Raw genomic sequence first — 57,671 nt, 5'->3', positions numbered from 1 at the left:
AGAAAATATCTGACGTAGAAAAACGAATACGAGATAGAGAATCTAAAGTAGCCTCTGAAGTTGATAAAAATAAACGTTTAAATAAATCTTTAGAACAAAAAGAAAACGATTATAACAATAAGCTAGATTTCTTAGATAAAAAAGAAACTGAACTAGAAAAAATGCACAAACGTCATGTTGATATGTTAGAGCAAATTTCTGGTTTATCTGCTGACGAAGCCAAAAAAGAATTGGTAGCTTCTTTAAAAGATGAAGCAAAAACTGAAGCTATGGCTTTTGTACAAACTTCTATAGAAGAAGCAAAACTAACCGCAGAACAAGAAGCTAGAAAAGTAATTTTAGGTACAATTCAAAGAGTAGGTGTAGAGCAAGCAGTAGAAAACTGTGTTTCTGTTTTTAATCTTGAATCTGATGATGTTAAGGGGCGTATTATTGGTCGCGAAGGTAGAAATATTAGAGCTTTAGAAGCTGCAACTGGTGTAGAAATTATTGTTGATGATACTCCAGAAGCTATTATACTATCTTGTTTTGACCCTGTTCGTAGAGAAATTGCGCGTTTATCTATGCATAAATTGGTTACCGATGGAAGAATTCATCCTGCAAGAATTGAAGAAGTTGTTAAAAAAACAGAGAAACAAATTACCCAAGAAATTATAGAAGTTGGTAAAAGAACTGTAATTGATCTAGGAATCCATGGGTTACACCCTGAATTAATTAAAACTGTAGGTAGAATGAAATATAGGTCTTCTTATGGACAGAACCTACTACAACACTCGCGTGAAGTTGCCAACCTTTGTGGTATTATGGCCGCAGAAATGGGGATAAATGCAAAAATGGCAAAAAGAGCAGGTCTATTGCATGATATTGGTAAAGTACCAGATACAGAAAGCGAATTACCGCACGCACTTTTAGGAATGCAATGGGCAGAAAAATATGGTGAAAAAGCAGAAGTTTGTAACGCAATTGGAGCGCACCATGATGAGATTGAAATGAAGAGTTTAATATCGCCAATTGTTCAAGTTTGTGATGCTATTTCTGGCGCAAGACCAGGAGCAAGACGTCAAGTCTTAGATTCATACATTCAGCGTTTAAAAGATTTAGAAAATATTGCTTTTGGATTTAGTGGGGTTCAAAAAGCATATGCAATTCAAGCAGGTAGAGAACTAAGGGTAATGGTAGAAAGTACAAAAGTTAATGATACGAAAGCAGCGGAATTATCTTTTGGAATATCTCAAAAAATCCAAAATGATATGACCTACCCAGGACAAGTTAAGGTTACTGTTATTAGAGAAACAAGAGCTGTTAATGTAGCCAAGTAAAGGCTATTTTAAGTTTTACAACAATAAAATCCTGCTTAAGCAGGATTTTTTATTTTCTAGGATGGTATTTTTCAACAACTTCTTGTAGGTAGCTTCTATCTAAATGTACATAAATTTCGGTTGTAGTAATACTTTCATGGCCTAACATTTGTTGAATAGCTCTTAAATCTGCACCGTTTTTTAATAAGTGTGTTGCAAATGAGTGTCTTAGCGTGTGCGGACTTATTTTTTTTCTTAAATTTATTTTAATAGATAAATTTTTAAGAATGGTAAATATCATTTGCCTTGTTAAACTTTTACCTCTTCTGTTTAAGAAAAGAATATCTTCAGAACCTTTTTGTGTATCAATATGGTTTCTTATATTTTTAATATAAAACAGTATGTATTTTTGAGCGTTAAAATGAATCGGTACAAAACGTTGCTTGTTTCCTTTACCAATAACCCTAATAAACCCTTCTTCAAAAAAAAGATCAGAGATTTTTAAAGCTACCAATTCACTTACACGCAAACCACAACTATACATTGTTTCTATAATGGTTCTATTTCGTTCTCCTTGAGGACGACTTAAGTCTATAGCAGCTATCAATTCATTGACTTCTGTTTCAGAAAGTGTATCAGGTAATTTTATACCAATTTTTGGAGTCTCTATTAAATCAGTAGGATTAGTTTCTCTGTAATTTTCAAAAATTAAGTAATCAAAAAAACTTCTTAAGCCAGAAATAATTCTGGCTTGACTTCTAGCATTTACTTTTTTGGCAATCTCATAAATAAACTGTTGTACAAGTGAACTATCTATAGCAATAGGTGAAACAGTTACATTATTATTAGTGAGAAAGTCCATTAACTTATCTAAATCTGCACTATAACTATTAATGGTGTTTGAAGATAAACCTCTTTCTATTTTAAGGTACAATTGATAATCTTTAACTGCATTTTGCCATTTCATTTGTTAAAATTACAAATAAAAAAAACCATCCCTAAAGGATGGTTTAAAATTTTTGTAATTTTTTTACAAGGTTTTAGAATAACTTCCATTTTTAGGTTGCAAATCTCCGGTAATAATTAAAACCAAATCTATAATGTACCAAATACCAAAGCCTCCTAATGTTATCAACTTTAAAATTCCTAAGCCAGTATAGCCAAGATAAAACCTATCAATACCTAGACCTCCTAAAAAGATAGATAGTAATAATGCTGTTGTTTGGCTTTTACCAGAACTTGCAGCTGCTGCGTAAGAAGAAACTTCCGTTTTTTCAACGGTATCACCCTTTACAACTTCAATTGTTTTTGTTTTCTTTTTCACGGGAAATGATGCTTGAGCACTAAAAGAAAATGCTAAAAACGCCATTAAAAAAGTGTAAATAGTTAATGATTTTTTCATTGTAACAATTATTTTTTAATTAATATTGTGACAATATATGTAAAAAATCTATGAAAACTAAATTTGGTTTATTCTTTTCTTTTCTGTCATTTTTATGTTTACAATCTCAGGGCACGAAAGCATTTGATTATGAGTTATTAGGAGCTTTGGTGTTAGAAGATAGCCAAATGATGTCTTATAAAATAGAATTTAATAGAGGAGAAAATAATTTTATACAAGGCTATTCTTTTACAGATTTAGATGGTATAAACGAAACGAAATCTTATATAAGAGGTTATTATAACCCTAAAGATGATAAAATACAATTTACTGAAAGCGATATTTTATATACAAAATCTAAATTTTTACCAGAAGAATTTTGTTTTGTAAAATTTAAAGGAACATTTAAAGGAGATTCTAAGAAAAGGTTGTTAGAAGGAAATTTTGTTGGTATTTATAACGACAAAGATACTTGTGCTACTGGAAAAATGAAGCTAGTGGGGATTAAGTTTGTAGAAAAAAAAGTTAGAAAAATATACAAAAAAATTAAAAAAATAAAAAAGATAGATAGCGTTGTAAAAGCTGAAATAAAACCAGAAAATTATTTGAAAAAATTTAGTGAAACTAAAATGAAATCAGGTGAAAAAGTATCTGTTTTTGTATACTCATCTAAAATAAAGTTAGAAATTTGGGATTATGGAATTCAAGATGGTGATATTGTTACAATAAAACAAAATGAAAAAGTTGTTCTAAAAAACTATAAAGTAGCAAGAAAAAAGAAGCAAATAGATTTAAATTTACAAGAAGGCAATAATTTGATAAGAATAATTACTGAAGATTCTGGAGCGTTGGAAACCAATACAACAAAGTTGAAAATATATGATTTTAGAAGAGAATATGAAGTTGTTGCGAATTTAGAAGAAGGAAAATCTGCAACTATAAACATTGTAAAAGTTAAGGTAAAGACAGGAAAAAAATAATTATTTATGAAATTAATCATTATAAACGGACCAAACTTAAATCTTTTAGGAAAGCGCGAACCAGAAATTTATGGCTCTAAAACTTTTGAAGATTTTTTTAGAGAATTACAATTGCAATATCCAGAGGTCGAATTGTCATACTATCAATCTAATATTGAAGGAGAGCTGATAGATAAACTACATGAAGTAGGCTTTGATTATGAAGGAATTATCTTAAATGCAGCAGCATATACACATACTTCTGTAGGTATTGGAGATGCTGTAAAAGGAATAACTACTCCGGTTGTAGAGTTACATATTTCTAACATACATGCCAGAGAAGAATTTAGACACCATAGCTTTATAGCACCAGCAGCTAAAGGAGTTATTTTTGGGTTTGGTTTAAAAGGATATGAATTAGCAATTCAGAGTTTCTTATAGTTTTTACTTGTTTTTAGAATTTCTTTATGATAATTCTAATAGCATTTTTATATCAGAACGCTCATAATGAGAATTTTCTTCTAAAGAAATTTCTGTAAATCCTACTTTTTTATATAAGTGTATAGCTGAAACCAATTTTCTATGAGAATATAAGGTAATACTTTTCCAGTTCTTATTTTTCGCAAAATCGATACAGAAATTCATTAATTGTAAACCAATGCCTAAACCTTGATATTTAGGTGAAACAGCCATTTTACTTAATTCAAAAAAAGTTTTTTGATTTATTAGTGAAACTACTCCAATAATCTCATTATTTAATTTTGCAAAAAAGATAAATCCACCTGAGTCAATTACATACTCTTGAGGATTACTTAAAATTTTTTCATCATAAGGCTCCACATAAAAGTATTTTTGTAACCATTCTATATTTAAATTGTAAAAATATTCTGCATATTCTTTTTTAAAATCGACTATTTGTAGCTCAGTAATATTCAAAATCTAATTATAAATTATCCTTAAATGTTATTAAACGTAAAAGTAGCATGATTCGTCGAAACATAAAGAGATTTCTATTAAAAAAAATTATATTTGTCATAATAGATCTATACTACTAATGCAGAAAGATAAATGGCTTTTTGAAATTTCTCCTAGAAACAATTTATTCGATTTAAATCTCAAAGAAGTTTGGCAATATAGAGATTTGTTATTTTTATTTGTAAAAAGAGATGTAATTACCCTTTACAAACAAACAATTCTAGGACCACTGTGGTATTTAATACAGCCACTATTTACATCTGTGATTTTTACATTAGTTTTTAACAACATAGCTGGGATTAAAACAGGTGAAATCCCTCCATTTTTATTCAATTTAGCAGGCGTTACCATTTGGAATTATTTTAAAGAATGTCTTACAGCAACGTCAGATACTTTTAAAAAAAATGAAGCTATTTTTGGAAAAGTATATTTTCCAAGAGTCATAATGCCAATGTCTATTGTAGTTTCCAATCTATTAAAATTTCTAATACAAATATTTATATTCTTATTTTTTTACATTTATTTTGTTTTAAAGGGATTTTCAATAGCACCCAACGTATATGTATTGTTTCTTCCAGTATTAGTCATTTTAATGGGAATGATTGGTTTGGGTTTGGGAATGATTATTTCATCCATGGTCACTAAATACAGAGACTTAACTTTTTTAGTATCTTTCGGTGTTCAATTATTAATGTATCTTTCAGCTGTAATGTACCCATTAGAATTGATGAGAAAAAAATTAGTAAATGTAGAAGAAGGTACAGATTATTCTTGGATAGTAGATATAAACCCTATTGCACATTTAATAGAATTTGGTAGATATATACTTTTAAATGATGGTAGCTATTCTAATTATGGGATCATTTACACAATTATCTTTACAGTATTTATATTTTTTATAGGATTACTAATTTTTAATAAAACTGAAAAATCTTTTATAGATACTATTTAAAATGAAGGGTGATATTATATTAAAAGTAGAAAATTTATCTAAGCAATACAGATTAGGAACTGTTGGTACAGGAACGATAAGTCATGACATAAATAGGTTTTTTGCAAAAATAAGAGGTAAAGAAGACCCATATCTAAAAATAGGGGACTCTAATGATAGGTCTTCAAAGGGGACTTCTCAGTACGTATGGGCTTTAAATGATATTAATTTTGAAGTAAAAAAAGGAGAAGTTTTAGGCATTATAGGGAAAAACGGAGCAGGAAAATCTACTTTATTAAAAATTCTCTCAAAAGTTACAAGCCCATCAACAGGTTCTATAAAATCTAGAGGAAGAATAGCATCGTTATTAGAAGTAGGAACAGGTTTTCATCCAGAAATGACAGGGAAAGAAAATATTTTTTTGAACGGAGCTATTTTAGGAATGACCAAAAAAGAAATTGAATCTAAATTTGAAGAAATAGTTTCTTTTTCAGGTTGTCAACGTTATATAGATACGCCAGTAAAAAGGTACTCTAGCGGTATGAAAGTACGTTTAGCTTTTGCTGTTGCTGCACACTTAGAACCAGATATTTTAGTTGTTGATGAAGTGTTAGCGGTAGGAGATGCAGAATTTCAAAAAAAAGCAATTGGTAAGATGCAAGATATCTCTAGTGGAGAAGGAAGAACTGTATTATTTGTAAGTCATGATATGGCTGCTATTAGAAGTTTATGTAACAGAGTTATCATATTATCTGATGGTAGAGTTCAAACAGAAGGTAAAACAGATTTTATTATTTCTGAATATATTAAGCAATCTTTTTCTTTAACCAAAAACGTATTCGAAAATTCTAAATTCATAGCAAATGTTCAAATTTATGTAGACGAAAACAGAAAAGAAGCTGTTAGTACGTTATTTATAGGAGGCAAATTTATTATTGAAATTGAATTTAAAAAGAATTTACCTATGAAAATTGATTATTGTTTTGTGGGTATAGAAGATGAAGAAGAAAAAAGAGTTTTATCATTAGGAACTCATCTAGACCATAACTTTTCAGGTGTATTTTCAGAAGGTAGTAAAGTAACATGTATTGTTGATAGTATGCCTTTAGTTCAAGGGAGATATAAGGGACTTATAGCTATCGGAACAGATAATCCAAGAGAAAATAAAGAGGTCATAAAAGATGCTTTATTGTTTGATGTAATTAATGATGACTTTTTTGAAAATGGCTTAAATTTAACAAAATCACAAGGATACATAGCCTTAAAATCTAAATGGGAAATATTGTAATGAAGAGGTTAGTTGTCATACCTTCAGATCCAATTAGTGATTATGAAAAAAAAGGAACTTCTTCTTGGTTGGAAGAATACTTTAACCCCAACAAATATTTTAATGAGGTATATGTCTTATCTCCGTTAGAGAAAGTTAGAACTCAAAAATATGGGCTAAACATCATACCTGTTTCTTCAAATAAAAAATATAGAAAACTAATTAGAGAAATAAATCCTAGTTGTGTAAGAGCATATGGAGGTTTTTGGGCAACAGATTTTGCAAATTTTAACTATGTAAAAGGAGTCCCTGTTATTTCGAGTGTTCATGACACAAACCCTCAATTAATTCATGAAAGTTTGAGTTTTTCTGATCAATGTATTGTAATGAGTAATGTGCTGCAAGATTTTTTAATTAAAAAAAAATTGAAGCAACAGAAAGATATACATGTTTTAGGTAACAGAGTAGATACTTCAGTTTTCAAAAAGAGACCAAGAGACAGTAAAATTTTGGGTTTTTTTCCAGAAGGTAAAATGATTTTGCATATAGGTAGAAAAACTCATCAAAAAAATATAGACAATGTAATAAAATCTTTAAAATATTTACCAGATGATTATTACTTAATTTTAATTGGTTTAGGTGACACTGAGAAATACAAAGAAATTGCAAAAAAAGAAAATATAAATGAAAGAGTATTTTGGTTAGATTCTGTAGAAAACAATATTCTTTATAAGTATTATAGTACCGCAGATGTATTATGCGTTCCTAGTAGATGGGAAGGATTCGGTATGGTGTTTATAGAAGCTGCTTCTTGCCAAACAAAAATAGTTTCCTCTAATATTGCCCCAATGAATGAGTATCTACTAAATGATGGTATTATGAATTTATTGATTGATGATTATGAAAATCCGAAAGTAATATCTGAGGCAATTATAAGAATACTAAATATTAATGAGACGAATAAAAATACTAGAGATTATATTATTAAAACTTTTGACAAAAAAATAATTGCCGATAAAGAAATCAATATTTATAAATCTAGTATAGATACAGGAAACCATAATTCGTTAAGATTTATACTTTGGAAATGGTCTTACAGATATAATTACTTTATAAAACCAGTTGTTAAAAAAGTAAAAAAAATACCCAAAAGAGTATGGAGAAGAATCCGTTAGTCTCAATTGTGTTGCCTATATATAATGGGGAAGAATTTATGGAAAAATCTATAAAAAGTTGCCTCAATCAGACTTATAAAAATATAGAACTTATTATTGTAAATGATAATTCTATAGATAATACATTTAATATCGTAAATAAAATTATACAGAAAGATGGTAGAGTAAAACTTGTAAACAATAAAACTAATTTAAAACTACCCAAAAGTTTAAATATTGGGCATGCTATTGCTAAAGGAGATTACATTACATGGACTAGTCACGATAATTTATATTTACCTAATGCTATAGAAAAAATGGTTGCTATTTTAAATGATAAAAAATTAAATATAGATATTGTATATTCAGATTTTTACTTGATAAATCAAAAAGGTGAAATTACAAAAACTCTAAAACTAAAAGAGCCGGAGGAATTAATTTTTAAAAATACCATTGGGGCCTGCTTCTTATACAAAAAAAAGGTCTTTTTAGAAAATAAAGGTTATAATGAAGAATTGTTTTTAGTAGAAGATTACGATTTTTGGTTGCGTTCTTTTTTTAAATTTAAATTCTATCATTTAAATTCAATTCTTTATAACTACAGAGAGCATTCAAAAAGTTTAACTAACGAGATAATAGAAAATAACAACTCAAAAAAAGTATTGTGGCAAGATAATATTTTAAAAATGACACACAATATTTCAACTATGTACTCTTACCCAGATAAACTCAAAGAGTTTATTTTAGAATTTCAAATACATAATAAAATTAATTCCAACGAAATAATAGAAAACTTTAACGATATTACCCTTTTTTTTAAACGTATATCAACCAAAAATAATGTATCATTTAATAACTTATTATGTTCCTTAAAAGAAAAATATATAAAAGGTGTTAGAAATAAACCAGAGCTACAGACTATAAAAAGCTCTTTATATTTATTATTGTTTTACAAAGTTTTAAATTTTAACGATTATAAAACTATGGTAAAAATTTTTACGCATAAGTTGTTTAAATTGTAGTGTTTTGTGAAAAAAAAAATTCTTTTAATAGCTATGCCTTCTTTACATTTTATAAGATGGGTTTCTAATTTAAAAAATACAAACTATGAGTTGTATTGGTTTGATATTTTAAACAGAGGTTATATTAATGAGTTACCTTATGTAAACCAAATTACTAATTGGCAAAAGAGAAAAAAATCATACATCAAAGGTGAATATTTTTTAGAAAAAAAAGTAACCTCTTTATACAATTCAATTAGTCCATTATTAAAAACAAGTATTGATGAAAAATTATTAGAAATACTTGAAACCTTAAAGCCAGATTTAATTCATAGTTTTGAAATGCAAAATTGCTCTTACCCAATTTTGAAAACCTTCAAAAAATTTTCTCATATTAAATGGTTGTATTCTTGTTGGGGGAGTGATATGTATTATTATAGCAATAATAAAAAGCATAAAAAGAGAATTATTTCTGTTTTACAAAAAATTAGTCATCTTCATACAGATAATAAGAGAGATTATACAATAGCAAAACAATTAGGCTTTAAAGGAAAACATGTTGGAATAATACCTGGAGGAACGGGGTACGATTTAAAAAACATGTATGAATTAAGAACTCCAATTTTAAAAAGAAACATTATTTTGGTAAAAGGCTATCAACATACTTTTGGTAGATCCATAAATGTCTTAAAAGCTTTAGCGGGTATTTTAGAAATAAAAAAGTACAAACAAGCCTATTCTATAATTGCTTTTGGATGCCATAAAGAGACTATAGATTACATTGTAAAGAATAAATTAAAAATAAAATATTATACAAGAACAGAGTTGAGTCATGACGATCTAATTTACCTTTTTGGCAAATCAAGAGTTTATGTAGGAAATAGTATTTCAGACGGTTTACCTAACACTTTACTAGAAGCTATAGTTATGAATACTTTTCCAATTCAATCTAATCCAGGACGGGTAACAGAAGAAGTAATAGAGCATGGTGTAAATGGATTTTTAATTAATGACCCAAACAATATAAAGCTAATAAAGAATTTGATTTTAAAAGCATTAAACGATGATAATTTAATTTTAAAAAGTGCTGAATTAAATCAACAATTAGCAGAAAAAAAATTAGATTTAGAATTTAATAAACAAAAGGTAATAAAAGTATATAAAAACATTATTAGTGAGAAAAGGTAATAATCCTCAAAAGGAAAAGAAAATAGAAATTACTAACAAGACTCATAGAGTAATAATACCATTATACATTCCAGAATTAGAAGCATATTATAAAGAAAGTTTTAAGGTTTTTAAAATGTGCATCAATTCTCTATTCAAAACAACTAATAAACAAACAGTTATTACAATTGTTAACAATGGATCTTGTATAGAAGTTGATAATTATTTAAATGAATTGTTTCAAAAAAAAATGATTGATGAAGTAATTAATACTCAAAAAGTAGGAAAGTTAAATGCAGTTCTAAAAGGTATTAGAGCATCAAATGAACCGTTCATAACTATAACAGATGCAGATGTTTTGTTTCAACAAAACTGGTTGAGTGAAACTATCAAAATTTTTACTAGTTTTAAAAAAGTTGGTGTGGTTGGAGTTGCACCTCAATTTAAATTGTATGATAATTTATCTCATAATGTAATTTTTGATAATTTTTTTAGTAGTAATTTAAAATATACAGAAGTAAAAGAAAAAAAAGGTTTACAAAAGTTTTATAAAAGTATAGGTTGGAATGATGATTATAATAAAGATTATCTAGCATATAATTTGAGTATAAAAAAACAAAATATTTCTGCTTTAGTAGGATGTGGACATTTTGTAGCTACCTACAAAAGGTGTCTTTTTGACAATAATTTACCATTTACAAATTATTCGTTAGGAGGAACAAGTGAAATGTTGTACTTGGATTTACCTGCACCTCAAAAAAATATGTGGAGACTAACTACAGAATATAATTTTGCATATCATATGGGAAATACAGTTGAAGGATGGATGTTGAAAAAATTAGATCAACTTGATAAGGAAGAAGTTAAGACTATAGTTTTTCCTTCAAATACACAACTTATAAAGAAAAATACTCCTTTTTTATACTTTGTAAAGCAAAGATTATTCTCTAGATTATTTTCATTTAAATGGTTTCAACAATTCTTTTATAGAATAAAAGGCTTGCCAAAAAAAGTAGCAAAAAAATATTAGATGATAAAATACTCTATTGTTATAACTACAAAAAACAGATTACAAGATTTAAAATTCACCTTACAATCATTAGGATCTATGGTTGATAGAAGGGATGTAGAACTCATAATTTGTGACGATGCTTCAACAGACGGAACCAGCGATTATTTAAAAAAGAAATTTAATAAATACACGATAATAACAAATAGTAATTCTAAAGGACTCATTTACAATAGAAATGTTTTAAATAATAAAGCTAAAGGAGAATATATAATTTCTTTAGACGATGATGCAAATTTTTTATCTAACAATAATTTGGAAGAGATAGATATTTACTTTAAAAAACATACTAATTGTGCAGTTATTTCATTTCGAATATTTTGGGGCTTATTAAGACCAAATAGCACAAGTACTTTAGAGCATTCGTTAATAGTAAATTCTTTTGTAGGGTGTGGCCATGTTTGGAGGAAGAAAATGTGGCACATGATACCAAATTATCCGTCATGGTTTATTTTTTATGGAGAAGAAAACTATGCCTCACTGCATTTGTTTAAAAATAACTTTGAAGTTCACTACAATCCTAATATATTAGTTCATCATAGAGTAGATATAAAAAAAAGAAAAAGTCAAAAAGATTATAGTCTAAGATTAAGAAGGTCATTAAGGTCTGGCTGGTATTTATATTTTTTGTTTTATCCTGCAAAAGAAATTCCGAGAAGGTTTGTGTATACGTTATGGATTCAGTTTAAAACAAAAACATTGAAGGCAGATTTAAAAGCTACTGCAGCAATTTTGAGAGCATTATTTGATGTTGTTTATAACTATAGAAAAATTAAAAAAAATAGAAGTAAATTAACAGATAAACAATTGACAGAATATTTAAAATTGCCAGAAGCTGTAATTTATTGGAAACCTAAAGAAATAGAAACAAATTGAATAGTTTTATAGAAATACAAGGCAGAAAAATAGGTAGAGATTTCTCTCCATTTGTAATTGCAGAAATAGGTATAAATCATGAAGGTTCATTAGCAGTTGCTAAAGAAATGGTTGATGCTGCACACAGAGCAGGTGCAGAATGTGTAAAACATCAAACTCATATAGTTGAAGATGAAATGAGTGGAGCTGCAAAAAAAGTAATTCCAGGTAATGCAGATGTTTCTATTTATGAAATTATGAAAAGATGCTCTTTAAATGAAAGAGATGAAATTGCTTTAAAAAAATATGTAGAAAAAAAAGGTATGATTTTTATTTCTACACCATTTTCAAGAGCAGCTTCAGAAAGACTAGAAAGGATGAATGTGAGTGCATATAAAATTGGTTCAGGAGAATGTAACAACTATCCTTTATTAGAGCATATTGCCTCTTTTAAAAAGCCAGTAATTTTAAGCACAGGTATGAATACCATAGAAAGTGTATCTAAGGCTGTTGCAATTTTTGAGAAAGCAAATGTACCTTTAGCACTTTTACACACAACTAATTTGTATCCAACGCCTGTACACTTAGTACGTTTTGGTGCGATGCAAGAATTGTCAAATGCTTTTCCTAATAATGTTTTTGGTTTATCAGACCATACACTAACCAACCATGCTTGTTTGGGAGCAGTAGCATTAGGAGCTTCAATTTTAGAACGTCATTTTACAGATCATAAACAAAGAACAGGACCTGACATTGTTTGTTCTATGGATGAGGATGAGTGTAAAGAACTTATAAAGGGAAGCAATTTAATATGGCAGATGCGTGGAGGAAAGAAAGAACCTGCCAAAGAAGAACAAGTTACTATAGATTTTGCTTTTGCAACACTAGTGAGTATAAAGTCTATAAAAAAAGGTGAAGTTTTTACTAAAGAAAACATTTGGGTAAAAAGACCTGGTACAGGAGAGATTTTAGCAGAAGAATTTAGTTCTATTTTAGGAAAGAAAGCTAGCGTAAACCTAAATTCAGATGAGCAACTAAAAAGATCTGATATTGAGTAAAATGAAAAAAATAGTATTTCTTAGTGGTACACGTGCAGATTTTGGTAAACTAAAATCTTTAATTAAGATTACTCAAGAATCTGTTAAATTTGACGTCCAAATTTTTGCTACAGGAATGCATTTAGACGAAAAATATGGACTCACTGTCAACGAAATATATAAAAGTGGTTTTAAAAATATTTCAACTTTTCAAAACCATGTTGGCACAGCGTTTATGGATAGAACTCTAGCAAAAACAATTCAAGGATTTTCTGAATATATAGCTGTTAAAAAACCAGATTTGATTGTAGTGCATGGAGATAGAGTAGAAGCATTAGCAGGAGCAATTGTAGGTAGTTTAAATAATATCTTGGTAGCTCATATAGAAGGAGGAGAAATATCTGGTACAATAGATGAATTAATAAGACATTCTGTTAGCAAACTATCTCATTTACACCTTGTTTCTAATGAAGAAGCTAAAAAAAGATTAATACAAATGGGAGAATTAGAAGGATCTGTTTATGTTATAGGATCTCCAGATTTAGACCTAATGAACCCATCAAGTTTACCTAGTTTACAAAAAGTTAAAGAATATTATGAGATAGAATTTAAAGATTATGCGATAGCGATGTATCATCCTGTTACTACGCAATATCATAATATTGAAAAACACGTTGAGGTTTTTGTTAATTCTCTATTAGAATCAGGTAAGAATTATATTTTAATTTATCCTAATAATGATTTAGGTACAGAAGAAATTTTAAAGTCATATGAAGTCTTAAAAGGCAATTCTAAATTTAAAATTTTTCCTTCATTACGCTTTGAGTATTTTTTAAGATTATTAAGTGAGGCAGAATTTATAATTGGTAATTCTAGTGCAGGTATTAGAGAAGCACCTTTTTATAACGTAAAAACAATAGACATTGGTTCTCGACAAAATAATAGAAGTAAAGCAAAATCTATCTTAAATGTCTCTCATTCAAAAGAAGAGATTTTAAAATCAATTATAAATATTACTAATCAAAACCAGAAGGAGATAGACATTTCTGAGTTTGGTGAAGGTAATAGTAACAAGCTTTTCTTACATTTGTTAATATCAGAAGAAATTTGGAAAGTAAATTACCAAAAACAATTTCAAGATTTATAGCATGAGAGTTTTAGCAGTAATACCTGCAAGAGGAGGATCTAAAGGTATACCAAAGAAAAACATAATCAATTTTTTTGGTAAACCTTTACTACATTGGTCTATAGATTCTGCTATTGCTTCAAAATTTATAACAGATGTGGCAGTGTCTTCAGACGATGATCATATTTTACAAATAGCGAAACAAAATAAAGAGATTATAGCTATCAAAAGACCTATAGAATTAGCAAAAGATACTTCAAAAACCGAACCTGTTATTGTTCATGCATTAAATCATTTAGGTAAAAATAATTTTGATTATATAATTCTTCTTCAACCTACATCTCCTCTAAGAACATCAGAAGATATAGATCTTGCTTTTCAAAGAATTTTAAAGTCTAAAGCAGATTCTATAATAAGTGTTTGTGAAGAAGAACATCATCCTTATAAATCTTTCAAAGTTGATGATGAGGGGTTTTTAAGCGGAATTATTAATAATGAATATCCTTTTTACCCAAGACAAAAATTACCAAAAATTTATAGAGCAAACGGAGCAATTTATATAATCAAAACTCAAATTTTTTCTAAAAGCGAATCTTTATTAACTAATAAAACAACTTTTTTTGAGATGTCAATTGAAAGAAGTGTAGATATAGATAAAATAGAAGATATTGAAAAAATAAATAGTTATAGCAACGATATATTAAAGTAAATTTAAAAGTGAATAAAAAAATAGGTATAGTAATTACTGATGGTGTTGGTTATAGAAATTTTATATTAAGTGATTTTTTAAATCAAGTTGTAGGAAATTTTGAAGAAGTTATTATTTATTCTGGCCTATCAAAGAAAGTATATAACGGTTTAAACTTTCAAAATATAAAGATTTACGAGTTAGATGTTTATAAAGAGAGTAAAAAAGCATGGTTTTTTAGAAGAATAAATGAGCAAGCCCACTTATTTAAATACAAATCTTTTTTTGGTATGCAAGATACATTGCAAATGACAAAACCCAAAGGTTTTACAAAAAGAGACATTTTAAATAGGGTGATAAGAAGTTTTGTGTCGGTATTTCATTCTGATAAAAATATGATATTGTATCAGCAATTATTGTTTAAATCTTTATCAGAAAATAATTTAACCAAGCAATTAATAAAAGTTATAACAGAACACAAACCAGATTTACTTTTTTTTACACACCAAAGACCACCTTACATTGCGCCATTAGCTTACGCAGCTAAAACTAACAATATAAAAACATGTTCTTTTATTTTTAGTTGGGACAATCTAGCTTCTAAAGGTAGAATGCCTGTTTTATTTGACTACTTCTTAGTTTGGAGTGACTTGATGAAAGAAGAATTACAATACTTTTACCCAAGTGTTAAACAAGAGGTAATTCATGTTGTAGGCACACCTCAGTTTGAACCTTATGTAATGGATAAATATAAATTATCTAAAAGTGATTTTTTTACAACTTTTGGTATTGATAGTAAAAAGAAAACAATTTGTTTCAGTTGCGGAGACAATGTTACTGGAATAAATGATGAATTGTCTATAGAAATTATTGCAAAAGCTATCCAGTCTGATAAACTTTTGGAAAAAGTAAATTTAATTGTTAGAACATCTCCTGCAGATGATGGATCAAAATTTAACAAATTAATAGATAAATATACCTTTATTTCATGGAATAAACCCAAATGGCAGTTGACTAGAGAAAATCATCCAGAACCTTGGTCACAAAGAATACCACTAAAACAAGATATTAAAGAATTAAGGGCAATATTAGAATATTCAGACTTAAGTATCAATATGTGTTCTACAATGAGTTTAGATTTTATGATTTTTGATAAACCAGTTATCAACCAAACTTTAGGCTCTAAAACTAACGGACTTTTTTTTGATCAGAAATATTTAAAATACGATCACTACAAAAAAGTGGTAGAGAGTAAAGCTGTAGAAATTGTTAAAACTAAAGAACAATTAATCGATGCTATTAATTTATATTTAAAAAAACCTCAAAAAAGAAGTAAGGAAAGGGGCGAAATATTAAAGTATCAAATGGGAGATAAGCCTATAACAGGTGTTAGTACTAGAATTGTTAATGTTCTAAAAAAAATATAAATGAAAAATATATTAGTAGTATTTGGTACAAGACCAGAAGCTATAAAAATGGCTCCCTTGGTAAAAGTACTGCTTAAAACACCTGAATTTAAAACAAAAATTTGTGTTACAGCTCAACACAGAGAAATGTTAGATCAAGTTTTAGATTTCTTTTGTATAAAGCCTGATTATGATTTAAATTTAATGAAACCAAATCAGACTTTAAATCAATTAAGTTCTAGAATTTTAACTGAAATAGATGAAGTTTTGAAAGATTTTAAACCAGAATTAGTTTTGGTTCATGGAGATACCACAACTTCTAGCATGGTGGCTTTAGCGTCATTTCATAGAGGAATTAAGATTGGACATATAGAAGCAGGTTTAAGAACATATGATAAATCTGCCCCTTTCCCTGAGGAAATTAATAGACAGATTACAGGAAGATTAGCTGATTTACATTTTACGCCAACAGAAGAGACAGCAAAAAATTTGTTGAACGAAGGAGTTGATAAAAACTCTATTCATATTACAGGAAATACTGTTATTGATGCATTATTTTGGGGCTTAAAACACGTAGATGAGACAAGAAAAGATATAAAAAAAATAAAAAATTTTATTGATTTTAATAAAAGGTTAATTGTTATTACTGGTCATAGAAGAGAGAATTTTGGTAAGAAATTTATAGAACTTTGTGATGCCTTAAATCAAATAGCTAATAGAAAAGATACTCAGTTAATTTATCCCGTTCATTTAAACCCAAACGTGCAAGAAGTTGTTTATAAAAAACTTAGTAATAACAAAAATATATTACTAATTCCTCCATTAGATTATGAAGCATTTATATGGCTTTTAAATCAATCTAATTTTATAATTACTGATAGTGGAGGTATTCAAGAAGAAGCACCATCTTTAAAAAAGCCAGTGTTAGTAACTAGAGAAGTAACAGAAAGAAAGGAAGCAGTTAAAGAGGGGACAGTGAAATTAGTTGGTACAGATAAAGAAAAGATAGTTAATAATGCAATTTTGTTATTAGAAAATCATAAATTTTATGACTACATGGCAAATGCTAAAAACCCATATGGAGATGGAAATGCAGCAGGAAAAATAAAGAATATAATTTTAAATGATTAATTATAAGAAAGTTGCAATTATAACAACTGCTATTAATTTCGATTTATATAAAAAGTCAAACCCTTTGTTTGATGAAAGATATGATAGATATATGATAGATGGTAGAGACGGTATGCATGGTATGGATAGTATTTCTTATATGATAAAGAAAATGAAAAATCTAGATTATGATTATTTAATCATGTCTGATGAAGATTTTTTCTTAAAGTCAAACGAAAATCTTGAACTTTTAATAGAAGAAATGGAAAGAGATAATATTACTATTTCAGGAGTAAGAGACGGTGGTGTTTTAAATCATAGAAAATTTAATCCTTTTTGTATCAACACTTTTTTTTCAATTATAAACTTAAAAACAATAAAAAAGTATTGGAATAAGAAAGAAGTTTTAAGCAATCAAAAAATTAATGATGGTGAGTTTGTTTTAGATGAAATTTTACCATTTAAATACGATGAAAACAGTCTTTTTGAATCTTATTACTGTTTTTACTTATGGTCCTTACGCAAAGGGTTAAAAATTAAATACTTAATTTCTAAACATTTTGAAAATGAAGATACTGTTTCTAATACAGTATATTTAAAAGAAAATCAAGTTATCGGTTATCATTCATGGTATGCTAGATCATATGGTTTACATGAAGGACACACTCAAAGAATAGATAAGATTTTAAAAATGGTAGCACCCAATAAGACTACTAAAAGTTTAAATTACGTAATCTGGAAAGACTATACTTATAAATATTCTAAATCTATAAATAAATTTTTAAAGAAAGTTTATTTAAAATTTAGTTCTAGCAGCAAATAATCTCTATGTGTAAAGATAAAATTATAACTTCTTTAAAACTAAATAATAAAGGAAGACTGGGTAATCAAATGTTTCAAATTGCTTCTATTATAGGTTTAGCACATAAACACAATTATAAACCTTATATTCCTGACTGGAAATATTCAAAATATTTCGACTATAAATTTAATTTTTTAAAAGACAATAAAATAGATTTTATAACAGTTAAAGAAAAATATTACAAATACCATGATTGGCAACTTAATAAACCCAAAATAAATATAGAAGGTTGGCTTCAGTCAGAAAAATACTTTCATAATGCCAACACAATTTTTAAATTTAATAAACCCTTATTAGATAGTTTAAAAGTTAAATACAATTATTTTTTTAATAAAAAAACAGTATTAATTGGGGTAAGAAGAGGTGATTTTGTCAATCATCCTTATTATCATCAAGTTGGGTTTCAATATTATTTAAAAGCTTTATATAAATTCTTTCCAAATTGGGAAGAGAGAAATATTATATTCACAAGTGATGATATCAAATACTGTAAAAAACATTTTTCTTTTTTAAAAAACACTTTTTTTATGGAAGGTATTTCTGATATAGAACAAATGGCATTAGGTACGTTGTGTGATGATTTTATTATTAGTAATTCCACATTTGCATGGTGGACAGCTTGGATAGGAGAAAAGGAAAACTCTAAAGTTATTGTACCAAATAAAAATTTCAGAAGAGAATTTGCAAAAAAAAATAACGATAAAGATTTTTTTCCTGACCGTTGGATATTATTCAATGAAAAAGAATTTGGTTTGGGGTTTAAAAATTTTTGCCCAAGAATAAAATCTTTCTTCTACAATATAAATTTTGATACAAAATATTTTTCAAAAAAATATTTTTATAAATTTAAACAGTACGTTAAGAAAATAATCAAATAGACTATACTTGAGAACAACAAAAACAATAGTAATTCTTTGTAAATATGACCCAAGACCAAATAGGGTAGGCGGAATGGATCTCTTTTTTTCTATGTTTAATAAAAAACTTTTAGAAAATAATTTTTCTGTCATATGGATGTTTCACGAGTTTGAGTATTTTGATTTATACAAAAATTTTGATGTAAAAATTCCTAAAAAAGGAGAAAGTTTGGCTAATTTATTCATAAGATACTCTTCAGAAAACAATCATATACCAGACATTTTAATAACACATTTTTTAGAAACAGTTAATCCTTTTTACAAGAAATGTAAACAAATAGGGGTTAAAAAAATTTTTACAGTAGATCATATGCCCAGACCTTTAAAAGGGTATTCATTTCAAAAAAAGATAAAAAAAAGAGTAAAAGGTTTTATGTACTCTAAATACACAGATAAAATAATAGGTGTTTCTAGATATATTATAAAAATGACTAGAATAGACTATGGTACAAAGTCATCTAAAAAAGTTGAAGTAATTCACAACGGTATAGATGTACAAAAGTTTCATTTTAAGAAATCATTTTTAAACTCTTTCAAAACTAAATTTATTGTTCCTACAAATTTAAGACCAGAAAAGGGAATACAAGATTTAATACAAGCTGTTTCACTTTTAGATGAAGACACAAAAAGCAAATTTTGTATTGATATCTATGGTACAGGTACTTATGAAGATGAGTTAAAGCATAGCGTACAAGAAAAAAAATTAGAGGACATCATTAAGTTTAAAGGCAGCACTACACAATTACCCGAGTTATATTATTTATATGATTATACCATACAACCCACGTATATGGAGGTTTTTAGTCTTACATTATTAGAAAGTCTAGCAAGTAATGTGCCAGTTATAACAACTCCCGTTGGTGGTAATTTAGAAGTGGTTACTCATAAAGAAAATGGAATTATATTCAATCCTAAAGAAGTGTTAGAATTAAAAACAATTATCTATGATGTTGTAAACAAAAAGCTTCAAGTTAAAGAGAAAAATACAAGAGAATTAATAGAAAGTTCATTTACAATAGAGCAAATGGTTAATAAACATTTTAAATTAGTACAGTGCATATAGCTTTTCTAACATCAGAATTTCCACACAAGTCAATTAATCACTCAGCAGGTATAGGAACAAGTATTTATAATATTTGTTTTGGGCTTTTAGAGTTGGGAGCTAAAGTATCTCTTATTGTTTATAACCAAAAAAATAAAGAAAAAGAAACTCACTATTATAAAGGCTTAGAAATACATATAATTAAAAATAAAAAACATAAATATTTTGGATGGTATCTAAATAGAAAGTACATACAAAAAGAAGTAAACGATATAGTACATGAGAATAAAATAGACATAATAGAAGCTCCTGATTGGACAGGAATAACGGCTTTTATGAAGTTTAGTGTACCATTGGTTATTAGAATGCATGGTTCTGATGCTTTCTTTTGTAGGTTAGAAAACAGAAAGCAAAAGAAAAAAAATTATTTATTTGAAAAATTGGCTCTAAATAAAGCCAATGGCTTAATTGCTGTAAGTGAATTTGTAGCAGAAAATACCAATGAAATATTTAAGCTCAATAAAAAGATAAAAGTAATTCCTAATGGAGTAGCTTTAAAAAATTTTGTAAATAACAAACCTTTTGATTTTAAAAAGTATCAAATTTTATATTTTGGTACTATTATTAGAAAAAAAGGTCTTTTAGAGTTGGCTCATATATTTAATCAAGTTTGTAAATATAATCCTAAAGCTAAACTGATTTTGATAGGTAAAGATGATTATGATAAGAAGACTAATAGTAAATCTACGTTTAGTTTGATGAAAAATATTTTTTCACCAGAAGCTTTTACTCAAGTAACTTATTTAGGAAAAAAAACGTATCAAGAACTCAAAAAATACATATTAGAGTCGCATATTTGTGTTTTTCCAAGCTTAGCAGAATCATTTGGTATGGTTACGATAGAAGCAATGGCATTACAAAAAGCTGTGGTTAGTTCTAATTACAAATGGGCACAAGAAATTATAAATCATAAAGAAAATGGAATTTTAGAAGATCCAAAAAATCATAAAAAATTTTCTCAAGAAATAGTCAATCTTTTATCAGATGAAAATTTTTCTCAAGAAATAGGTAAGAAAGCAAGACTAAAAGTTGAAGAAAAGTTTGATATTTTTAAAATTTCTAAGGTAAATATAGATTTTTATAAAACGATAATACATAATCATTGATGATTCATTTTAATAAATTTATAAATAGTTCTGGAGAAGCAATTCTTTATACAGGTAAACCTAATCTAGAAAAACTAGATGAATTATCTAATAGTGTAGGAGATTTATGGCATAGTTCTCTAGATCAGGGTTTTAGAAATTGTTTTAAAGAGTTAAAATATCAAACAGCTATATATTGGTGGTTTATTCATGATTTTGAGGGATTAAAGAATTGTATTTCTTGGAGATTAAATATAAATAGTTTTGCCATTAGAGAAAAAGTTTGGAATCAACTAGATGGCTTTGATTATGATTATCATTCTCCCATAGTCTCAGGACTTGAACTAGGGTATAATTTTTTGTCAAACAACGCAGGTATTCCTGTTTATTCAAAAAACTTATACAAAAAAGAAAATTTAAATATTACTATATCTAAAAAAGACAGGTATCGTTTTTTTATAAAAAATTTTAAAAATAATCACACCTACTATATGATATATAGAAAAGGTATTTTTAATTTAATACCTGAATTGTATACTTACTTTAGAGAAAAAAATAAATACAAAAGAAAAAAATATAACTTAATAAAACCAAGAGTTTTACAAAATATAAAAGGGAAGCCTACAGTAAGTTTGGTAATACCTACCATGAAAAGGCAAAAATATGCTCAGCTTTTACTAGAAGACCATAAAAAACAAACATATCTAATTAAAGAAGCCGTTATTGTAGATGCAACTCCAGAAAAAGAAAGAGATGACAAATTTTATCAAAATAAAGATTTTCCTTTTGATGTAAAAGTAAAATGGCAAACTTCTATGGGAAGTTGTAGGGCAAGAAACGAAGCTATAGAATTATGTACGGGAGATTATATAATCTTTGCAGACGATGATGTTAGAATATTCTCAGATTTTGTAGAAAATCATATAAAATTACTTCAAACCTATAATGCTGATGCTTGTAACGGACTTGATATTATGGCAGATAATGTAAACCAAGATTTAACTGATTTGCAAAATAAACTTAATGAAATAGATGCTACAAGATGGAAGGTTGGTATTTCTCATATGTTTAGTAATGCAAATTCATGTGTAAAAAAACAAATGATTCAAAAAGTAATCGGTAATGACATTAATTTTGATGGCGGTTATGGAGAGGATGCTGATTTTGGATTATCTATTATTAAATCAGGAGGAATTTTATTACACAACCCTTTTTCCCCTAATTTACACTTAAAACCTCCTGCAGGTGGATATAGATGGTGGGGGTCAGAAGCAAAAAAGAGAGGAAAGAAGAGAAAGCAACAACCTTGGGAGTTAGATAACCCTGTTAAAAATATAAGACCAGTACCAAGTCCTACAATTACTTATGGAGTGTTAAAACACTTTCCAAAGGAATTGGTTAAAGAGTGGAGGTCAAAACATTTTTTTATTTATTTATTTAAAAAAGATTTAAAAACATTACCATTAAGGTTATTAAAATTACCTTATAAACAAATTCAATTCAGTAAATCTCTAAAGTATGCTAGAGCCTTAATTAACTTAGGACCAAGATATAAATAGAATGAATTTAAGCCTTATTATTTGTACATATATGAGACCAAAACCCTTAACAAGGTTATTAGAGTCAATTTTAATTCAAGGTGTATATCCTAATGAAATTTTAATAATTGACGGCTCATCAGATGATAAAACCCAAAAAATTATACAAAAAAAAGAATATAAGAATTTAAAGTATTTTAAAGTTTCAAAAAACGATAGAGGACTCACAAAACAACGAAATTACGGAATAAAAAAATGTTCTAAAAATACTGATATTGTAAGCTTTTTAGATGATGATACTGTATTATACCCTAATTATTTTCAAGAGTTAAAAAATGTTTTTTTTCAAAATAAAAGTATAATTGGTGTTGGTGGTGTAGCTGTTAATGAAAATCGATGGAAATTAAAAAAGTCATCACAAAAGTACAATAGCCTTTTTTTTTATTGCTTTGATAATTATGTAATTAAAGAAGGATTAAGAAATATAGTAAGAAACATTTTTGGTTTGCAATCCAACTTACCTCCCAATTGTATGCCTTCATTTTCTCATGGAAGAACATATAGTTACCCACTAAATAATAAAGTTTACGAAGTTGATTTATTAGTAGGAATGAGCTTTTCTTTTAGAAAAATTGTTTTTGATCATATAAAATTTTCAAGATTTTTTGAAGGCTACGGATTGTACGAAGATGCAGATTTTTCTATAAGAGCCCAAAATTTTGGTAAAAATGTAATAGCAACATCTTGTAAATTAAATCACTACCATGACCCTTCTGGAAGACCTAACCAATTTAAATATGGTAAAATGGTCACTATAAATGGCTGGTATGTTTGGCGACTTAAATACCCAAATCCTTCTTTCAAAAGCAAACTTAAATGGCATTTTAATGTATTGATTTTGTCTTGTATACGTTTGACAAATGTTCTTAAAAGAAACAAAGGTAAACAAGCTATTACTGAATTTTTAGGCAGAATTTTTGGATGGCTAACTTTATTCTTTAAAAAACCAAAAGTTATGCTATGAGGTTTTTAATTGTTACACATGCTATACATAAAAGTGTAGAAAATAAAATATTTTCATACGAACCGTATGTAAGAGAAATGAATTTATGGGGCAAATATGTGAAAAATATCAAAATTGTATCACCAGTGTCTCAAGAATCTATTTCTTCAATAGAATCTAGTTATACTCATAAAAACATTATTTTAAGTAAAGTACCAAAATTCAATATTTTAAATACGTATGATATTTTAAAAACAACTTTTAAAATTCCTGTAATTTGTATTCAGATATTTAAAGGAATGCTTTGGGCTGATCATATTCATTTAAGATGTCCTGGTAATATTGCATTATTAGGATGTTTTATACAGGTTTTATTTCCTTTTAAACCAAAAACTATAAAGTATGCAGGTAATTGGGATCCTGATAGTAAACAGCCGTTAAGTTATAGAGTTCAAAAAAAGATTTTAGCCAATACATTTTTAACAAGGAATTGTAAAGTTTTGGTATATGGGGAATGGCCAAATCAATCAAAAAATATTATCCCTTTTTTTACAGCTTCTTATACAGTTAATGAAATAGAAAGTATACACAAAAAGGGTTTATCAAAACGAATTCATTTTATTTATGTTGGATCCTTTTCTGAAGGAAAACAACCTTTACTTAGTGTTAAAACTATAGAAAATCTAATAAAGAATGGTTACGATGTCCAATTAGACATGTACGGTAACGGTCAAAAATTTATAGAAGTTAAAAATTATATAGCAAAAAAATCATTAGAAAAAAACATTGTTTTACACGGGAATCAAACAAAAGAAATTGTTAAAGAAGCCTTTAAAAAATCACATTTTTTGATTTTCATTTCAAAATCTGAAGGCTGGCCAAAGGTAGTTGCAGAAGCTATGTTTTGGAAATGTTTACCAATTTGTAGCAATGTCTCTTGTGTAAGTTATATGTTAAATGATGGTAAAAGAGGCACAGTCTTAAATTCTAATTCTAATGCATGTCAAGTAGAAAATGCAATTATAGAATATTTAAAAGATGAAACACTTTATCAAAAAAAAGTAATGAATGCTCAAAAATGGTCTCAAAAGTATACTTTAGATACTTTTGAACACGAGATAAAAAAAATGATTAATATTGAATAATTTAAGAGTTTTACAAATTACAGATTCTTTAAATGTAGGAGGTACAGAAGTATTAGCTGTTAATATGGCTAATATTTTTTTGGAGCATAATATTGAATCTTTTTTTTGTACAACAAGACAAGAAGGAAGCTTAAAACAAAAATTGCATAAAAATGTAAATTACATTTTTTTGAAAAAAAAACATACTATTGATATAATTGCCTTATTTAGACTAAGAAAGTTTACTAAAATTCATAAAATAAACATAATACATGTACACTCAACTTCTTTATTTTTCGGAGTTTGCTTAAAATTATTATGTCCAAAGATCAAATTAATTTGGCACAACCACACAGGTGCCAACTTTAATCTAAAAGGATTTAAATTTTATTTTATTAAGTATCTTAGTAAATTTGTATTCGGAATTATAAATGTGAACGAAGACTTAAATATTTGGTCTAAAGAAAAAATAAAACATAAAAATACTATAAAGCTATATAATTTTCCTTTTTTCACAGATAACAAAGAAATAACAAAGTTAAAAGGTGAGGTAAATAAAAGAGTGGTTTGTTTGGCAGCATTAAGACCAGAAAAAGATCATATAACTTTAATTAAAGCATTTAAAACCGTTTTAAAATATCATCCAACTTGGACATTACACTTAGTAGGTAAAGATTATAACGATATTTATTCAAAAAAACTTAAAAGTATAATAAATAAAAGAAATTTGAATAATAATGTGTTCCTTTACAATATGTGTTTGGATATAAAAAATATTTTAAAACAATCTACAATTGGAGTTTTATCATCTGTAAGTGAAGGTCTTCCAATTTCTTTACTAGAATATGGTTTAGCAAATCTACCAGTTTTAACAACAGATGTGGGTGATTGTAAAAAAGTATTAAATAATAATAAAGCTGTAGTACCAAGTAAAAAAAGTAGCGTTTTTGCAGAACGATTATCAAATATAATAGAAGATGAATTTTTGAGGAAAGAATTATCAAGATCTCTAAATGATAATGTGATTTCTATTTATTCTAAAGAAAAATTTATGTCAAATCTTAATGAGTTTTACAACAATTAATGATAAACTTAATTTTAAAAAATAAATTTTCACTTATAGGAATCCACTTAGCTTTAGGATATCTAGTTACTTTTTTGCCTATATCTAAACTATATGGATTACTCTTTTTTGTTTTAAGTATAGCTATAATTTATTCATCAAAGAATAAAAACGAAGAAGCATTATACTTTATGAGCTATTTGGTAGGTTCAGAGGTTTTTATGAGAATGACAAATGGGGCATTTTTGTATGAAACTGGTAAGTATGGAATTATGCTATTTGCTTTTATGGGACTTTTATTAGGTCCCTTAAAACAAAAATCAACAGTTTCTTTTTTATTATATATATTATTACTAATTGTAGGAATTGTATTTACTCAAACTCCAGAAAACGAATCTATAAGAAAGGCAGTAGTTTTTAATTTAAGTGGACCTATATCATTAGGTGTTTTTGCAATTTACTGTTACAAGAGAAAGGTTACTGTAAGTCAACTAAAAGATTTACTTTTTTTCTGTGTTTTACCCATTTTTTCTATGATAAGTTATGTTTATTTTCGAACACCAAATTTAGAAGAGTTAGTATTTGGGGCGGTATCAAATTTTGATACTTCAGGAGGGTTTGGACCAAATCAAGTATCTACAATAATAGGATTTGGATGTTTTATTTTAGCTGTTTTTTTGTTTTTAGGAAACAAATTGACTCCTTATATTTTTATTGATGCTATTTTTTTAATTTACTTTATTTACAGAGGACTGCTAACTTTTTCGAGAGGAGGTATGATTACTGCTGCTGCTGCATCTGTTTTTTTTGCAATATTCATGTTTCTTCATCAACAAGTTACTATCATAAAAATATCTAAGTATATTTTTATTGCTGTAGTTTTATTTTTTGGAATTTGGTTGTATACTTCTAACATAACTGGAGGTATGATAGACAATAGATATGCAGGTAAAAACTCTTTAGGAGTTAAGAAAAAAGATGTGACAGCAGGTAGAGGTGAAATTTTAAAAACTCAAATCGAAAGTTTTTATGAGTCTCCTATTTTTGGAATTGGAGTTGGTAATGGTAAATACAAAAGGTTAGAAAGTGATAAACACGTTACAGCTGCTTCTCATAACGAGGTTGGAAGATTGATAGAGGAACATGGTTTATTAGGAATCATATCACTTTTAATTCTTATTTTAGTTCCTTTACAAAATGCTTATTTTAGTAATAATTATCAAAGAGCTTTCTTATTTTCTTTTTATATTTTTTGGTTTTTAACGATTAATCACACTGCGATGAGAATTGTTTTTCCTTCTTTCATTTACGGGTTAAGTTTACTAAAAATTGTTCCAGATACAGATGAGTCATAAAAACATATTGTACATAGGAAATGATTTAACCAAGAAAACAAAGTATAATTCTACATTAGCGGTCTTGTCTCTCCTCCTTACAAAGGAAGGTTTTTCCATAAAAAAATCATCTAACAAAACTAATAAAATTCACAGGTTATTAGACATGTGTTTTTCTGTAATTAAGTTCAGAAAATCCACAGATTATATTTTAATTGATACGTACAGCACAACAAATTTTTATTATGCACTCATAACCTCTCAGTTGGCAAGGTTGTTTAACATTAAATATATCCCTATTTTACATGGAGGAAATTTACCTTACAGGTTGTCTAAAAGCAGTAAATTAAGTCAACTTATTTTTAAAAATTCATACAAAAATGTAGCACCTTCTCATTATTTAAAAAATGCATTTGAAAAAGCAGGATTTAGTACAATCTATATTCCAAATACATTGGAAATTGATTTATATCCGTTTAAACATAGAAAAACAATAAAACCCAAATTATTATGGGTAAGAGCCTTTAAAGAAATTTACAATCCTGTTATGGCCATAGAAGTTCTATCGCTATTAAAAAAAAAATATGCAAATGCTTCTCTTTGTATGATAGGGCCTTTTGTAGATGATACACATCTACAAGCAAAATTATTGGTAAAAAAATTACAATTGAAAGATTCTGTAGAATTCACGGGTGTACTTTTAAAGGAAGATTGGCACAAAAAATCGGAAGAATTTGATATTTTTATCAATACTACAAATTTTGACAATACCCCAGTAAGTGTAATGGAAGCAATGGCGTTAGGTTTACCTGTAGTAAGTACAAATGTAGGAGGAATACCTTATTTAATTCAAGAAAATTATGATGGGCTTTTAGTAGCAAAATCGAACCCCAAAGAAATGGCTATAGCAATTTCACATATATTAGATCAAAGGTTTCCTGAAATTTCACTTATGGCTAGAAAAAAGGTTGAGAAATTCGACTGGAATGTTGTAAAATATAAATGGTTGGAAATTTTAAAGTAGTTGGATGAAGTTAATTGATATTTCTTTAAAATTAAATAATTTTCCGATAAAGAAAGCTGAACAAGCAATTTCTAAAATACATGAGCTTTCTGAGATTGAGTTTCAAAAGTATGTTGATACCCAAAAAGAAGAAATCGTAAATTTTCACTACAAAAATAATCGCTTTTATAATTCTATTGTAAAACAAGCAAGTCTAGATTGGAACTCTTTACCAGTGTTAGAAAAAAAAGATTTACAAATGCCTTTAGAGAAGAGATTAAGCAAAAACTACGCACTTCATACTGTTTTTAAAAACAAAACTTCTGGCTCTACAGGAAACCCATTTTACTTTGCAAAAGATAAATATACTCATGCATTAACTTGGGGTATTATTAAAAATAGATTCAATTGGCATAATTTATATGGTAAAAAACAAGCACGTTTTTATGGTTTACCTAAAGATAATTTGTCAAGAAAAAAAGAATTGATAAAAGATTTACTTTCAAACAGAAAACGATTTGATGTTTTTAATTTGTCTGATGAAGCCTTACAAACTTGGGTAAATCAATTTAAAAAACACAAGTTTGTTTACCTAAATGGATATACATCAGTTTTGGTGGTTTTTGCAAAATACTTAATTAAACGTAACATTGTTTTAAAAGATATTTGTAAAAGTGTAAGCGCATGTGTAGTAACTTCAGAGATGCTAGTTACTTCAGATAAAATTATTTTAGAAAAAGGATTTGGAGTCAAGATTATAAATGAATACGGGGCTTCTGAACTAGATTTAATAGCTTTTGAGGATGTTAATGGCAATTGGGTATTAAATAATGAAACACTTTATATAGAAATTTTAGATGAAAACAATAAACCTGTGCCATATGGAGAAATAGGTAATATTGTAATTACATCTTTATACAATAAAGCACATCCATTTATTAGATACAAATTAGGAGATAGAGGAGCCATCAAAAAAATAAATCATAAAAAATATATTTTAGAAAATTTAGAAGGAAGAAGTGAAGATTTGGTTAAATTGCCTAGTGGAAAAGTTTCGCCAGGATTGACTTTTTACTATGTGACAAAATCTGTGATGGAAGATTCAGGAAACGTAAAAGAAATAAAAGTTATTCAAACTAGTTTTGATAAGTTTAGGATTGAATACGTTGCTGATGAAAAGCTACACATAGAAGAGCAAACTAAGATTAAACACTCTTTGTTAAAATACTTAGAGCCAAATTTAACAATAGACTTTAAAAAATTAAAAAACTTAGAAAGAAATAAGAGCGGTAAGTTAAAACAATTTACTTCTTTACTAAAAGATTAAAACGTAATGAATATAACTATTATAGCAGGGGCAAGACCCAATTTTATGAAAATTGCGCCAATTATTCATCAAATACATTCGGTAAATCAAAAACGTAAAAAAATTTCGTTTAGATTGGTTCATACTGGTCAACATTACGATAAAAAGTTAAGTGGCACTTTTTTTGAAGAATTAAATATTCCAAATCCAGATAAAAATCTTGGAGTAGGTTCTGGTTCTCAAGCAGCACAGACCGCAGCTATTATGACTGCTTTTGAAAAAGAATTATTAGAATATCCTGCAGATTTAGTTCTTGTGGTAGGAGACGTTACGTCTACGATGGCATGCGCTATTGTTGCCAAAAAAATGAATACAAAAGTAGCTCATGTAGAAGGAGGAATCCGTTCTTTTGATTTATCTATGCCAGAAGAAATTAACAGGATGGTTACTGATGCTATTACAGATTATTTTTATGTAACATCTGAAATTGCGATAGAAAACCTTAAAAATATAGGTATAAAAGGTGATGCTATTATTTTTGTAGGTAATACCATGATAGATACTTTAATTAGCAATATTGGCAAATTAAAAAAGCCAAAAATTTATGATTCTTTAAACCTGTGTTCTAAAAAGTACATTGTACTTACAATGCACAGACCAGCTAATGTAGATGAAGAGGCAAAACTGAAATTGTTTTTACAAGAAATTATCAAATCTTCAAGAGGAGTGCCCATTGTTTTTCCTGCTCATCCTAGAACAAAACAAATACTAGCAAAACTAAACATTGATGCTAAAAATTTTCATGTCGTAGATCCTTTTGGTTATTTAGAGTTTAATTATTTAGTAAAAAAATCTTTTTGCGTAATTACTGATTCTGGTGGAATAACTGAAGAAACAACATATATGAAAATTCCTTGTTTAACGTTGAGAGATAATACAGAAAGACCAGAAACGGTTACGTTAGGAACCAATGAATTGGTAGGTACAAACCCTAAGAATATAAGAAAAGCTATTGATCAAATATTTGAGGGTAAATGGAAAGAGGGGAGTATCCCAAAATTTTGGGATGGTAAAACTTCAGAAAGAATAATTAATCATTTACTTTCTATTGAATTTTAGAAATGAAAAAAATTGTTATCATTTCTAATTATTATCCTCCAGAAATGGGTGCAGCAGCTAATAGAATTAGCAATTTGGCAGAAGCATTGTATAAAAGGGGACATGAAGTTTCTATTATATCTCCATTACCAAATTATCCTAAAGGAAAAATTTTTGAGTCATATAAAAAAAAGTTTTTTGTATCAGAAATTTTAAATAACGTTAACATTAGACGCTGTTGGATTTTTCCTTCAAAGTCTAAAAATGGTTTTTTGAGATTACTGAGTATGCTTTCTTTTGCCTGCTCTTTATGGATTAATCTGTTTTATTTGTTGAAAAAAAAACCCAATTCAATAATCATTCAGTCACCACCTTTATTAGTAGCTTTTTCTGGTTTGCTGTTAAGTAAAGTAATACGCTCTAAAAATATTTTAAATGTTTCAGACATTTGGCCACTTTCAGCATTGGAATTAGGAGTCATAAAAAGAGGTAAAATGTATGCTTTTTTAGAAAAAGTAGAAAAAGTTAATTATAAATTAGCAGATAACATTGTTGGGCAATCAGAAGAAACAATTACTCACATTTGTAAAACCGTTACAAAAAAAAGTATTGTATATAGAAATGTTCCTACCTATCAAAAAAATGAACCAAAATCTAAAAAGAAAGGTACTCTTAAAATCGTTTATGCAGGCTTGTTAGGTTATGCACAAGGAATTTTAAACCTTTGTGAGCAAATCGATTTTCATCAATTAGGAGTAGAATTTCACATTTACGGAGGAGGAATGGATGAAGAAGGTATTGTTAACGTTTCAAATAAAGAAAATTCAAATGTTTTTTTTCATGGTATGGTTAGTTCAGACCGAGTTTCAGGAGAAATTAAAAAATATGATGTTGGTTTAGTTCCTTTAAAAAATAAAATATATGGTGCTGTACCTTCTAAAATATTTGAATTAATTCAAATGGGAGTCCCTATTTTATTTTGTGGAGAAGGAGAGGGGGCAACAATAATAACCAAAAACGAATTGGGATTGATTGGGAAATCTGAGGATTATAATCAACTCATACATAATATTTATATATTTAAAGATATGAAAAAAGATGAGTTTTTAGAAGTCTCAAACAAATGTTTAAAAGCTCATAAAGACATTTATAATTTAGAGGTACAAATGGCTAAAATGGATACTATAATCTCTTAATAAAAAATAAATAATAGAAGTATATAAGATTTTTTTGGTTCTTTTAAATTTTATTTTAAATTAATTTCAAATTTTAACCTCATATACTAACTCTTTTTTTAAATTTGTTATAGAGGCTTTTATTCATCATATATAAATAAACTTCAAAAAAATTGGCAAAGTACAACACTTACTTAGATATTTCAGAAAGAAAAGTACTTTTAAGAACCTTTGATATTTTGTTTCTTATCATAGCCCTATGGAGTGCGTATCAGTATCTAGAATTCAGTTATTTCAACTTTTCAAAACCTCAAATTTTAAATTGGTTTTTATTACTAGTTTTTTATTATATATTGTTTGGGGAAATTTTTCAACTCTATAATTTAGATGTATCTAGTAATAGATATCTTATTGTTAGAAGTACAGTTTTAACGGCATTTTCAACTACAATTTTTTATATTTTTACACCATATATTTCTCCAGAACTTCCAGACAATAGACTTCAAATTGTATACTTTTTTTTAATACTAACAATACCAATAATAATATGGAGGTTCATATATTCTTCTGTCATTTTTTCACCTAAATACTTTAAAAGCATATTACTTATCGGTAGTTCTGAATCATTAGAAACTTTATTTAATTATATTAAGGATGATAATTTTCATTGTATTTCAAATTATATATCAGATAAAGAAATTGAAGGAATACAAGGATTTATAAATATAGATTCATTTAGCTTAACATCTTTATTGCAAGATAAAACCATAACAGAAGTAGTTGTTTCAGATAAAGGATTTACTCAAGAAAAAATTGATTACTTAAATAGAGAGTTGATTTCTAACTTTAAAAAAGGTGTAAATATTGTTAGTTATGAAAGCTTTTATGAAAATGTAACTTTGAGGGTGCCTAAAGAGTATTTAAATCATAATTTTTATAAAAATCTTAATTTTAGTCAAAATAACTCAAACCGTTTTTATCTTTTTGGCCTTAGATTTTTAGATATTTTAATTTCGCTTTTAGGTTTGTTAGTTTTTATTGGTATTCTTCCAATTGTTATTTTAGGCAATATCATGGCTAATAGAGGTCCCTTATTTTATACTCAGACTAGAGTAGGACAAAATACAGAAAATTTCACCATATATAAATTGCGTTCTATGATTAAAAATGCAGAAGTTAATGGTGCTGTTTGGGCAAATAAAAATGATTCTAGAATTACATCTTTTGGTAAATTTTTGAGAAATACTAGGTTAGACGAATTTCCTCAATTTTTCAATATTTTGAAAGGCGATATGAGTCTTATTGGGCCAAGACCAGAGAGACCTGAGTTTGTGAAAAGCCTTGAAGCACAAATCCCGTTCTATTCAATAAGACATGTTGTAAGACCAGGTTTAACAGGTTGGGCTCAAGTGAATTATCCTTATGCTAATACTATAGAAGAACAAGAGACAAAGCTTCGATACGATCTGTATTATATTAAAGAAAGGGATACTTTAATGGATTTTAAAATTTTAATAAAGACGATAACTACTGTCTTATTTTATAGAGGGCAATAACTTTTTTGATAGAAAAATATACCTTATTAACAAGATCATCAAAATAGGGACTATTGCAGGTGGAAAAACTTGTATTTTTAAAAACCATAGTACAGGTATAGTTAATACCAGTAATACTAAAAATAGAATATAGTATAGAATCCATTTGTGTAAAGACTTCTTTTTAAGTAAAAAGAAACTCACAACTAAATTAAGAGGAACTAACCATAAAATATTAAAGTTGTTTTGTACAATTTCGTGTGTTGAAAATAACCATAATAATACTAAAAATAACCCTATTAAACCAGTTATAAAGAACAGTGAAAAATCTAAAAGCCTTGTTCTTTTATTATGTTTTAAATCTCTGTATGTTAGCCATATACCTAATATGGAAATGATACTTAATATCAGAAAAGGACTAAGAGTTTCAATTTTTGGTTTCTTTTCTTTAAAATTTAGTAAGATTTCTTCTTTTATAACCAAATCTACCCATTTTTTATTTCTGTTGATTTTAGCGTAATTAAAGGCTTTCAAACTGTAATCTGGTAAAAATTGATACTCTTCGGGTGTTGCTTTTTGGTCTAGTTTGTTGCCAACAACTAAATTTAACCCTAAGCTACCCCAGGTATTCCAATGAATTTCATTGTTTGTTAATTCTCTAAAACTCAAATCTTTATTTAAGTTTTTGTTATTAAAAATAACATCGTCTTCTAATATAGATTTTGTAATATCTCTAGGTTTTGTAGCACAATTATTAAAATACGGATCATACAAATAATCTTTGTTTTTAGGCAAAGCGTTATTTTCTAAATACTGAAAAAAGTCTTGCTTTTCTTGTTGTGTTAAATTTAAAACTTGTTGTTTTACCCAACGCTTATCTCTTTTATAACTTGCTAAAAAGTATTTAAAGTCATAGCGAGCTAGACTATAAATCATGTTTCCTTTGGCAAAATTTGTATAAAAATTAGGTCTATTAAAATCAAAAATACCGTAGTTGTATATTAAATCTAGTTGTAGAACAGGATCTTTAATTCTAATAGCCGAATGCCCAAAAGCTTCATACAACTCCTCTCCAGGTCCAGCAGTAACTAAGCTAATTTCTGAGTATACAGATAAATTAATCTGTGCTTTTACTGAATACGTAAAAAGTAAAAAATATATTATGAAGTAGTATTTTTTTAGCATCTAGATTATTAGGTTATCGTCTAAAAAAACTATAATCTATAGTTAAAGAAAATATGTTAGAAAATAAGGCATTTCCAACACTACCAATATTGGTTAAAGCGTAGTCTATTTGAATTCCATTATATTTAAAACCTACACCAAAATTGGGTTGTAAAGATAGAGATCTAGAATTATCAAACTCAGTTATATATTGAAAATTTCCAACACCAGCTCTTAAATATACCAACTGATCGTAATCTAGTTGAAACCCAACAGCAGGGTCTACACTTGCAAATTCTGAGGATACAATGTCATTGGTTTCAGCAAACCTAACATTAGCATTAACCTCTGTGAGTAAGTTTAAAAAGCGCCCTAATCTCCAACTTTTAGCAACACCCATTTGCAAAGTAGGTTTGGTAATTTCTGTTGTTTCAGGAGTCTCTTGGTTTTGTCCAGGAATAGCATTTCTAATTTTTTCAAATTCCTCTTCATTTACAGACCAACTGTTAAAAGTAGTTGTAATATCTCTAGCCATAACACCAAAGTTCCAGTTATTTCTTTCAAACTGAATACCAGCATCAAAACCAAATCCCCACGAAGAAGCAAAGTCACCAATAATTCTTCTAACTATTTTTGCATTTACCCCAAACTTTACATCTTTAAAAAGTAAGTTTCTAGCGTAAGCTATATTAAAAGCGTAATCTACAGAAGAAAATAAACTTATTCTATTAAAATCTATATTTCCTTGGCTATCAATTAACTCTGTGGTATTTAAAATATCATCAACTCCAAAACGAATGATAGAAATACCCACAGCACTTTCTTTGTCTATTGGCATTGCAATAGCAGCATGATTGTAATTTGCTATTCCAGCAAAATAAGAAGCATGCATTAAAGAACCTTCATAATCTTCTAGACCAACTAAACCAGCAGGATTCCAATAGATAGAGTTTACACCACTTGTGGTGGCAACAACACTTCTGCTCATACCTAAACCAGCAGCATCAACTCCTATATTTAAAAACTCATTAGAATAGTTTCTAAAGGCTTGCGCATTTATAAGAAGAGGAAATAGTACTATAAAAAGTAATTTTTTTTGTTTCAAAAGGAATAAAAATTAACAATAACAAATATCTAAAAACATACTAAAATAACTGCTATTTTTTAAACTTATTGTTTATTAAAAATGGATCTTAATATTTTGTTTGATAAATTTTGTTATTCTTTGTTCTAGCCAAGTATTCTCTTGTGGTTTAAATGAGGTCATAAATCCAACGTGACCGCCGTAATTTGGTACTTCAAGATGAAAAAATTTTGAAGCATGAGCTTCTTTATAGGGGTAACATTCTGATGATAAAAAAGTATCATCTTTTGCATTGATAAGAAGTGTAGGTTTTTCTATTTTATTTAGGTAGGGTTTAGAACTTGCTTTTATCCAATAATCTTCAGGGCTTTCAAAACCAAAAACAGGTACAGTATAGAGCTCTTCTAGGTGTTTAAATTTTGTAGCTTTAAACAATTTGTCTTTGTTTAAGTGGTATTCAGGAAACTTATGTGATTTTTCTAAAATCTTATTTTTCATAGTTTTAAAGAAAATCTTCATGTACAATTTGTTTTTCAACTTGTCTAGTTCTTCTTCAGCACTTGTAATATCTACAGGTACAGAAATAGCTATACCACCTTTAATGTTAGTAGGTAAATTTTTTCCCTTTTCTCCAAGATATTTTAAGGTTAAGTTTCCTCCTAAACTAAAACCCACGATAATAATATTTTCGTAGTTATAATTATTAAGCAAATAGTTAACTACAAATTCTACATCGTCTGTTTTTCCACTGTGATAGGTACTTAATAACAAATTATCTTCACCAGAACAACTTCTTAAATTAAAACAAACGGTGTCTAATCCTTTTCTGTTTAAGTGAATAGTGGTAGAAGCGATATATTTAGAGGATGAACTGCCTTCTAACCCATGAATTAACAATACCAACGTTTTTGAGCTTACTATTGAGAAATCTAAATCTATAAAGTCATTATCCCAAGTAATAATTCTTTTTCTAAGGTATGTACAAGTAGCTCTCATAAAAAGAGGTCTATACATTGTATTAAAATGACTGTTTTTAAACGGTAAAATAGGAGAGAAGCTAGATGTACATACAGGCATATTGTTTCTTAATACATACAAATATGACAAAATTTTAGTGATAATGAAAACTACCCAAATATGATTTCTTATTTTAGCTTTTCAATATATTTTAAATGAACGTAAAAAGACATATTCCTAACTTACTAACACTAGGAAATTTATTTTCAGGAACTGTAGCCTCTATTTTTGCTGTTCAAGGTGATTATATTCTAGCAGCATTTCTGGTTTCATTAGGAATATTTTTTGATTTTTTTGATGGATTTGCAGCTCGTTTATTAAATGTATCAGGTGAGTTAGGGAAACAATTAGATTCTTTAGCAGATATGGTAACTAGCGGGGTAGTACCTGGAATTATAATGTACAAATTACTAATTGAAGCGAACATTGTCAATTTTTCAATACCTACTTATGTACCTTTTTTGGGTTTGCTACTTACATTAGGTGCTTGTTATAGGTTAGCAAATTTTAATATAGATACAAGGCAATCAGATTCATTTATTGGTCTGCCAACACCTGCAATGAGTTTATTTATTGTTTCTTTACCTTTAATACAAGAATATTCAAAAATTACTGTTGCTAAAGCATTAATTGAAAACACTTATTTTTTACTAGGCACAACTTTAGCATTAACCTATGTGATGAATGCAGAAATTATTCTTTTCTCCTTAAAATTTAAAGAATATTCGATAAAAAATAATGTGGTAAAATACGTGTTCTTAATCTTATCAGTTGTAATGATTGTTAGCTTACACTATTTATCAATACCATTAATAATAGTAGTGTATTTGGTTTTGTCTTTAATGAACAATAAAACTATAAGAAAGTAGTACTACTATTGAAAAATCTTTTTTCTTTTCAACTCAAAATCTTTACCTAGATAAACTTTACGTACCATTTCATCAGCAGCTAAATCTTCTGGAGTTCCACTTTTTAAAATACTGCCTTGGTACATCAAATACGTCTTATCTGTAATAGCTAAGGTTGCTTGTACATCATGGTCTGTAATTAAAATACCAATATTTCTGTGCTTAAGATGTGCAACTATACTTTGTATGTCTTCCACAGCAATAGGATCTACCCCTGCAAAAGGTTCATCCAATAAAATAAAATTAGGGTCAGAAGCTAAACAACGAGCAATTTCCGTTCTTCGTCTTTCTCCTCCAGATAATAAGTCGCCTCTATTTTTTCTAACGTGACCAATATTGAATTCCTCAATTAGAGATTCTAGTTTTATTTTTTGTTCTTTTTTAGATAAGCCAGTAAATTGTAAAACAGACATAATATTATCTTCTACAGATAATTTTCTAAAAACAGATGCTTCTTGAGCTAAGTAGCCAATACCTTTTTGCGCACGTTTATACATGGCATCTTCAGTAATTTCTTCATCATTTAAAAAAATTTGACCAGCATTGGGTTTTATCATTCCAACAATCATGTAAAAAGAAGTTGTTTTTCCAGCCCCATTAGGCCCCAAAAGACCTATAATTTCACCTTGTTGAACCTCTAAAGAAATTCCTTTTACCACTTTTCTACTTCCGTAGATTTTTTGAATATTATCTGCTCTTAAAATCATGCTTAATTGGTAATTATTCTAGTGGATTAAATATTGTTTTCTAGGTTCTAGTTGTTGTAAAAATAATGAATATCTTGTTTTTTAAAACTTAAAAAAGTTATAAAGATAATGAAACAAAAACGTTTATATTTTTTACAAAAGTATTAGATGTCTTGCTGTTCTAGAGCTTCCCAATACTCTACAGCTCTTCGTAAATGCGGAATCATGATAGTTCCTCCAATTAAATTTGCTATAGACATGGTTTCCATCATTTCATCTTTAGTAACACCTAATTTGTAAGAGGCTTCTAAATGATACTGAACACAGTCATCACATCTTAATACCGCAGAAGCAACCAAACCTAATAGTTCTTTGGTCTTAACTGGTAGATGTCCTTCTTTAAAAGCGTTGGTATCTAAATTAAAAATTCTTTTGATAATTTTATTATCAGAATCTAAAATTTTGTCGTTCATTTTAGAACGATATTCATTAAACTCTTGAACTTTATTGTGCATTTTTTTGTTGATTTTTAATTACTCTTTTAGAAACTTTAATACTTATTTCGTATAGTATAAGGATAGGAATTGCTACAATTACTTGACTAGCAATATCTGGTGGTGTTATAATTGCAGCCAAAATTAATACAACGACTAAAGCGTGTTTTCTATATTTTTTTAAAAATTCTGGAGTAATTAACCCAATTTTGGTTAGGAAAAAAATAAGTACCGGAAGTTCAAATAAAATTGAGACTCCAAGTAGCATATTTGTTACTAACCCTATATGAGATTCTAAGGTAAAACTATTTTGTATAGCGTCTGTAATTTGATAATTGTATAAAAAATGAATAGAGATGGGTGCAATAACATAAAAACTAAACAATACCCCTAAGAAAAATAAAAAAGAAGCTGTAACAATAAACCCTCTAGATTTTTTGATTTCATGATCTGTCAACCCCGGTGCTACAAAACGCCAAATTTCCCATAAAATATATGGAAAAGCTATAATTACCCCCAAGATTAAAGAAGACCATATAGAGTTCATTAATTGCGAGGTAACCTTTATACTTTGTAATTTCTTATCAGCAAAAGTTACATTGCAAAATGCACTGTCTAACCCAAAAATATTAAAGAAATCACAAAACACTTGATAAGTAATAAAATCAGGTTTTATATGTGCAAGCAAAAAGTGATCATATACATATTCTGCAAAAACAAAAAATACTATTGCTAAAATAAAAATTGCGGCTGCACTTCTTACCAAATGCCATCTTAATTCTTCTAAATGACCTAAAAAGGACATTTCTTTTTGTTCTTCTGCCATTAGAAAATTCCTTCTTTAATTAAATCATGAAGGTGAATTACACCTTCATAATTTTTATGATTGTCAACAACTAAAAGTTGTGTTATACTGTTATTTTCCATAAGTTCTAAAGCCTCTACAGCCATGGCATCTTTATTAATGAATTTTGGACTTGTACCCATAATATCACTTGCTGTAAACTGATTAATTTCAGTTGTTTTAGACAACATTCTTCTAATATCACCGTCGGTAACAATACCTATAATTTTATCTTTTTCAACTACAGCAGTAGCTCCTAATCTTTTTTCTGAAATTTCTAAAATAACCTTTGCAATACTATCCGTTTTCTTAACTTTAGGTACCAAATTTTTTTTAACCAAATCAGATACTCTTAGATATAATTTTTTACCTAAAGCACCACCAGGATGGTATTTTGCAAAATCTTTACTTGTAAAACCTCGCAAATTTAATAAGCAAACGGCCAACGCATCTCCTAAAACCAATTGTGCTGTGGTACTTGTAGTAGGTGCCAAATTGTTAGTACATGCCTCTTTATCTACATAGGCATTTATCGTGAAATCTGCATATTCCCCTAAATAAGAATCTGTATTTCCTGTGATGGCAATAATTTTGTTGCCATAATTTTTAATTAAAGGTAATAAAACCTTTATTTCTGGGGTGTTACCGCTTTTAGATAAACAAATCACAACATCATCAATTTGAACATTTCCTAAATCACCATGAATTGCATCTGCTGCGTGCATAAAAATTGCAGGTGTTCCTGTAGAGTTAAAAGTAGCAACAATTTTGGTTGCTATATTAGCACTTTTACCTATACCAGTAACAATTACCCTTCCTTTAGAATTTAAAATACAAGTAACAGCATCTTCAAAATCTTGACCAATCAAATTTGAAAGATTTGCAATTGCCTTACTTTCAATAAGAATAGTCTCCTTTGCTGTTGCTATTATCGATTTTGTATTTTTCAATAAATAAGTATTTTATTAGACGAAAAAAAAGTTATATCTTTAGTTTACTAAAGCAAGCAAATTTACTATAAAAAATAGTTTAAAAAAAGATTATAGTTGGTTTGTAGATGTTTTAATCGTTAAACAAATATTTATAGTTAATGGATTTATATGGTCCTCTAAAAAAGTTCTTTGGATTTACAAAATTCAAGGGATTACAAGAGCAGGTAATAAAAAGTATTGTAGAAAATAATAACACTTTTGTAATTATGCCAACAGGTGGTGGTAAGTCTTTATGTTACCAGTTGCCAGCATTAATGAAAGAAGGTACAGCAATTGTGGTATCACCATTAATTGCTTTGATGAAAAACCAGGTTGATGCTATAAGAGGTATTTCTGAAAATAACGGTGTAGCTCACGTACTAAACTCGTCTCTTAATAAAACCGAAGTAGCGCAAGTTAAAGAAGATATTACTAATGGTGTAACAAAACTACTTTATGTAGCTCCAGAATCTTTAATAAAAGAAGAATATGTTACTTTTTTAAGAACTCAAAAAATTTCTTTTGTAGCTATTGATGAAGCGCATTGTATATCTGAATGGGGTCATGATTTTAGACCAGAATACAGAAATTTAAAACACATAATAAAGGCAATTGATAATGTACCTGTTATCTGTTTAACAGCAACAGCAACAGAAAAAGTACAAGAAGATATTCTAAAAACATTAGGTATTACAGACGCTAATAGATTTAAAGCTTCTTTTAATAGAGCAAACTTATTTTATGAAGTTAGACCAAAAACAAAAGAAGTAGAAAAAGACATTATTCGTTTTGTAAAACAAAGAATTGGTAAATCTGGTATTATCTATTGTTTGAGTAGAAAAAAGGTTGAAGAAATTGCACAAATTCTTCAAGTTAACGGTATAAAAGCAGTACCATATCATGCAGGTTTAGATGCAAAAACACGGGTGAAACATCAAGACATGTTTTTAATGGAAGATTGTGATGTTGTAGTAGCTACAATTGCATTTGGAATGGGAATAGACAAACCAGACGTACGCTATGTAATTCATCATGATATTCCTAAAAGTCTAGAAAGTTATTATCAAGAAACCGGAAGGGCAGGACGTGATGATGGAGAAGGATATTGTTTGGCATTTTATGCATATAAGGATATAGAAAAACTAGAAAAATTCATGGCTAGTAAACCTGTTGCAGAACAAGAAATTGGTCATGCTTTACTACAAGAAGTTGTGGGTTATGCAGAAACTTCTATGAATAGACGTAAATATTTATTACATTATTTTGGAGAGGAGTTTGATGAAAAGAATGGAGATGGTGCAGATATGGATGACAATTCTAGAAATCCAAAGAAAAAGCAAGAGGCAAAAGATGATGTTGTAAAGCTACTAAAGGTCATAAAAGATACACTTCAAAAATATAAGGCTAAAGAAATTGTAAATACATTATTGGGTAAAGAAAATGCTTTGTTAACTTCTCATAAAACGCATTTACAACCATTTTTTGGTATTGGCAAAGAGCACTCATCATCTTATTGGATGGCTTTAATTCGTCAAGTTTTAGTTGTAAACCTTATAAAAAAGGAGATAGAACAATATGGTGTTGTTAAAATTACCAAAAAAGGTGAAGCTTTTATAGATAAACCTACTTCTTTTATGATGACAAAAGATCATGAATATAATGAAGAAAACGATAACTCTATCATTACCAATGCTAAATCTGCTGGAGGTGCTGCAGATGAAAAATTGGTAAAATTATTAAAAGACTTACGTAAAAAAGTTGCAACAAAGCAAGGTGTTCCCCCTTTTGCTGTTTTTCAAGACCCATCAATAGATGATATGGCATTAAAGTATCCAATTACATTAGACGAACTTTCTAAAGTACATGGAGTAGGAGAAGGAAAAGCAAGAAAGTTTGGTAAAGATTTTGTAAAACTTATTTCTAGTTATGTTGATGAGAATGATGTTTTAAGGCCAGATGATTTAATTGTAAAAAGTACTGGTGTTAACTCTGGTTTAAAACTCTTTATCATCCAAAATACCGACAAAAAACTTCCTTTAGAAGACATTGCAAAGTCTAAAGGTTTAGAAATGGAAGATCTGATAAAGGAAATGGAACGTATTATTTTTTCAGGAACAAAAATTGATATCGATTATGCTTTAGATGATATTTTAGATGAAGATCAGCAGGAAGAAATACATGAATATTTTATGGAAGCAGATTCTGATAATATTCAAGAAGCTTTAGATGAATTTGATGGTGATTATGATGAAGAAGAATTGCGTTTAATGCGTATTAAGTTTATAAATGAGGTTGCTAATTAATAAAGATGATGGTTAATTACCATCTTTATTAACTGTATTTTTAATATCAGTTCCTTTTTTTCTATCATTTACAGAAAATCCAACATTTAAACCCAAACCTAACCAAGTTTTTTTGTTGTATTGCCAGTTTGTGCCTAAATCATTTTTGCCAAGAAAATCTTTACCTAAAAAAGCACCTAAATTAATAGTGTTAGTAACCCTTAAAATGACACCTACAGTGGCAGAAAAAGCACTAGCAGATCTATTTTCTGTAACATTACTGTTATTTTCATCTAAATTTACTTTAGATATACCAAAACCAATATTAGGTTCAATAATCCATCTATCTTCAATTTTTTTACTAAATCTGTATTGAAATCCAATATTTAATCCCAAATTTAAATTTTGTTCAAAGTCAAAATCATTAAAACGAAGTTTAAAGGGTACAGAATAGAAACCCGCTACAGCGCCTTTAAATTTTGGAAAATATTTAGTTGTTAAATTTTCAAAGTTCTTTTTTGGTAAATAAAAGTATAATAATCTTTCTGTGGTATCTTTAAAAAAAGCAATATTATTATTGATAGCCCTTGATGAATCTTTTTTTTGTGGTATTTTAAATTTCCAATATTGAAAAATAACGCTATCACCTATAATATTCGAAATTTTAATGATTACGTCCTGTTTATGAATATTTAGGGAAGAATTAATCTTTTTTCCAAAATAGGTAAGTGTAGAATTTGTTTCAAAAGTAGATGTTATGTAATAGCTGTCGTTAATTTTTAATGATTGGTTTTCTTGACAAATTATTGCTTGTGATACTATTAAAAATAGTATTAATAAAGTTTTGGACGTATTACAATACATATGTTTTACATTATAAAAGTTTCTTAAATGTAATGTATTGTAATAGTTGTGTTTATTCCTATAAATAAGTATAATCAGAATTGATATTTCTTATCTATGGCATATTTAACCAATTCGTTTCCATTAGATAGCTCTAATTTCCGAATCATGTTTTTACGATGTGTATCTACGGTGGTTTTAGCAATAAAAAGTGACTCTGCAATTTCTTTAGAAGTTTTTCCTTCTGAAATCAAATGTAAAATTTCTTTTTCTCTGTTAGATAAAATTGTTTTTTCAGATTTACCTACAGTAACGTTGCCATCAATATAATTATTCATAAAATTAAAGGCCACGTTAGGATCAAAAAAAGTATCTCCACTAGCTACAGTTACTATTGCTTTTGAAAGCATTTTAATACCAGAATTTTTTAAGATGTATCCTGTTGCACCAGCATCTAGCATTTGTTTGATTGCGTCTGGTTGATCAAACATAGTCATTGCTAAAATATGAATATGAGGTAATTTTTTTTTGATGATTTTTGTAGCCTGTATGCCATCCATTATCGGCATTCTAATGTCTGTAATTATCAATTTTGGTTGCTTTAAGCAAGCTAATTTAACCAGTTCTTCTCCGTTATTAACAGTGCCTATTATATTAATATCTTCATCATATTCAAAAAAAGATTGCACACCATCAATTAACATTTGATGATCTTCTGCCATTATCATTGTAATCATAGTTTTTTTATAAAGATATTATTTAGATAATTATTAGATACTACCTACATATAATGATTTACGCAACAGGAATGTCTATAATTATAGAACTTCCTTTACCAATAGTAGAGTCTACGTTAAAACTTCCTTTTAAGTGTGTTATTCTTGTTTGTATAGAGTTGATTCCCATACCGTCATTTAAATTTAGGGCATTCATTTTAAATCCTTTTCCATTGTCTTCAATAATAATATTTAAGTTATTATCATAAAGAGATATATTTATAGAAGCCTTAGTTGCATTAGCATGTTTTATAATATTAGTTGTCAATTCTTGAATAATCCTAAATATAGTAATTTCTAAACTATTTTCTAATCGTTTATTCAAACCATAATCTACAACTTCTATAAGAATTTTATCTGCAGAAGATATTTTTTCTGCCATCATTTGTACGGCTACTAATAGTCCTTGGTTGGCGATAACTCCAGCGTTTTTAGCGTGAGCGATTCTACGTACTTTTAAGTAAGCTTCATCAATTAGGTTTTCTGTTTTATTAAATAGTTCTTCTTGATTAATCTTCTGTTTTTCTCTATTTAGCTTTAAATTTTCAAAGTGTAATTTTAAAGTAGCTAAAACCGACCCTAAATTATCATGTAAATCTTCTGCTATTCGTTTACGTTCTTTCTCTTGACCATCTACCATAGCATTAATAGTAGTAAGTTCTTGTTCTTTTAAAAGGGTAAGATTTTTTTGAGTTTCGATTTCTTTTTCTTGTTCTGCTAGTTTGCGTTTACGAAGAGAATTTTTAAAAGACAAAATGTAAATTAATGTTCCAAAAACAATCGTAATAATTGCGATAAAGAGCAATTGTAAGTTTTGTTTTCTTTTTGTCTCAATTTCTTTATTAACTTGTTTTAGTTTTAGATTTTCTTTATCTTTTTTTTCAGTTTGATATTTTTTATCTAATTCTGAAATAGCTATATTTTGTTCTGTGTTATTTAAGCTGTCTCTAGCAATATTATATTTTTCATAGTATTTATATGCTTTTTTATAATCTCCAATCTCTTTATAGCAGTTTGCAAGTTTTCCGTAAATAATTTTATTGTATTTTAATTGATACTTATCTAATGTAATTACCTCAGCTTTTTTTAATTGAGATATAGCTTCATTATATTTTTTTTGATTTTTTAAGAATAACGAATAGTTTATATAATTGCCTACAAGTTGATTATTGGTCATTAATTTTTTTAGACCTAATGTTTTCTTAAAGTAATAAGCGGCTGTATCTGGGTAATTAATTACGTGTAAATAAGCTAAATTTCCGTAAATACTTACTTTATATTTAGAAAGATTATTACTTTTTGTGAGTTCTAGTGCTTTAAAATAGTATGATTTGGACTGTTTAATATTTTTAGAATTCCAATAATATTCAGCATATCTATTTAAGGCTTTCAATAAAAAAAAAGAATCTTTTTTTTCTAAAGCAAATTTGTAGTAGTTGTCTAAATACGGTTTAGGATTTTTATTTAAATTATTTTGAGATTTTATCAATTCAAAGATTTCTAAATTACATTTTGCGATACTGTCTTCTGTATTTAGTTTTTTATATAAATCTAGAGATTTTATGTAATTATTGTAAGCATTAAAATGCTTATTGTCATGATTAAATTGTTTTGCTTTTTTATAATAGAAATATGCAGAATCTAATTTAGATTCTTGAGCATAAGAAAAACTACAAATCAATAAAAATAAGATTTGTAGTTTCACAATTAAATGTTTTAAATACTTTGTAATCATTTATGGTCCTTCTATAATAACTCCGCCACCTTCTTCGTTAGGAATGAACCCATCTAATATATTAATATCTGTTAAAGCATTCTTTTTATTTATAAAATTATACTCATCATTGAGTAAGTGTTTTAATATCTTTTTAGATTTTGAAAAGTTGCAAATAGAATCATCATTATAAATTTTCACAATAATACTTTCAGTTGTATTAATATTGAAGTCATCTCCTGGATAAGGTATAATTTCATTATAATGAAATACTATTTCAGCAACATAATTTTTTTTACTATTGCTTCTTATTGGTTTATTAGAACAATCAGAAACATAAATAATTATTGTAGGAATTCCATTTTTGGTTATGTTTAGAATAGCATAAACGTTAAATTTCTTATTTGGAACAGTAAATCTAATCGTAATCATTCCTGTTAATTTATTAAAGTAACTATGTTTTTTTATAGTATCTGCTAAATCAAGATTTTTTTTGTTTTTAAAAAGAGCTCTATGAGAGTTATTAAATGGAATAAATTTAAAAGGCTTCATTTTGTTTTTATTTAATGGTTAGTCTTACGATATCAAATATTATAATTATTTAAAGCTCAAAACATACCTACAAATAGGTATTTAATTTTTCTTAAATATAAGAAAAACCTATAAAGTAATTAGGGTAAGAAAAATACCTAGAAGTATAGCAACAAATTTCTTTAAGTTAAATTTATGATTTTCAGTACTTTCAAAAAGAATTATTGTAGAAATATGTAAAAAGACACCAATTATTAATGCTGTTATTTCTATGTTATACATGTTGAAATAAGAAACGTTGTTGCCTAAAAGAACTCCCAGAGGACTCATTATTGCAAAAGTAGTTAAAGATAAAAAGATTTCTAATTTGGAGTATTTTGTATGAATTAAAAAAGAAGTTAATACAATAGCAATAGGAATTTTATGAATAACAATTGCCCATAATAAATTATCATCAGCGCTGTGTATAGGCAATCCTTCTGAAAAAGCATGAATGCACAAACTCATAAATAATAATATTGGAAATTGTTTACTATCTGTATGTTTATGTATATGTCCGTGTTCTGCTCCTTTAGAAAAAAACTCTAAAACAGACTGAATTACAATACCTAATAAAATGAAGACACCAACTGTTTTGTAGTTAGAAGTTTCTTGATATACTTCTGGTAATAAATGCAAAATAGTTACAGATAATAGATAAGCGCCACTAAAAGCTAATAATAGTTGTAAAATTGTTTTTTTTGGTTTAATAAAATATACTACAAAAAAACCTACTAAAACAGCTATAACTAATAATATGTAACTCATTTAGCAACAAGTATTAATCTATCAGAAGTAGCAGCATTGTAGTCATTTAAATGATAATCTCCAAAAACGTTGGTAATTGTAAAACCTGCTTTACTGAAGAAAGATTTCATTTTGTCTAAATCTAAATATTTTACCTGTTCTGTATAAGCATGTTGTTGATTATCTGCGAAGAAAGAAATATGTTTTAGTATAAAACCATTAGTAATCTCTCTTTTAATATGAAACGTAATATCATCAACTATTTTGGTTTCTTCTGCAACCAAATTGAGCTTTACTTTAAGGGCATTTAAAAAATCAAATACAAAAATTCCGTCTTTATTTAGGCCTTTTTTAATGTTTTCTAAAACACTTAAATCGTCCTTATCGTCTTTAAAATAGCCAAAACTTGTAAATAAATTAAATACAGCGTCATAAGTTTCATCAAAAGGTTCGCGCATGTCGTGCACTTTAAAATGAAGTGTGTCATTTTTAAATTCTTTTGCTTTATTTATGCTATTTTCTGATAAATCTTTACCAGTTACTTGATATCCTAAAGAATTTAAAAAAACAGAATGACGTCCTTTACCACAGGGAAGGTCTAAAATGTGAGTAGAAAGTGGAAGTTTTAAAAATGAAGTGATGTTTCTCATAAATAACTGAGCATCTTCATCATTTCTCTCTTTATATAAGATGTGATAATAAGGTGTGTTAAACCAATCTGTAAACCAATCTTTCGTTTTCATAATATTTTAGAGATTGTTTATTGTAAAACTAAATAAGTAGTTTACTACTTGTTGTAATACATTTTCTAATGATTTGACGCGCAACACGAGTCATCTTTACATTTACAATATCTTAAATTTAAAAAATGTAACGCTGACAAAGATAAAGTAGTTGTATACATTATGAACTCAGGAATATGAAAAAAATGTATTTTTTCATTAACTACCAAAAAAAATAAAAAGAACCAAAAAAACCAAAGCAAATACTTCATTAACATTTTTGATGTTGTTTTACTAGAATGATAAATTGCTATAAGGCCAACAATTAGAAATATTAAATCAAAACTTTGCCACCAAAAAGATACAGAATTAGATACATTAAAGGTTGTTGCTTGCAAAACAAATAATAGAGGAGTAGCCAAACAATGTATAAAACATAATAAACTTGCAATTATACCTAGGTTGTCTGGCTTTTTTTTATGTATAGAAATCATGTTTTTATTGTTAATGCAACTAAGTTGCAAATATAGAGATTAAAGTTGTTATTGCAACTTAGTTGTTATAAATTTGTTTTTATGGGAATTGTAAGAAAAACACAATCAGTTCAAATTGTTTTAGATGAGTTTCGTAAGAATTCCACAGCAATTTCTGCAGTACATTTAGTAACTCAATTAAGTACAAAACTTAATAAGTCTACTATTTATAGAATATTAGATAAATTAGAGGATGATGGAGTTTTACATTCTTTTATGGGAAAAGACGGAGTGAAAAGATATGCAAAATGTCAAAATTGTAATAAAACAACGCATACAGACAATCATCCACATTTTCAATGTACAATATGTGGTAAAATCAATTGTTTGCAAGTAAATGTTAGTCTTCCAGACATTCCAGATTATAGTGTTACTTCTTATCAGGTTTTTATTCAAGGAAAATGTAAAGAATGTTTATAATTAGACTAATATTTTAATGTTAACTTCCTGCAGCAAAGATGAAACATCCCATATTTAATATTTAACTTTGCATTATGAATAGAGATTTTAAAATGGTTGCTACAACACTTTTTGGTTTAGAAAGTGTTTTGGCTACAGAATTAAAGAAATTAGGAGCGCAAGAGGTTAAAGAAGGTGTTAGAAGTGTTTCTTTTAAAGGAGATAAAGGTTTTTTGTATAAGGCAAATATTGCGTTAAGAACAGCAGTTCGTATTTTAAAACCTATTAAAACTTGTAAAGTTTATGATGAAGAAGATTTGTATGAAGCTATTCAAAAAGTTAAATGGGAAAAATATTTAGATGCAGAAGGTACTTTTTCTATAGGCGCAGTAGTAAATTCTAAAAATTTTACATCAAACTCACATTATATTTCTTTAAAATCTAAAGATGCAATTGCAGATTATTTTAGACATAAATATCATAAAAGACCTAATGTAGATTTAAAATATCCAGATGTTAAAGTACATGTACACATTCAAAAAGAATGGTTAACAATTTCTTTAGATTCATCAGGAGATTCTCTACATAAGAGAGGATATAGAACAGCCACAAATATAGCTCCAATAAACGAAGTATTGGCAGCTGGTATGGTGTTGTTGTCTGGTTATACAGGAGATGAAAATTTTATAGACCCTATGTGTGGTTCTGGTACTATTTTGATAGAAGCAGCTATGATAGCCAATAACATTCCTGCAAACATCAACAGAAAACATTTTGCTTTTGAGAATTGGAAAGATTATGATGAAGATTTGTATTTTACAATACAAGATGCATTATTAAAGAAAATAAGAAGCTCACATTTTAAAATAATGGGTTTTGATAAAGCACCTTCTGCTGTTCAAAAAGCCAAAGCAAATATCATTTCTGCAAATTTAGAAGAATTTGTTGGGGTACATCATGTTAATTTTTTCAATTCAACCAAAGAGGTTTTTGGTAACACTACAATTTTGTTTAATCCACCTTACGGAGAGCGTTTAAATATTGATATTCCTGAGTTCTATAAGAAAATAGGAGATACACTAAAACACAATTATCCAGGTTCTACTGCATGGTTAATTACTTCAGATATACAAGCGTTAAAATACGTAGGTTTACGAACATCTAAGCGAATACCTTTAAAAAATGCCGATTTAGAATGTCGTTTTGTAAAATATGAATTATATGAGGGATCTAGAAAAATTAAAGATCAACAAAATTTAGACTCTTAAGTATCACTTTGCCAAAAGTTTGTCATATTTTAATTGCTTTATAAATCTTATGTTAGTTTTCTTTCGTCTTCCGTTATTGCCAAGTCGTTAATGCTAGCAAATCTTTTTTTCATGAGTCCGTTTTTATCAAATTCCCAGTTTTCATTTCCATAGGCTCTAAACCAGTTTCCTTCCTTATTTTGATATTCATATTCAAAACGAACAGCAATTCTATTATGGGTATGTGCCCAATATTCTTTTTTTAGTTTATAGTTTAATTCATTTTCCCATTTATTGGTTAGAAAATCAACAATTTCTGCTCTACCATTTACAAATGTCGCTCTATTTCTCCATTCGCTATCTACACTATACGCTTTAGATATAGTTTCGGGATTTTTACTATTCCAAGCATCTTCTGCTTTTTGTATTTTTTCTATGGCATCGTCTAAACTAAAAGGAGGTATTGGAAATTTTTGTTCCATAATTGTAAGATTGTTTTTGGTTTTATGTATGTCGAAATATGAGGTTTTATATTACAAAATCACATTTTATAGAGGTATTGTAATGAAAACAAAAACCCAAAACGAATTTCATTTTGGGTTTCTGTTTGCTTGTAAATTTTGTGTATTTGCTATCTCTTTTTTTGTTTAGCTTGTTGCTCTTGAGCCTGTTTCATAGCAGCATCTATACGTTCTCTAAATTTACTGGTTTTTTTAGGCTTCTTTTTGTTTTCTTCTATTTGAGCAATGATTTTCTTTTCGTCTATTACATAGTTCTTTATGACTAACATAATTGCTATAGTTAACAAGTTAGAAATAAAGTAGTATAAACTTAAAGAACTAGCATAATTGTTAAAGAAAAATAGCATCATAATAGGAGAGAAGTATATCATATACTTCATCATTTTACTCATATCTGGCATTCCTTCTTGTGTTGGTGCCTGCATATTTGCCTGCTGACTTTGGTTCATTTTCATATAAAAGAAAATTGCAATAGATGCCAAAATAGGAAATAAACTTACATGGTCTCCATAAAAAGGAATCGTAAAAGGTAACTTAAAAATAGTATCATAAGAAGATAAGTCATTTGCCCACAAAAAGCTTTCTTGACGCAAATCTAAATTTGTAGGAAAAAACTTAAACAATGCAAAGAATATAGGCATTTGCAATAATGCAGGTATACAACCAGAAAGCATACTAACACCTGCTTTTCTTTGAATAGCCATTGTTTCTTGCTGGCGTTTCATTGCATTTTCTTTTCCAGGATATTTATCGTTTAAAGCAGTTAATTCTGGACGAATTACTTTCATCTTAGCACTTGATACATACGATTTGTAGACTAAGGGAGACATCAAAATACGAACTACTATAGTCATTAATATGATGATTAATCCATAGTTAGATAAAAAACCTTTTAGCATGTTAAATACAGGATAAAAAATAGTTCTGTTTAAAAAACCAAAAATACCCCAACCTAAATCTGCACTTTCGCCCAAATCTGAACCCTCAAAGGTTTTTAATAAATTATAATCGCTAGGGCCGTAAAACCACTTCATATTATAATTTAATTCTCCATTGGTTAAAGCTAGCGGAGTTTTTAATTCAAAGCGTTTGGTAAAAACAGTATCTATTTCCTCATCTTCTACTAAATTAATAGAAGCTATAGACGCATTGTCAAAAGGTTTGTCTGTTAATAAATTTGAAGTAAAAAAATGTTGTTTATAAGCTACCCAATCTACATCATTTAGAATTTCAGATTTATCGGCATTAATATAATCTACTTCATCATCGGCTTTATAATAAAAATAAGTGTACATTGTATTTTCAGTACGCAAACTTTTTTCATTTCTGTACCCAGTAAGTGTCCAATCTAAATTAATAGGATTGGAAGAATTGATAACGTTGCTTAATCCTTGAGAACGTACAGCAAAATCAACCATGTAATCATTAGGTTTCATTTCGTATCTGTATTCTAAAAATTGAGTATCAGAAACTTTTAGCTTCATAGATACTATTTGATTAGCACCGATTTTGGTTACAGTAGGTTCAAAAAATAAATCTTTTGTATTTAAAATTCTATTATCAGTAGTACCAAAGTTGATATTAAAAGAGGCATTATTATTCTTTATTAAATATAAAGGTAAAGAATCATACGTTTTATAATTCTTTACTTGTGCTTCAATAATTTGCCCTCCTTTATTGTTTATAACTAATCTTACTACTTCATTTTCTAAAACAGAAGTTCCGTTAGTTCCAACTATAGCACTTTGGGCAAAAGCACCTAATTTATTTTGTAAAGACACTAGTTTTAAAGAGTCATTTTCAAAAACTTGCGTATTCTCAATTTGTGTAGTAGTTGTATTTTGATTGGTTTTTACAGTTTGTTCTGTAGTTGTAACCGTTTCTTTAGGTTCTTCTGTTTGACTAGTATTCATCCACCAAAGTAAAATACCGCCTAATAACACCATTCCTATAAAGGAGTTGAGATCAAATTTTTTTTGTTCCATTTTTATATATTGTCAATTTGTCACGATATCAAAATTTTTTTTGATAAAAACCCGACAAATGTAGTGAAAAAGCAGTTTTAATATGTTTTTAACTGCTTTTGTTTGTTTGTATCTTAATAGTTCAATTTGTATTCCGTTTTTATTAAAAACAATTCAACAGAAAAAATTAAATTAAGTTTTAGAGTATTTTAGGGCTGCTTTTATAAAATCTACAAATAATGGATGCGGATTTAGCACCGTACTTTTATATTCTGGATGATATTGTACACCCACAAACCATGGATGAGAAGCAATTTCTACTACTTCTACCAAACCTGTTTTAGGGTTTTTACCAACGGCTTTCATACCCTCTTTTTCAATTTGTGCCAAATACGCATTGTTAAATTCATAACGATGTCTGTGACGTTCACTAATATTTTCAGATTTATATGCGGCATAGGCTTTAGAACCTTCTATTAATTGACAATCCCAAGCACCTAAACGCATAGTACCTCCTTTTTCGGTAACGTTTTCTTGACTCTCCATTAAATTAATTACAGGATTTCCTGCATCTTTTTTCATTTCAGTAGAAAATGCATCTTTTAAACCCAAAACATTTTTAGAAAATTCAATGACTGCCATTTGCATTCCTAAACAAATTCCAAAAAAAGGAATGTTACTTTCTCTTGCAAATTGAACTGCTTTTATTTTTCCGTCAATACCTCTATCACCAAAACCAGGAGCTACAAGAATACCATCTACGCCTTTTAATTTCTTAGCATAATTTTTGGTTGTTAAACTTTCAGAATGAACCCAACGTACATTTACCTTTGTTTCATTAGAAGAACCTGCGTGAATAAAGGCTTCTGTAATAGATTTGTAAGAATCTTTTAATTCTACATATTTCCCTATCAAAGCAATTTCTACCTCAGATGTAGGATTTTTATGTTTTGTTAAGAAATTATTCCATTCCTGTAATGCAGGTTTTACAGGTGATGATAAATTTAATTTTTTAAGAACTACAGCATCTAAACCTTCATCTAACATTAAATTTGGTACATCATAAATAGTTTCTGCATCTATAGATTGTATAACATCTTCTTTTTTTACATTACAAAACAAGGCTAGTTTACGCTTTATATCGTCAGAAATTTCATGTTCTGTTCTACATACTAAAATATCTGGGCTAACACCACTTTGCATTAGCATTTTTACAGAATGTTGTGTTGGTTTGGTTTTTAACTCGCCAGCGGCGGCTAAAAAAGGTACCAAAGTTAAATGAATAACAATAGCATTTTCTTCACCTTTTTCCCATAACATTTGTCTAACAGACTCTACGTAAGGCAAAGACTCTATATCTCCAACAGTTCCTCCAATTTCTGTGATAACAATATCATAATTACCAGTTTCACCTAAAAGTTGAATTCGTCTTTTAATTTCATCAGTAATGTGTGGAATAACTTGTACCGTTTTTCCTAAAAATTCACCTTTTCTTTCTTTATTAATTACAGATTGATAAATTCTACCAGTAGTAACATTGTTGGCTTGAGAAGTTGGAATGTTTAAATAGCGTTCATAGTGCCCTAAATCTAAATCAGTTTCGGCACCATCATCAGTAACATAACACTCTCCATGCTCATATGGATTTAATGTTCCTGGGTCTATATTAATGTATGGATCTAATTTTTGTATAGTTACAGAAAAGCCTCTTTGCTGTAACAACTTGGCTAAAGAAGCAGCTATAATTCCTTTTCCAAGTGATGATGTTACGCCTCCTGTTACAAAAACGTATTTCGTATTACTCATGGTAGTTTTAGGTTTGGGCAAAAGTACTAACTCTAGTTTTTATCACAAATAAAAAAGTAAAAAACATTGTAGTAAAATCATATTTTTGTGCTAAAAAAAATATTTTAATTTTTTTTAGAATAGTGTTTGCCATATATAAAAACAGTTGTATATTTGCCCACGCTTTTAACGAGGTAATTTTATCGTTAATACAAGAAAAAATTAAGAAGACTTTTAAAATATAGAGTAATGCCAAAAAGAACGTATCAACCATCGAAAAGAAAGAGAAGAAACAAACACGGTTTCAGAGAGAGAATGGCTTCTGCTAACGGTAGAAAGGTATTAGCTCGTAGAAGAGCAAAAGGAAGAAAAAAATTGTCTGTTTCATCTGAATCTAGACATAAAAAATAAATGATTAACAATTGTTAATATATTAGGTGTTACTTTTTTAAGTAACACCTTTTTTTATATCTAAGCACTAACTATTTTTACAAACTCATAAAATACAATTACTTACCATGCCAAAAAGAAAAGACCTCAATTCAATTTTAATTATAGGATCTGGACCAATTGTTATAGGTCAAGCCTGTGAATTTGATTATTCTGGATCACAATCTTTACGTTCTTTAAGGGAGGATGGAATTGAAACTATCTTAATCAACTCCAACCCAGCAACCATTATGACAGACCCTTCAATGGCAGATCATGTATATCTTTTGCCATTAACCACAAAGTCTATCATACAAATATTAAAAGAGCACCCACAAATAGATGCTGTATTGCCTACTATGGGAGGTCAAACAGCGTTAAACCTTTGTATTGAGGCAGATGATAAAGGCATTTGGAAAGATTTTAATGTAAAAATGATTGGGGTAGATATTAATGCAATTAATGTAACTGAAGATAGAGAGCAGTTTCGTGAATTGATGGGTAAGATAGATGTTCCTATGGCACCTCAAGCAACAGCAACATCTTTTTTAAAGGGTAAAGAAATTGCACAAGAATTTGGTTTTCCTTTGGTAATTCGTTCTTCTTACACTTTAGGTGGAGCAGGAGCTTCAATTGTATACAAACCAGAAGATTTTGACGATTTATTAAGCAGAGGTTTAGAAGCATCACCAATTCATGAAGTGATGATTGATAAAGCGATGATGGGATGGAAAGAATATGAGTTAGAGTTGTTAAGAGATAAAAATGATAATGTTGTTATTATTTGTTCTATTGAAAATATGGATCCTATGGGGATTCATACTGGTGACTCTATAACAGTGGCACCAGCAATGACACTTTCTGATACTACTTTTCAGAAAATGCGTGATATGGCTATTAAAATGATGCGTTCTATTGGCGATTTTGAAGGTGGCTGTAATGTACAATTTGCAGTTTCTCCTGATGAAAAAGAAGAAATTATTGCTATAGAAATAAATCCTCGTGTTTCTAGATCTTCTGCATTAGCTTCTAAAGCTACGGGTTACCCTATTGCAAAAGTGGCTACAAAACTAGCTATCGGGTATTCTTTAGACGAGTTAGAAAACGGAATTACAAAATCTACTTCTGCATTATTTGAGCCTACCTTAGATTATGTAATCGTAAAAATACCACGTTGGAATTTTGATAAATTTGAAGGTTCTGATAGAACATTAGGTTTACAAATGAAAGCGGTTGGAGAAGTGATGGGTATTGGGCGTTCTTTTCAAGAGGCATTACACAAAGCAACACAATCTTTAGAAATTAAAAGAAATGGTTTAGGTGCAGATGGTAAAGGATATACCAATTACAACCAAATTATAGAAAAATTAACCAATGCAAGTTGGGATAGGGTTTTTGCTATTTACGATGCTATTGCTATAGGAATTCCTTTGAGTAAAATATATGATATCACAAAAATAGACATGTGGTATTTAAAACAATATGAAGAACTGTTTCAATTAGAAAAAGAAATTTCAACGTTTACAATAAATAGTATTGACAGAGATTTATTGTTAGAAGCGAAGCAGAAAGGTTATGGAGACAGACAAATAGCACATATGCTAGATTGTTTAGAGAGTGAAGTATACAGCAAAAGAGAAGAATTAAAAATTCAACGTGTTTACAAATTGGTAGACACCTGTGCTGCAGAATTTACTGCAAAGACACCTTATTATTACTCTACTTTTGAAAGTGAAATAGAAACTGCATCAGGAGAAAGAGTAGTTGCTAATGAGAGTATAGTTACTGATAAGAAAAAAATAATTGTACTTGGTTCTGGACCAAACAGAATAGGACAAGGAATTGAGTTTGATTACTGTTGTGTTCATGGTGTTTTAGCAGCTGCGGAGTGTGGTTACGAAACCATTATGATTAACTGTAACCCAGAAACAGTTTCTACAGATTTTGATACAGCAGATAAATTATACTTTGAACCTGTTTTTTGGGAACACATTTATGATATTATCAGACATGAAAAACCAGAAGGAGTTATTGTGCAGTTGGGAGGACAAACAGCATTAAAACTTGCCGAAAAACTAACCAAATACGGTATTAAAATTATTGGAACTTCTTATGAAGCATTAGATATTGCAGAAGATAGAGGTAGGTTTTCTACATTGTTAAAAGAAAACAATATTCCTTATCCAGAATTTGGTGTTGCAGAAACTGCAGATGAAGCATTGGCTTTAGCAGACCAATTAGATTTCCCAATTTTAGTTAGACCTTCTTACGTTTTAGGAGGACAAGGAATGAAAATTGTTATCAATAAAGAAGAATTGGTGGCTCATGTTGTAGATTTATTACAAAAAATACCAAACAATAAATTACTTTTAGATCATTATTTGGATGGTGCAATAGAGGCA

Annotated in this window: 55 protein-coding genes (2 of these 55 cut by a window edge); 35 read left to right on the top strand and 20 right to left on the bottom strand. The window is 28.2% G+C overall.

Features of this window, described 5'->3' with window-relative positions:
- A protein-coding gene (gene rny, locus DUT90_RS08160; protein WP_114426668.1) for a ribonuclease Y crosses the window boundary here: on the top strand, nucleotides 1–1,319 show its 3' portion. Its footprint begins 247 nt before the window's first position; the window shows 1,319 of its 1,566 coding nt (coding positions 248–1,566); the start codon falls outside the window, past its left edge; it ends in the stop codon at nucleotides 1,317–1,319.
- Nucleotides 1,320–1,368: 49 nt separating this feature from the next.
- Here the strand turns inward: rny and xerD are convergent, their stop codons facing one another.
- Together xerD and DUT90_RS08150 are read right to left on the bottom strand one after the other, a co-directional pair.
- Nucleotides 1,369–2,265 (bottom strand): site-specific tyrosine recombinase XerD, encoded by an 897-nt coding sequence (xerD, locus tag DUT90_RS08155; RefSeq protein WP_114426667.1) that lies wholly within the window; start codon nucleotides 2,263–2,265, stop codon nucleotides 1,369–1,371.
- Between the two features lie 63 nt (nucleotides 2,266–2,328).
- The gene (locus tag DUT90_RS08150) at nucleotides 2,329–2,700 is read right to left on the bottom strand and encodes a TM2 domain-containing protein (protein ID WP_114426666.1); all 372 of its coding nucleotides are present in this window, start codon (nucleotides 2,698–2,700) and stop codon (nucleotides 2,329–2,331) included.
- A 50-nt stretch (nucleotides 2,701–2,750) separates the two neighbouring features.
- On the opposite strand from DUT90_RS08150, the gene DUT90_RS08145 reads away from it, so the two are divergent.
- Nucleotides 2,751–3,659, top strand: coding sequence for a hypothetical protein (locus DUT90_RS08145; protein WP_114426665.1), 909 nt, complete (start codon nucleotides 2,751–2,753; stop codon nucleotides 3,657–3,659).
- Between the two features lie 6 nt (nucleotides 3,660–3,665).
- The gene (gene aroQ, locus DUT90_RS08140; protein ID WP_114426664.1) at nucleotides 3,666–4,079 is read left to right on the top strand and encodes a type II 3-dehydroquinate dehydratase; all 414 of its coding nucleotides are present in this window, start codon (nucleotides 3,666–3,668) and stop codon (nucleotides 4,077–4,079) included.
- A gap of 24 nt (nucleotides 4,080–4,103) precedes the next feature.
- On the opposite strand, the gene DUT90_RS08135 is transcribed toward aroQ, so the two are convergent.
- The gene (locus DUT90_RS08135; protein ID WP_408962309.1) at nucleotides 4,104–4,568 is read right to left on the bottom strand and encodes a GNAT family N-acetyltransferase; all 465 of its coding nucleotides are present in this window, start codon (nucleotides 4,566–4,568) and stop codon (nucleotides 4,104–4,106) included.
- Between the two features lie 124 nt (nucleotides 4,569–4,692).
- Here DUT90_RS08135 and DUT90_RS08130 point away from each other — a divergent pair, with 124 nt between their 5' ends.
- The 26 genes from DUT90_RS08130 to DUT90_RS08005 all read left to right on the top strand — a co-directional run bounded on the left by DUT90_RS08130 (nucleotide 4,693) and on the right by DUT90_RS08005 (nucleotide 33,590).
- A complete protein-coding gene (locus DUT90_RS08130) occupies nucleotides 4,693–5,565 on the top strand; it encodes an ABC transporter permease (protein WP_114426662.1) in 873 nt (290 codons plus the stop codon).
- 1 nt (nucleotide 5,566) lies between these two features.
- Nucleotides 5,567–6,832, top strand: a complete 1,266-nt coding sequence (locus DUT90_RS08125; RefSeq protein ID WP_114426661.1) for an ABC transporter ATP-binding protein — start codon at nucleotides 5,567–5,569, stop codon at nucleotides 6,830–6,832.
- Complete coding sequence (locus DUT90_RS08120; protein WP_181858164.1) at nucleotides 6,832–7,986, top strand: glycosyltransferase family 4 protein; 1,155 nt, start codon at nucleotides 6,832–6,834, stop codon at nucleotides 7,984–7,986. Before DUT90_RS08125 ends, DUT90_RS08120 begins: the two co-directional genes overlap by 1 nt.
- A complete protein-coding gene (locus tag DUT90_RS08115) occupies nucleotides 7,968–8,987 on the top strand; it encodes a glycosyltransferase (protein WP_114426659.1) in 1,020 nt (339 codons plus the stop codon). Before DUT90_RS08120 ends, DUT90_RS08115 begins: the two co-directional genes overlap by 19 nt.
- A gap of 6 nt (nucleotides 8,988–8,993) precedes the next feature.
- Nucleotides 8,994–10,154, top strand: coding sequence for a glycosyltransferase (locus tag DUT90_RS08110; protein WP_147266202.1), 1,161 nt, complete (start codon nucleotides 8,994–8,996; stop codon nucleotides 10,152–10,154).
- Nucleotides 10,141–11,163 carry a glycosyltransferase family A protein gene (locus DUT90_RS08105; protein WP_114426657.1) on the top strand — a complete coding sequence of 341 codons (1,023 nt, stop codon included), beginning with the start codon at nucleotides 10,141–10,143 and terminating at the stop codon, nucleotides 11,161–11,163. The genes DUT90_RS08110 and DUT90_RS08105 overlap by 14 nt, the downstream gene beginning before the upstream one ends.
- Complete coding sequence (locus tag DUT90_RS08100; protein ID WP_258848525.1) at nucleotides 11,164–12,078, top strand: glycosyltransferase family 2 protein; 915 nt, start codon at nucleotides 11,164–11,166, stop codon at nucleotides 12,076–12,078.
- The gene (gene neuB / locus DUT90_RS08095; RefSeq protein ID WP_114426656.1) at nucleotides 12,075–13,115 is read left to right on the top strand and encodes an N-acetylneuraminate synthase; all 1,041 of its coding nucleotides are present in this window, start codon (nucleotides 12,075–12,077) and stop codon (nucleotides 13,113–13,115) included. The genes DUT90_RS08100 and neuB overlap by 4 nt, the downstream gene beginning before the upstream one ends.
- A gap of 1 nt (nucleotide 13,116) precedes the next feature.
- A complete protein-coding gene (neuC, locus tag DUT90_RS08090; protein WP_114426655.1) occupies nucleotides 13,117–14,241 on the top strand; it encodes a UDP-N-acetylglucosamine 2-epimerase in 1,125 nt (374 codons plus the stop codon).
- Between the two features lies 1 nt (nucleotide 14,242).
- Entirely contained in the window at nucleotides 14,243–14,929 is a 687-nt protein-coding gene (locus DUT90_RS08085; RefSeq protein ID WP_114426654.1) for a cytidylyltransferase domain-containing protein, read from the top strand.
- Between the two features lie 8 nt (nucleotides 14,930–14,937).
- Nucleotides 14,938–16,335 carry a hypothetical protein gene (locus DUT90_RS08080; protein WP_114426653.1) on the top strand — a complete coding sequence of 466 codons (1,398 nt, stop codon included), beginning with the start codon at nucleotides 14,938–14,940 and terminating at the stop codon, nucleotides 16,333–16,335.
- Nucleotides 16,336–17,445 carry a non-hydrolyzing UDP-N-acetylglucosamine 2-epimerase gene (gene wecB / locus DUT90_RS08075; protein WP_114426652.1) on the top strand — a complete coding sequence of 370 codons (1,110 nt, stop codon included), beginning with the start codon at nucleotides 16,336–16,338 and terminating at the stop codon, nucleotides 17,443–17,445.
- Nucleotides 17,438–18,247 (top strand): hypothetical protein, encoded by an 810-nt coding sequence (locus DUT90_RS08070; RefSeq protein WP_114426651.1) that lies wholly within the window; start codon nucleotides 17,438–17,440, stop codon nucleotides 18,245–18,247. Before wecB (DUT90_RS08075) ends, DUT90_RS08070 begins: the two co-directional genes overlap by 8 nt.
- A 5-nt stretch (nucleotides 18,248–18,252) precedes the next feature.
- Nucleotides 18,253–19,164, top strand: coding sequence for an alpha-1,2-fucosyltransferase (locus DUT90_RS08065; protein ID WP_114426650.1), 912 nt, complete (start codon nucleotides 18,253–18,255; stop codon nucleotides 19,162–19,164).
- 7 nt (nucleotides 19,165–19,171) lie between these two features.
- Nucleotides 19,172–20,266: a glycosyltransferase family 4 protein gene (locus DUT90_RS08060; protein WP_147266201.1), complete on the top strand. Its 1,095-nt coding sequence runs from the start codon at nucleotides 19,172–19,174 to the stop codon at nucleotides 20,264–20,266.
- Complete coding sequence (locus DUT90_RS08055) at nucleotides 20,257–21,411, top strand: glycosyltransferase family 4 protein (protein ID WP_114426648.1); 1,155 nt, start codon at nucleotides 20,257–20,259, stop codon at nucleotides 21,409–21,411. The genes DUT90_RS08060 and DUT90_RS08055 overlap by 10 nt, the downstream gene beginning before the upstream one ends.
- On the top strand, nucleotides 21,411–22,949 hold the full coding sequence (locus DUT90_RS08050; RefSeq protein ID WP_181858163.1) for a glycosyltransferase: 1,539 nt from the start codon (nucleotides 21,411–21,413) through the stop codon (nucleotides 22,947–22,949). Before DUT90_RS08055 ends, DUT90_RS08050 begins: the two co-directional genes overlap by 1 nt.
- 1 nt (nucleotide 22,950) lies before the next feature.
- On the top strand, nucleotides 22,951–23,952 hold the full coding sequence (locus tag DUT90_RS08045) for a glycosyltransferase family 2 protein (protein WP_114426647.1): 1,002 nt from the start codon (nucleotides 22,951–22,953) through the stop codon (nucleotides 23,950–23,952).
- Complete coding sequence (locus tag DUT90_RS08040; RefSeq protein WP_114426646.1) at nucleotides 23,949–25,076, top strand: glycosyltransferase; 1,128 nt, start codon at nucleotides 23,949–23,951, stop codon at nucleotides 25,074–25,076. Before DUT90_RS08045 ends, DUT90_RS08040 begins: the two co-directional genes overlap by 4 nt.
- On the top strand, nucleotides 25,069–26,139 hold the full coding sequence (locus DUT90_RS08035) for a glycosyltransferase (RefSeq protein ID WP_114426645.1): 1,071 nt from the start codon (nucleotides 25,069–25,071) through the stop codon (nucleotides 26,137–26,139). Before DUT90_RS08040 ends, DUT90_RS08035 begins: the two co-directional genes overlap by 8 nt.
- Nucleotides 26,139–27,473 (top strand): O-antigen ligase family protein, encoded by a 1,335-nt coding sequence (locus DUT90_RS08030; protein ID WP_114426644.1) that lies wholly within the window; start codon nucleotides 26,139–26,141, stop codon nucleotides 27,471–27,473. Before DUT90_RS08035 ends, DUT90_RS08030 begins: the two co-directional genes overlap by 1 nt.
- Nucleotides 27,463–28,476, top strand: coding sequence for a glycosyltransferase family 4 protein (locus DUT90_RS08025; protein WP_114426643.1), 1,014 nt, complete (start codon nucleotides 27,463–27,465; stop codon nucleotides 28,474–28,476). The genes DUT90_RS08030 and DUT90_RS08025 overlap by 11 nt, the downstream gene beginning before the upstream one ends.
- A gap of 4 nt (nucleotides 28,477–28,480) precedes the next feature.
- Nucleotides 28,481–29,782 (top strand): phenylacetate--CoA ligase family protein, encoded by a 1,302-nt coding sequence (locus tag DUT90_RS08020; RefSeq protein ID WP_114426642.1) that lies wholly within the window; start codon nucleotides 28,481–28,483, stop codon nucleotides 29,780–29,782.
- Nucleotides 29,783–29,788: 6 nt separating this feature from the next.
- Nucleotides 29,789–30,880 (top strand): non-hydrolyzing UDP-N-acetylglucosamine 2-epimerase, encoded by a 1,092-nt coding sequence (gene wecB, locus DUT90_RS08015; protein WP_114426641.1) that lies wholly within the window; start codon nucleotides 29,789–29,791, stop codon nucleotides 30,878–30,880.
- A gap of 2 nt (nucleotides 30,881–30,882) precedes the next feature.
- Nucleotides 30,883–32,055, top strand: coding sequence for a glycosyltransferase family 4 protein (locus tag DUT90_RS08010; RefSeq protein ID WP_114426640.1), 1,173 nt, complete (start codon nucleotides 30,883–30,885; stop codon nucleotides 32,053–32,055).
- Nucleotides 32,056–32,207: 152 nt separating this feature from the next.
- Nucleotides 32,208–33,590: an exopolysaccharide biosynthesis polyprenyl glycosylphosphotransferase gene (locus tag DUT90_RS08005; protein WP_114426639.1), complete on the top strand. Its 1,383-nt coding sequence runs from the start codon at nucleotides 32,208–32,210 to the stop codon at nucleotides 33,588–33,590.
- Here the strand turns inward: DUT90_RS08005 and DUT90_RS08000 are convergent.
- The 3 genes from DUT90_RS08000 to DUT90_RS07990 form a co-directional block, all read right to left on the bottom strand.
- Entirely contained in the window at nucleotides 33,570–34,754 is a 1,185-nt protein-coding gene (locus tag DUT90_RS08000; protein ID WP_114426638.1) for a DUF4105 domain-containing protein, read from the bottom strand. The genes DUT90_RS08005 and DUT90_RS08000 overlap by 21 nt on opposite strands.
- A 13-nt stretch (nucleotides 34,755–34,767) precedes the next feature.
- Nucleotides 34,768–35,838 carry a PorV/PorQ family protein gene (locus DUT90_RS07995; RefSeq protein WP_114426637.1) on the bottom strand — a complete coding sequence of 357 codons (1,071 nt, stop codon included), beginning with the start codon at nucleotides 35,836–35,838 and terminating at the stop codon, nucleotides 34,768–34,770.
- 75 nt (nucleotides 35,839–35,913) lie between these two features.
- Nucleotides 35,914–36,894, bottom strand: coding sequence for a YheT family hydrolase (locus tag DUT90_RS07990; protein ID WP_114426636.1), 981 nt, complete (start codon nucleotides 36,892–36,894; stop codon nucleotides 35,914–35,916).
- Nucleotides 36,895–36,989: 95 nt separating this feature from the next.
- Here DUT90_RS07990 and DUT90_RS07985 point away from each other — a divergent pair, with 95 nt between their 5' ends.
- Nucleotides 36,990–37,703, top strand: coding sequence for a phosphatidylcholine/phosphatidylserine synthase (locus tag DUT90_RS07985; RefSeq protein WP_114426635.1), 714 nt, complete (start codon nucleotides 36,990–36,992; stop codon nucleotides 37,701–37,703).
- A 5-nt stretch (nucleotides 37,704–37,708) separates the two neighbouring features.
- Here the strand turns inward: DUT90_RS07985 and lptB are convergent, their stop codons facing one another.
- The 4 genes from lptB to DUT90_RS07965 form a co-directional block, all read right to left on the bottom strand.
- Complete coding sequence (lptB, locus tag DUT90_RS07980) at nucleotides 37,709–38,449, bottom strand: LPS export ABC transporter ATP-binding protein (RefSeq protein WP_114426634.1); 741 nt, start codon at nucleotides 38,447–38,449, stop codon at nucleotides 37,709–37,711.
- 143 nt (nucleotides 38,450–38,592) lie between these two features.
- Entirely contained in the window at nucleotides 38,593–38,943 is a 351-nt protein-coding gene (locus tag DUT90_RS07975) for a carboxymuconolactone decarboxylase family protein (protein WP_114426633.1), read from the bottom strand.
- Complete coding sequence (tatC, locus tag DUT90_RS07970) at nucleotides 38,933–39,748, bottom strand: twin-arginine translocase subunit TatC (protein ID WP_114426632.1); 816 nt, start codon at nucleotides 39,746–39,748, stop codon at nucleotides 38,933–38,935. Before tatC ends, DUT90_RS07975 begins: the two co-directional genes overlap by 11 nt.
- Nucleotides 39,748–40,716, bottom strand: a complete 969-nt coding sequence (locus DUT90_RS07965; protein ID WP_114426631.1) for an SIS domain-containing protein — start codon at nucleotides 40,714–40,716, stop codon at nucleotides 39,748–39,750. The genes tatC and DUT90_RS07965 overlap by 1 nt, the downstream gene beginning before the upstream one ends.
- Nucleotides 40,717–40,856: 140 nt before the next feature.
- Between DUT90_RS07965 and DUT90_RS07960 the strand changes: the two genes are divergently transcribed.
- Nucleotides 40,857–43,040, top strand: coding sequence for an ATP-dependent DNA helicase RecQ (locus DUT90_RS07960; RefSeq protein WP_114426630.1), 2,184 nt, complete (start codon nucleotides 40,857–40,859; stop codon nucleotides 43,038–43,040).
- A gap of 12 nt (nucleotides 43,041–43,052) precedes the next feature.
- Here the strand turns inward: DUT90_RS07960 and DUT90_RS07955 are convergent, their stop codons facing one another.
- The 7 genes from DUT90_RS07955 to DUT90_RS13570 form a co-directional block, all read right to left on the bottom strand.
- Nucleotides 43,053–43,883: a hypothetical protein gene (locus DUT90_RS07955; protein WP_114426629.1), complete on the bottom strand. Its 831-nt coding sequence runs from the start codon at nucleotides 43,881–43,883 to the stop codon at nucleotides 43,053–43,055.
- A 74-nt stretch (nucleotides 43,884–43,957) separates the two neighbouring features.
- Entirely contained in the window at nucleotides 43,958–44,599 is a 642-nt protein-coding gene (locus tag DUT90_RS07950) for a response regulator transcription factor (protein WP_181858162.1), read from the bottom strand.
- A 58-nt stretch (nucleotides 44,600–44,657) separates the two neighbouring features.
- Complete coding sequence (locus DUT90_RS07945; protein WP_181858161.1) at nucleotides 44,658–46,343, bottom strand: sensor histidine kinase; 1,686 nt, start codon at nucleotides 46,341–46,343, stop codon at nucleotides 44,658–44,660.
- A 30-nt stretch (nucleotides 46,344–46,373) separates the two neighbouring features.
- On the bottom strand, nucleotides 46,374–46,904 hold the full coding sequence (locus DUT90_RS07940; RefSeq protein ID WP_114426626.1) for a hypothetical protein: 531 nt from the start codon (nucleotides 46,902–46,904) through the stop codon (nucleotides 46,374–46,376).
- Between the two features lie 108 nt (nucleotides 46,905–47,012).
- Nucleotides 47,013–47,690, bottom strand: coding sequence for a ZIP family metal transporter (locus DUT90_RS07935; RefSeq protein WP_114426625.1), 678 nt, complete (start codon nucleotides 47,688–47,690; stop codon nucleotides 47,013–47,015).
- A complete protein-coding gene (locus DUT90_RS07930; RefSeq protein WP_114426624.1) occupies nucleotides 47,687–48,412 on the bottom strand; it encodes a class I SAM-dependent methyltransferase in 726 nt (241 codons plus the stop codon). The genes DUT90_RS07935 and DUT90_RS07930 overlap by 4 nt, the downstream gene beginning before the upstream one ends.
- A gap of 65 nt (nucleotides 48,413–48,477) precedes the next feature.
- Nucleotides 48,478–48,885, bottom strand: coding sequence for a MerC domain-containing protein (locus DUT90_RS13570; protein WP_114426623.1), 408 nt, complete (start codon nucleotides 48,883–48,885; stop codon nucleotides 48,478–48,480).
- An 81-nt stretch (nucleotides 48,886–48,966) separates the two neighbouring features.
- On the opposite strand from DUT90_RS13570, the gene DUT90_RS07920 reads away from it, so the two are divergent.
- A complete protein-coding gene (locus DUT90_RS07920; RefSeq protein WP_114426622.1) occupies nucleotides 48,967–49,344 on the top strand; it encodes a Fur family transcriptional regulator in 378 nt (125 codons plus the stop codon).
- Nucleotides 49,345–49,418: 74 nt separating this feature from the next.
- A complete protein-coding gene (locus DUT90_RS07915; protein ID WP_114426621.1) occupies nucleotides 49,419–50,591 on the top strand; it encodes a class I SAM-dependent RNA methyltransferase in 1,173 nt (390 codons plus the stop codon).
- Between the two features lie 47 nt (nucleotides 50,592–50,638).
- On the opposite strand, the gene DUT90_RS07910 is transcribed toward DUT90_RS07915, so the two are convergent.
- The 3 genes from DUT90_RS07910 to DUT90_RS07900 all read right to left on the bottom strand — a co-directional run bounded on the left by DUT90_RS07910 (nucleotide 50,639) and on the right by DUT90_RS07900 (nucleotide 54,861).
- A complete protein-coding gene (locus tag DUT90_RS07910; RefSeq protein WP_181858160.1) occupies nucleotides 50,639–51,052 on the bottom strand; it encodes a nuclear transport factor 2 family protein in 414 nt (137 codons plus the stop codon).
- Nucleotides 51,053–51,201: 149 nt separating this feature from the next.
- Entirely contained in the window at nucleotides 51,202–53,076 is a 1,875-nt protein-coding gene (yidC, locus tag DUT90_RS07905; RefSeq protein ID WP_114426619.1) for a membrane protein insertase YidC, read from the bottom strand.
- 171 nt (nucleotides 53,077–53,247) lie between these two features.
- Nucleotides 53,248–54,861 carry a CTP synthase gene (locus tag DUT90_RS07900; RefSeq protein WP_114426874.1) on the bottom strand — a complete coding sequence of 538 codons (1,614 nt, stop codon included), beginning with the start codon at nucleotides 54,859–54,861 and terminating at the stop codon, nucleotides 53,248–53,250.
- Nucleotides 54,862–55,089: 228 nt separating this feature from the next.
- Between DUT90_RS07900 and rpmH the strand changes: the two genes are divergently transcribed.
- On the top strand, nucleotides 55,090–55,251 hold the full coding sequence (rpmH, locus tag DUT90_RS07890; protein ID WP_114426617.1) for a 50S ribosomal protein L34: 162 nt from the start codon (nucleotides 55,090–55,092) through the stop codon (nucleotides 55,249–55,251).
- A gap of 107 nt (nucleotides 55,252–55,358) precedes the next feature.
- Nucleotides 55,359–57,671, top strand: partial view of a carbamoyl-phosphate synthase large subunit gene (carB, locus tag DUT90_RS07885; RefSeq protein WP_114426616.1) — the 5' portion only. The gene runs 543 nt beyond the window's last position; only the first 2,313 of its 2,856 coding nucleotides appear in the window; it begins with the start codon at nucleotides 55,359–55,361; the stop codon falls past the right edge of the window.

Source organism: Polaribacter sp. WD7, assembly GCF_003335085.1.
Lineage (GTDB): Bacteria > Bacteroidota > Bacteroidia > Flavobacteriales > Flavobacteriaceae > Polaribacter.
This window is presented reverse-complemented; position numbering and strand designations above follow the sequence as displayed.

What these genes read in the sequence shown, in the direction of transcription:
- tatC (WP_114426632.1), bottom strand. Translation starts at nt 39,748, where the DNA reads ATGGCAGAAGAACAAAAAGAAATGTCCTTTTTAGGTCATTTAGAAGAA.
- DUT90_RS07910 (WP_181858160.1), bottom strand. Translation starts at nt 51,052, where the DNA reads ATGGAACAAAAATTTCCAATACCTCCTTTTAGTTTAGACGATGCCATA.
- DUT90_RS08100 (WP_258848525.1), top strand. Translation starts at nt 11,164, where the DNA reads ATGATAAAATACTCTATTGTTATAACTACAAAAAACAGATTACAAGAT.
- lptB (WP_114426634.1), bottom strand. Translation starts at nt 38,449, where the DNA reads ATGATTTTAAGAGCAGATAATATTCAAAAAATCTACGGAAGTAGAAAA.
- neuC (WP_114426655.1), top strand. Translation starts at nt 13,117, where the DNA reads ATGAAAAAAATAGTATTTCTTAGTGGTACACGTGCAGATTTTGGTAAA.
- DUT90_RS08050 (WP_181858163.1), top strand. Translation starts at nt 21,411, where the DNA reads ATGATTCATTTTAATAAATTTATAAATAGTTCTGGAGAAGCAATTCTT.
- DUT90_RS13570 (WP_114426623.1), bottom strand. Translation starts at nt 48,885, where the DNA reads ATGATTTCTATACATAAAAAAAAGCCAGACAACCTAGGTATAATTGCA.
- DUT90_RS08020 (WP_114426642.1), top strand. Translation starts at nt 28,481, where the DNA reads ATGAAGTTAATTGATATTTCTTTAAAATTAAATAATTTTCCGATAAAG.
- DUT90_RS08030 (WP_114426644.1), top strand. Translation starts at nt 26,139, where the DNA reads ATGATAAACTTAATTTTAAAAAATAAATTTTCACTTATAGGAATCCAC.
- DUT90_RS07900 (WP_114426874.1), bottom strand. Translation starts at nt 54,861, where the DNA reads ATGAGTAATACGAAATACGTTTTTGTAACAGGAGGCGTAACATCATCA.
- DUT90_RS08025 (WP_114426643.1), top strand. Translation starts at nt 27,463, where the DNA reads ATGAGTCATAAAAACATATTGTACATAGGAAATGATTTAACCAAGAAA.
- DUT90_RS07960 (WP_114426630.1), top strand. Translation starts at nt 40,857, where the DNA reads ATGGATTTATATGGTCCTCTAAAAAAGTTCTTTGGATTTACAAAATTC.
- rpmH (WP_114426617.1), top strand. Translation starts at nt 55,090, where the DNA reads ATGCCAAAAAGAACGTATCAACCATCGAAAAGAAAGAGAAGAAACAAA.
- DUT90_RS08045 (WP_114426647.1), top strand. Translation starts at nt 22,951, where the DNA reads ATGAATTTAAGCCTTATTATTTGTACATATATGAGACCAAAACCCTTA.
- DUT90_RS08125 (WP_114426661.1), top strand. Translation starts at nt 5,567, where the DNA reads ATGAAGGGTGATATTATATTAAAAGTAGAAAATTTATCTAAGCAATAC.
- wecB (WP_114426641.1), top strand. Translation starts at nt 29,789, where the DNA reads ATGAATATAACTATTATAGCAGGGGCAAGACCCAATTTTATGAAAATT.
- DUT90_RS07950 (WP_181858162.1), bottom strand. Translation starts at nt 44,599, where the DNA reads ATGATTACAATGATAATGGCAGAAGATCATCAAATGTTAATTGATGGT.
- xerD (WP_114426667.1), bottom strand. Translation starts at nt 2,265, where the DNA reads ATGAAATGGCAAAATGCAGTTAAAGATTATCAATTGTACCTTAAAATA.
- DUT90_RS07935 (WP_114426625.1), bottom strand. Translation starts at nt 47,690, where the DNA reads ATGAGTTACATATTATTAGTTATAGCTGTTTTAGTAGGTTTTTTTGTA.
- DUT90_RS08120 (WP_181858164.1), top strand. Translation starts at nt 6,832, where the DNA reads ATGAAGAGGTTAGTTGTCATACCTTCAGATCCAATTAGTGATTATGAA.
- DUT90_RS07930 (WP_114426624.1), bottom strand. Translation starts at nt 48,412, where the DNA reads ATGAAAACGAAAGATTGGTTTACAGATTGGTTTAACACACCTTATTAT.
- DUT90_RS08010 (WP_114426640.1), top strand. Translation starts at nt 30,883, where the DNA reads ATGAAAAAAATTGTTATCATTTCTAATTATTATCCTCCAGAAATGGGT.
- wecB (WP_114426652.1), top strand. Translation starts at nt 16,336, where the DNA reads ATGAAAAATATATTAGTAGTATTTGGTACAAGACCAGAAGCTATAAAA.
- DUT90_RS08085 (WP_114426654.1), top strand. Translation starts at nt 14,243, where the DNA reads ATGAGAGTTTTAGCAGTAATACCTGCAAGAGGAGGATCTAAAGGTATA.
- DUT90_RS08000 (WP_114426638.1), bottom strand. Translation starts at nt 34,754, where the DNA reads ATGCTAAAAAAATACTACTTCATAATATATTTTTTACTTTTTACGTAT.
- DUT90_RS07920 (WP_114426622.1), top strand. Translation starts at nt 48,967, where the DNA reads ATGGGAATTGTAAGAAAAACACAATCAGTTCAAATTGTTTTAGATGAG.
- DUT90_RS08070 (WP_114426651.1), top strand. Translation starts at nt 17,438, where the DNA reads ATGATTAATTATAAGAAAGTTGCAATTATAACAACTGCTATTAATTTC.
- DUT90_RS07975 (WP_114426633.1), bottom strand. Translation starts at nt 38,943, where the DNA reads ATGCACAATAAAGTTCAAGAGTTTAATGAATATCGTTCTAAAATGAAC.
- DUT90_RS07940 (WP_114426626.1), bottom strand. Translation starts at nt 46,904, where the DNA reads ATGAAGCCTTTTAAATTTATTCCATTTAATAACTCTCATAGAGCTCTT.
- DUT90_RS08115 (WP_114426659.1), top strand. Translation starts at nt 7,968, where the DNA reads ATGGAGAAGAATCCGTTAGTCTCAATTGTGTTGCCTATATATAATGGG.
- DUT90_RS07915 (WP_114426621.1), top strand. Translation starts at nt 49,419, where the DNA reads ATGAATAGAGATTTTAAAATGGTTGCTACAACACTTTTTGGTTTAGAA.
- DUT90_RS08040 (WP_114426646.1), top strand. Translation starts at nt 23,949, where the DNA reads ATGAGGTTTTTAATTGTTACACATGCTATACATAAAAGTGTAGAAAAT.
- DUT90_RS08130 (WP_114426662.1), top strand. Translation starts at nt 4,693, where the DNA reads ATGCAGAAAGATAAATGGCTTTTTGAAATTTCTCCTAGAAACAATTTA.
- DUT90_RS07990 (WP_114426636.1), bottom strand. Translation starts at nt 36,894, where the DNA reads ATGCCTGTATGTACATCTAGCTTCTCTCCTATTTTACCGTTTAAAAAC.
- DUT90_RS08145 (WP_114426665.1), top strand. Translation starts at nt 2,751, where the DNA reads ATGAAAACTAAATTTGGTTTATTCTTTTCTTTTCTGTCATTTTTATGT.
- aroQ (WP_114426664.1), top strand. Translation starts at nt 3,666, where the DNA reads ATGAAATTAATCATTATAAACGGACCAAACTTAAATCTTTTAGGAAAG.
- DUT90_RS07985 (WP_114426635.1), top strand. Translation starts at nt 36,990, where the DNA reads ATGAACGTAAAAAGACATATTCCTAACTTACTAACACTAGGAAATTTA.
- DUT90_RS08065 (WP_114426650.1), top strand. Translation starts at nt 18,253, where the DNA reads ATGTGTAAAGATAAAATTATAACTTCTTTAAAACTAAATAATAAAGGA.
- DUT90_RS08150 (WP_114426666.1), bottom strand. Translation starts at nt 2,700, where the DNA reads ATGAAAAAATCATTAACTATTTACACTTTTTTAATGGCGTTTTTAGCA.
- yidC (WP_114426619.1), bottom strand. Translation starts at nt 53,076, where the DNA reads ATGGAACAAAAAAAATTTGATCTCAACTCCTTTATAGGAATGGTGTTA.
- DUT90_RS07955 (WP_114426629.1), bottom strand. Translation starts at nt 43,883, where the DNA reads ATGTATTGTAATACGTCCAAAACTTTATTAATACTATTTTTAATAGTA.